The organism is Streptomyces sp. NPDC059957, from assembly GCF_042730015.1.
Taxonomy (GTDB): Bacteria; Actinomycetota; Actinomycetes; order Streptomycetales; family Streptomycetaceae; genus Streptomyces.
Window position 1 is genome coordinate 55,805 of sequence record NZ_JBHWMB010000018.1, and the last position, 44,280, is coordinate 100,084.

The following is a 44,280-nucleotide window of genomic DNA, read 5'->3' on the forward strand; positions in this document are numbered from 1 at the left end:
CGCCTCCATGATCGTCCGGCTGAACAGGAGGTTCTCCTCCGTCGTGCGGGACCGGTCCTCCAGTCGTACGTGCTCCTGCGGCACGCCCTCGGCGATCAGCCAGTCGGCCATCGCGCGCGCCTCCGCGAGGCTCTCGTCCGTCCCCTTGCCGCCCGAGGTCAGCAGCAGCGGCACCCGTCCGCCCCGGGCGATCTGCGCGTCGTGGATCTCCCGGCCCTTGCGCAGCCGCGAGGCCAGCAGTGGCGGGACCCGGTCGCCGCCGATCAGGCCGGAGCCGAGCATCACCACGTAATCGACGTCCCCGCGCACCTTGATCCGGCCGTAGAGGTAGGCGTAGGCGAGGAAGCAGAGGAAGAGGAAGGAGACGTAGCCGGCGAGGAAGACCACGCCCCCCGTCACCGCGTCCCACATCTGGGAGCGCCGGGTGCCCGCGGTCAGGACGAACGCGATCAGGGCGAAGATCCCCACCCCCGCCGTGAAGGCGAGCAGGTTGGCCGGGCGGCGGCCCTCCTTGCGGATCATCGTCAGCCCGTTGCCGATCAGGAAGAACCCGAGCGCGACCGTGCCGAGCGCGGGTACCAGGAAGACCAGCGCGACGATGATCCCGGCGAGGCCGTGGGGCAGGTCCGGGACCAGGGTGAGCAGGCCGACCGAGGTGAATATGAAGGTGAGGCCCAGGTAGACCGCGTTGCGGAATCGGCGGCGGTCGGCCCGGACGCTCACGCCGAAGAGGGCGAGGAAGAGAGCGGCAGGGACAAATGCGAACATGCCGATCATCGTAGGTGGGAAGTATGAATATCTAGAGACTCCGTGCGGAGTGCGGAGTGCGGCGGACCGCCCGCCCGGCGAGTACGTCCGTCCTGCGCCCGTCCCGCATGACGAAACGCCCGTCGATCAGGACGTGCGGGATCCCGGTCGGCAGCGCGCGCGGCCGCTCGTACGTCGAGCCCGCCGCGACCGTCAGCGGATCGAAGAGGACGAGGTCCGCCCGGTGCCCGACGCGCACCAGCCCCCGGTCCGCCAGCCGCAGCCGCGCGGCCGGCCGGCCCGAGAGGTGGGCGACGCACTCCTCCAGGGAGAGGACGCCCAGCTCGCGCACGTAGTGCCCGAGGTAGTGCGGGAAGGTGCCGTAGGCCCGCGGATGCGGTTTCGCGCCCTGCAGGATGCCGTCCGAGCCGCCCGTGTGCACCGGGTGGCGCATGATCGCCCGTACGTTCTCCTCGTGCCCGACGTGCTGCAGGATGCTCGGGCCGAGCCGGTCGCCCAGCAGGAGCGCCCGGGCCGTCTTCCAGTCGGGGACCCGCGTACCGACGTACGCCCCGTAGGCCGGATCCGTGGTTCCGGCGATCTCGATCGTCGACCAGTCGACCGGGACCCCGTGGCAGCCGTCGGCGCCCTCCACCTCCAGCGCGTACCGGATCCGCTCGGCCTCGGCGTCGTCGGCGAGGCGCGCCAGGACCGCCTCGGGGCCGCCCTCGTTCGCCCAACTGGGCAGCAGGGCCACCAGGGTGGTGCAGCCGGGGGTGTACGGATAGCTGTCGAGGGTGATGTCGGCGCCTTCGGCCAGCGCCCCGTCGAGCAGGGCGAGCAGCTCGTCCGCCCGGCCCTGGTTCTCGCCGAAGTTCATCGTGGCGTGCGCCAGGTGCAGGGCGCAGCCGGCCTCGCGGGTCAGCTCGACCATCTCGGCGTAGGCGGCCAGGGCGCCGCGGCCGTACGAGCGGTGGTGCGGGCAGTAGTAGCCGCCGTACCGGGCCACCACCCGGCACAGCTCGGTCAGTTCGGCGCCGGACGCGTACATGCCCGGGGTGTAGGTGAGCCCGGAGGACATGCCGACGGCGCCCTGCGCGAGCCCCTCGGCGACCATCGTCCGCATCCGGTCGAGTTCGGCGGGGGTGGCGGGGCGGTCGTCCCAGCCGACGACGTGCGCGCGGACGGTGCCCTGGGGGACGAGGTAGGCGGCGTTGACGGCGATGCCCTGCGCGCCGTGGGCCCGGTCCAGCCGGTCCAGGTACCCGCCGACCGAGCGCCAGTCGAAGTCGATGTCCTCGCCCGTGCCGTTCCAGCCGGCGATCGCGGTCCGCACCTCGGCCAGCGTGCGGTCGTCGACGGGGGCGTAGGACAGGCCGTCCTGGCCGAGGACTTCGAGGGTCACGCCCTGGGCGGCCTTCGCGACGTGGTCCGGATCGCGCAGCAGGGCGAGGTCGCTGTGGGCGTGCATGTCGATGAAACCGGGGGCCAGGGCGAGACCGCGGGCGTCGAGCGTGCGGCGCCCGCCGCCCGCGATCCGGCCGCCCACTTCGGCGATGCGGCCCTCGTGGATCCCGACGTCGGCGGTGCAGGAGGGCCCGCCCGTGCCGTCGACGACGCGGGCCCCGCGGATGACCAGGTCCATGGTGGTGGGAACGCTCCTCGGGAGCTTAGAAGAAGGTCCGGACGTACTCGGTGACCGTGCCGTCGGCCTCCACCACCGGGATCAGCGGCCACTTCTCGAAGATCGTGCACGGGTGGGACATCCCCAGCGCCACCCAGTCGCCGACCTGCACGTCCTCGGCAGAGTCCGTCTCCAGCCAGGCGTGCTGGTCGGAGAGCTTGAGGACGCGGATCCCGGTGGCCGGGCGCTCGGCGCCGGTGAGGGGGTCGCGGACCAGCTCCGCCTCGGGCAGCCCCAGGTCGTAGGCGATGTCCCGCTTGCCGGCGTTGACGAACGCCTGGGTGGGGGAGGGCCGGGAGACCACCTGCGCCCAGAGCCGGAAGGCGGGGCGCAGACCGCCTTCCTCGGGGACCCGGTTGAAGGGGGTGAGGCGGGTGTACCAGCCGTGGTCGTGGGAGACGTACGCACCCGAGCGCAGCAGCTTCAGGACCGGGCGCGAGAGCTCCGGCAGCTCGGCGAACACGTCGGCGACGGCGTCGAACCAGGCGGAGCCGCCCGCGCTGACGACGATCTCGTCGACCCCCTCGAACCGCCCCGCCTTGTCGAACTCGGCCGCCAGGCCGGTGAGTCGGCGGAGGTAGGCGTGCACGGAGTCCGGGTCGGCGCCGGGCACCTCCGCCTCGTACCCGGCGATGCCGACCAGGCGCAGCGTGTCCGTGCCCGCCACCGCGTCGGCGACGGCCCGGCAGTCCTCGTCCGTACGGGCCCCCGTGCGGGCGCCTTCCCCGGCGCCGAGTTCGACGACCACGTCGACCTGCTGCGGCTGCCCCGCCAGGGCCCGGTCCATGAGCTGGACCCCGCGCACGGAATCCACGTAGCAGACGAAGCGGAAGGAGGGGTCCGCGGCGAGCTCGGCGGCCACCCAGCGCAGGGCCGCGGCGTCGACCAGCTCGTTGGCGAGGAAGATCCGCTGGATCCCGAACGCCCGGTAGACGCGCGCCTGGTGGGGGACGGCGGCGGTGATGCCCCAGGCGCCGTGCTCGAGCTGACGCCGGAACAGCTGCGGGGCCATACAGGTCTTGCCGTGCGGGGCGAAGGCCAGGCCGTGGCGCTCGGCGTAGCCGCCGAGGGCGGCCAGGTTGTGGCTCAGCGCCTCCGCGTCGAGGGTGAGCACGGGGGTGGTGAACCCGCCGGTGTGCAGGTTCCGCCGCTCGGCGGTCAGCTCGCCGACGGTGAGGCCCGCCTGCCCGGCGTCCGGGGGGAGTCCCTTGAACCGGTGGTCCACCGGCTCCTGGTCGAGGGCCTGGACGGGGTCGCTGGGCATGGTGTGTGCCTCCCGGGCGGTTGCGGTGGTTGCGTGCACTGCAACGATCGTTGCGCGTGCCGCTGCATGCTGTCTAACATTCCGGGTGACGGCGGGTCAACGGGCCCACATTCCGGCCTCGTCGGCGTTCGAGGCGCGGGGTCTGGGGGATGGGCGAACGGCGGGTAGGGGACAAGGCCCCGCGCAGCAGGTCACGGACCGCACGGAGGGACACGGCGTGAGCCAGTCGGTGGAGCGGGCGCTCCGGATCCTGCCTGCCCTGGCCAAGGGTCCGGCCGGGCTCGGCGAGGTCGCCGAGGTGCTCGACGTGCACAAGAGCACCGCCCTGCGGCTGCTGCGGACCCTCCAGGAACACGGCTTCGCGTACCGGCAGGCCGACGGGCGCTACCGGCTCGGCGCCTCCCTCTTCGCGCTGGCCGCCGAGTCCATCGAGAACCTCGACGTGCGCGAGATCGCGCACCCGCACCTGCTCGAACTGAACCGGACCACCGGCCACACCGTGCACCTCGCCCTCCACCAGGACGACGAGGTCGTCTACATCGACAAGGTCGACAGCCGCTACGCGGTGCGGATGTACTCGCGCATCGGCCGGCCCGTCCCCCTCACCGTCGCCGCCGTGGCCAAACTGCTGATCGCCGACCTGCCGGAGGCGGAGCGCCGCGCCCTGGCCGCGCGCATCGAGTACCCGGCCTACACCTCCCGCTCCACCCCCGACGCCGCCGCGTACCTGCGCGAGCTGGACCTCGTACGCGCCCAGGGGTGGGCCACCGACATCGGCGGCCACGAGGAGTCCCTGAACTGCCTCGCCGCCCCCGTCCGCGGACCCGACGGCCGCGTGGTCGCCGCGATGTCCGTCTCCGCCCCCGGCGTGGTCCTCTCCGCCGCGGGGCTGCTCGAACTCCTCCCGCTCGTACGGCAGACCGCCGACGCCATCGGCCGCGAGTACTCAGGCTCCGGCCCCGTACAGGAAGACAGGCAGCCATGACCGACAAGATCGCGATCACCCCCGCCACCCACACCGACCCGCCCGCGAAGTTCTCGCACGGCGTCCGCAAGGGCAACATCCTCCAGGTCGCCGGCCAGGTCGGCTTCCTCCCGCACGTGGACGGGCAGGAGCCCACGCCGGCCGGCCCGACCCTGCGCGAGCAGACCCTCCAGACGCTGGAGAACGTCCGCTCCGTCCTGGAGGCGGGCGGTGCCTCCTGGGACGACGTGATGATGCTGCGCGTCTACCTCACCGACACCACGCACTTCGAAGAGATGAACGAGATCTACAACGCCTACTTCGAGGAGCAGAACCTGAAGGCGGCCCCCTCCGCCCGCACCACCGTGTACGTGGGCCTCCCCGGCGACCTGCTGATCGAGATCGACGCCCTCGCGGTGCTGGACGCCTGAGTCCGGACCGGTCCGGGCCCTGCGTGACCCGGGAGTTGGCGGCCCGGGCGGGCGTCTCACGTTCTGTACATAACGGCGAGAACCTTCCACATTCTGTGTATCTTGAGCGCGCTTTATACACACAATGTGGGGGGAACTCTCTTGCGCAAGCTCTCTGTCATAGCCGCGGCCGTCGCCACGGGCGCCCTGGCCGTCCTCGCCGCCTCCCCGGCCCAGGCCGTCGAGACCGGCTACTCGCTGAAGATCCGCGGCGTCCAGTACGACGCCCCCGGCGCGGACTCCAACAGCTGCTCCACGGGCAACACCGCCGCGGAGTACGTGACGATCAAGAACTACTCCACCACGTCGACGGTCAACCTCAAGGGCTACGTCGTCAAGGACGCCACCGGCAACAGCTACACCTTCACCGCGAACCACTACCTCCAGCCCGGTGACTTCGTGAAGCTCCGCGGCGGCAAGGGCACCGAGTCCGACGCGTCCAACGTGGCCTACCGCAACAACTGCAACTTCATCTGGAACAACGACCGCGACACGGTCTACCTGAACACCCCGTCCGGCAAGACCGCGGACTCCCACGCCTACACCAAGAGCGGATCCGACTCCGACGGCAACGGGTACATCACCTTCCACGGCTGACGGGCACGGGCCGGCGGCGGGCCAACTCCCGCCGCCGGCCGTGCGGTCCGGGGCGGGGGCGGCCCGATCGCGCATTGGGTACCCTCACGGGTGACTTCGGGGCGCCGGCGGGGGCCGGGGAACGCCGCCAGCAGGGATGGGTCCTCATGAGCAGCGCACCTTCGCCAGGCATCTTCCAACCGCTCAAGGCGGACGACCCGGAGGTCGTGGGCGGCTACCGGCTCGCGGCGGTGCTCGGCGCCGGCGGCATGGGCAAGGTGTACCTCTCGTACACGCCGGGCGGCCGGCCCATCGCCATCAAGGTGATCCGGTCCGAGTTCAGCGAGGACCCCGAGTTCCGGCGGCGCTTCCAGCAGGAGGTGCGGTCCGCGGAGCGGGTCCAGGGGCTCTACACCGCTCCGGTCATCGACTCGGACACCGAGGGCTCCGAGCCCTGGCTGGCCACGGCCTACGTGCCCGGCCCCTCCCTCGCGCACGCGGTGGCCCACCACGGCGCACTGCCGCCGCGCAGCGTGCTGCTGCTGGCCGTCGGGGTGGCCGAGGCCCTGACCGTCATCCACGGCGCGGGCATCGTCCACCGCGACCTGAAGCCCGCCAACGTGCTCCTCGCCTCCGACGGCCCGCGCGTCATCGACTTCGGCATCGCCCGCGCGGCCGACTCCACCGCCCTGACCAGCACGGGCGTCAGCATCGGCACCCCGGCCTTCATGGCGCCCGAACAGGCGTCGACGGGCACGATCACCCCGGCCACCGACGTCTTCGCCCTCGGCCAGATCGCGGCCTTCGCGGCGATCGGGTCCTCCGTCTACGGTGACGGGCCCTCGCACGCGGTGCTCTACCGGATCGTGCACGAGGACCCCGACCTCAGCGGGCTCCCCGAGGAACTGCGGCCCCTGGTGACCCGTTGCCTCAGCCGCGACCCGGCCGACCGCCCCGCGCTGGGCGAGGTCATCGCGCTGTGCAACGAAGCCGCGGGCGCCGAGCCGCTGCGTCAGGGCGAGGACTGGCTGCCGCGCGCGGTCGCCGGTTCCATCACCGAGCGGGTACACCTGCTGCCCGCCCCGGCTCCGACCCCGCCGCCGAAGCCGGCCGCTGCGGTTCCGACACCGACGGAACTCTCCCCGCAGCCGCCGGCCCCGAGCACGCCTCCGGCACCCGCCGCCGCGCCGACGCACGCAGCTCCGACGCACGCCGCGCCGACGCAGCAGGGCCCGGCGCGGCCCGGACAGGCGACGGTGCCGACCGGCTACGGGACACCGCAGCCGTACGCGCAGCCTCCGCAGCAGCAGCCCGCGTACGCGTACCCCCAGCCCCAGTCCCAGCCTCCGCGCCCGCAGCCCACGTACGCGCAGCCTTCGTACCAGCAGCCCACGTACGCGCAGCCCGGATGGGGACAGCCCGGATACCCGCCCGCGCCGACCCGCCGCAAGCGGACCGGGCTGATCGTCACCCTGTCCGTCGTGGGCGCCGTCATCGGGCTCGCCGTCCTCGGGTCCCTGCTCCCGGACGACTCCAAGAAGAACGGCGCGGCCGGGTCGCCCGGAGGCGGCGGCAGCACGGCGGGCGCCAGCGCCTCCCCGGGCAAGGGCCAGAAGCCCGTCGACCCGAAGCCGGTCGAGTACAAGGGCATCGACGTGCCCGCGAACCACCAGCTCATGCTCGCCGACAACCCGCCGCGCCCGGCCGAGGAGCCGACCGGCGCGGGCGTGTCGTACGGAGACGGAGACCTCTACTACTACCGCGACTCCCTGTTCGGCGAGGAGAGGTTCGGTACCGCGAACGGGAAGCTGGTCCTGCTGAACAACGCGGAGAAGGGCTCTCTGGAGACCTGCCGCAGTGTGACCCGCTTCACCGAGAAGATGGGCCTCGACCAGCTCACGGACGGATCGCAGGTCTGCGTCCTGAGCAACGCGGGGCACATCGCGGTGGCGACCTTCCGCGGCAAGTCGGGCGCGAAGGAGTCGAGCCAGTACATCACCCTCGACCTCACGATCTGGCGCAACGCGGAGCAGGCGAAGAAGGACTAGCGGGCCCGGGTCTCAGGAGCGGCGGGGTGGCAGGAGGAGACTCACTGCCACACCCGCGACGACCCAGGTCAGCAGCCCGCCGAGCAGCACCACGACGATCGCGAGGTCCGTACGGGCAAACAGCAGCGAGGCCGTCGTCAACCCGGCGGCCAGGCCCGATGTGTTGGCCACGAACACGGCTTCCTCCGCCCGTGTCACCGCCTCGAACAACCGCGTCAGGCCAGTGGATGTGAAGAAGACCACCGGTCCCATCACCCAGAGGGCCAGGACCCCCACCCACCACGGGATCCCCGGAGCCCACAGCAGCAGGATCGCCACCGCCATGGCCGCGAGCATGGCGAGCCAGAAGCCCGCCAGCGACAGGCCGTCCAGGTCGCCCTCATTCGCGAGCGACTGGTCGATCCAGAGGACGATGCCGACCACGACGCCCACGACGACCGACCACGTCCCGGACAGGGCCTGGAACGCGAACAACTGGCCCCCGACCGCCACCGCGGGCGCCAGGAAGGAGATCCAGGCGGCGCCCGTCGACAGCAGGACGGGCCGGGGCTTCACGGGATCCTGTGCGGCGGCGGACGTCTCTCGGAGTTCGCCCGACGGCACCCATCCGGCGGGTGACGGCACGGGCGGCCGCACGGTGGGTGGCCGGACAGGGGCCGGTCGGACGGCGGGTGGCCGGACAGCGGCGGTCTCGGTCGGGCGTGCGGCGAGGTCCCGCGCCGCCGCGGGTGGTCCCGACGGCTCCCACAACTCGGTGTTCCGGTGGCCCTGTTGCCTTCCGGCCCGGCTCAGCAGTTCCCCGGTCGCGGTCGCGCTCTGCGGGCGGTCCGCCGGGTCCTTGCTCAGCAGCCGCAGGACCAGCCGGTCGAGCTCGCCCGTGACCTCGGGGCGGTGCGTCCGTACCGGTTCCGGCATCCTCGCCGCGTGCTGGGCGAGCATGTCCCATCCCGTTCCCGTGAACGGGGGTTCCCCGGTGAGCAGTTCGTACAGCACGCAGCCCAGCGCGTAGAGGTCGGTGCGCGCGTCGTGCTCTCCCCGTGCCTGTTCGGGAGCCATGTACGCGGGCGTCCCGATCACCGCTCCGGTCGTCGTCAGCCCGCGCATTCCGCTCTCCCGGGCGATCCCGAAGTCGCAGATCTTGATGCGGCCCTTCGCGGTCAGCAGGATGTTGGCCGGTTTGATGTCCCGGTGGACGATCCCCGCCGCGTGCGCCGCCTGGAGTCCCTCACAGATCTGTACGCCCCACCGCACCACGTCCTCGACGGCCGCCGGACCGCGCTCCGCGTCCAGGGGGAGCCCGTCGACGAGCTCCATCACGAGGAAGACGACGGTCCGTCCGTCGACGTCACCCTCCCCGACGTCGTGCACGGCCACGACGTGCGGGTCGGACAGCCTGGCGGCCGCCCGTGCCTCCGACCGTAACCGCAGGGCGAGTTTGTCGTCCCCCGGCCGGGCGATGACCTTGACGGCGACGTCCCGTTCCAGCGAGAGGTCCCGGCCGCGCCACACCTCGCCCATGCCGCCCGCGCCTATCAGCTCGGCCAGCTCGTACCGGCCCGCCAACACCATGCCCTCCATCGGCACCCCCTTGGGGGCACTGTAGCCAGGCCGGGGATGCGGCAGGCAGGCGCGGGAAGGCCGGGCGCGGGGAAGGCCGGGCGCCCCCCTGGCGGTGGGGCGCCCGGCCGCTCGGGTCACGGAGTCACAGGGTCACGTGCAGTACTGCGCCTGCTTGCCGATCGACCGGTACATGCAGTCCGCGTTCTCCAGGAGCTGCAGCACCGCTTCCTTGTTGCGCGCCGTCTCGCGGGCGATGACCTCGTCCGGCGGGTAGAAGCCGCCGCCGCCCGAGCCGGCCGGGTACATCTCGAAGGTGTAGCCGAAGATCTTCTGGTCGCCCCACAGCCAGTCGTCGATCGTCCCGTCGGTGATGTACAGGTCGCTCGACTGCTCCGGCGTGTAGCCGTTGCTGGCCGCCATGCTGGTGCCGATCTTCTTGAACACGGCCAGGTCGTCGGCGGTCAGACCGGGCGCCGTGTCGTTGTACGTCCATCCGAACGGCCACAGCACGAGCTCGCTGTACGTGTGGAAGTCGATGGCGGCCGTGATCTGCTGCTTGCCGCCGATCACGCGGCTGCGCACGAAGTCGGAGACCGCCTTCACCTCGGGCGTCGACTCGGCGGCCGGGCCCCGGTAGGTCTCGGAGCTCTTGCTGCTGCTGGAGCCGCCGCAGCAGCCGAACTTGTAGTTCCAGTTGCGGTTCTCGTCCGTGCCGACGTAGGAGGAGCCGGCGTTGGGCTGCCGGTTCTTGCGCCAGGAGCGGTACGAGCCGGTGGCGATGTCGTACTCGCCGCCGTCCGGGTTCAGGTCCGGGATGATCCAGATCTCGCGGTTGTTGACCATGTTGGTCACGCGCGAGTCCGTCCCGTACTTGGAACCGAACTCGTTGAGCAGGTAGAGGGCCATCTCCACGGTCAGGTGCTCGCGGGCGTGCTGGTGCGCGGTGAAGAGCACCTCGGGCTCGGCCTCGTCGGTCGCGACGTTGTCGCTGATCTTGATCGCGACGAGGTCCCGGCCCTGGTAGGACTTCCCGATGACCCGCTTGCTGATGATCGAGGGGTACTGGGCGACGCGCTGGTCGATCTCCGCGCTCGCCTCGGCGTAGTTGTGGTAGAGCGCGTCCTTCGACGGGAAGTCGTTGATCCCGGCGGCGATGTCGCGCCCGTCGGAGCGGTCCGGCGGTCCGGGCAGCGCGGTCAGCTCGTAGCCGAGTGCGCGCAGCTTCTTGGCCTGCATCGGGTCGGCGCTGACGACGACCGATCGGGCGTCCACCTCGTCGATGGAGACGCCGGTACGGAGCAGGGCGGTGCGTTCCGTCGCCGTGGACGGGCCCTGGATCTCGTACTGGACGATCGACTCGTCCTGGGTGGCGGTGGACGGGGTGGGCGGCGGGGCGGCCGTCGCACTCATGCCGTAGGCGGGTGCGCCGAGCGCGAGCGCGAGAAGGGCCGCCGTGATGGCGGCCCTTCGGCGGTGGTGGAGCCGCATGCGTTCTCCTGGGTGGGAGTGTGGGGGTAGCCGTGCGGACGCGCACAGCGTGCTCTCGTGGCATGTCCGGGTCAAGAACCCCAAATCAGCCATCCCCACACACCTACCGGCTACGGCAGCCCGTGGACCTTCGGACCCACCGCGTTGGACCAAGCGCTACCCGCTTTGGCGTCCCAGTTGGTCGACCAGGTCATCGCGCCGCGCAGCCCCGGGTAGGTCTTCGACGGCTTGAAGTTCCCGCAGCTCGTGCCGCGGGTCAGGCAGTCCAGCGCGTTGTTCACGATGGTCGGCGAGACGTAGCCGCTGCCCGCGCCGCTGGGGGAGGCCGGGACCCCGATGCCCACCTGCGAGGGGTCGAGCCCGCCCTCCAGCTGGATGCAGGCCAGCGCGGTGAGGAAGTCCACCGAGCCCTGGTGGTACACGTTGCCGTCGCAGCCGTTCATCGAGCCGCTGTTGTAGTACTGCATGTTCACGACGGTCAGGATGTCCTTCACCGCGAGAGCCGTCTTGAAGTAGCCGCCCTGCGTCGACTGCATGTCGATGGTCTGCGGGGCCATGGTCAGGACGAGCGAGGGCCCGGCCTTCGCCGACAGCGCGCGCAGCGCCTGCGTCATGTAGGTCGGGTTCAGGCCGTTCTCCAGGTCGATGTCGATCCCGGTGAAGCCGTACTCCTGCATCAGCGCGTAGGCGGAGTTCGCGAGGTTGGTCGCGGACGCCGAGTCGTTGACCGAGATGGTGCCCTTCTCGCCGCCGATGGAGAGGATGACGGACTTGCCGGCCGCCTTCTTCGCGGCGATGTCCGCCTTGAACTGGGGGACCGTGTAGCCGCCGAGGCCGGCCGAGTCGAGGTTGAAGGTGATGCCGCCCGGCGTGGCCGTGGCGTCGGCGAAGGAGACGGCGATGATGTCGTACTGCGCCGAGACGTCGGAGATCTTCTGGACGGTCGCGCCGTTGTTGAAGTTCTGCCAGTAGCCCGTCAGGGCGTGCTTGGGCACCGCCGGGTTCGGGTTGCCGCCCCCGCCGCTGGTGGTGGTGCCGGTGACCGCCGCGCCCTTCGTGCCCTCGCCGGCCGCGTTGTACGCGCTCACCTGGAAGGAGTACGAGGTCGACGCGGCGAGCCCGGTGATCTGTGCGGAGGTGCCCGAGGTCACGGTCTGGACGCGGACGCCGTCCTGATACACGTAATACCCGGTGGCTCCGGTGACGGTGTTCCACGAAAGGGTGAGCCCGCCGGCGCTCTGGCCGGAAACGGCGCTGCCGGCCGGGGCGCCGGGGATGGTCGGCGAGGGGTCGGTGCCGCCTCCGCCGTCGGGGCCGAAGACGCTGAACTCGTCGACGACGAAGCCCGGCTGGCCGTACCAGCCGTGGGTGTAGACGGTGACCTGGGTGGTGCTCGGGCCGGTGGTGAAGGTGGTGGACAGCTTCTGGAAGCCGCCGCCGGTGCCGGGGGTCCAGGTGGAGACGTCCTGGGTGCCGGTCCCGGTCGCGCCGAGGTACACGTACGAGCCGTTGACCTGCTGGCTCAGCGTGTACGTCGAGCTCGGCTTGACGGTGACGACCTGGCTGCACCGGGCGTTGTCCTGGCCCGCCGGGGTGGCCTTGAGGGCGCCGGCCCCCGCGAAGACGGGGGAGGACACGACGGCGCCGCTGCCGGAGGTGCACGTCCAGTTGGCGAGGCCGGACTCGAAGCCGCCGTTGCGGACCACGTTGACGTCGGCGGCCTGGGCGGTGCCGGTGGCCAGGGCGGTGAGCCCGGCGGCGGCGAGGGTCACGGCGAGCGGGATGGCGAGGGAGCGTATGCGGTTCACGTGGGCTCCGTGGGGGGAGTGGGGAGGTGAGGACGCGTCATAGGCATGTCTGGGGCATGTCCGGGGCAAGTGGGGTGCCCCGAGGCCAAGTTGGTCTAGTCCAATGTCCATGTCAAGAGTGTTTGCAATATGGCTTGAACTGATCGACCGGGCCGTCATCTTCCGATCCTTGTTGTCCGGATTTTCCCGTCCTCCGTGACACGTGCCGGTGGCACGGGAATTCGCAAGGCCCTGCCCTGTCAGGAAGGACGTGGATATGGTGCTGGGGCAAGGGGGAAGGGTGTTGATCGTTTGCGGTCGCGCAGCATGCGCGCAGGCACGACGGTCAGGGGAACGCCCGTGGATGACGGGGTGAACGGGGGGATGCGCATGCCGATCGCCATTGCTGTCACCAGCGCCGATCTGGTGCTGCCGGCCCCGGACCGGCACACCCCGGCCGCCGCCGTGCTGCCGCCGCCCGAAGAGCTCGACCTGGAGGGCGCGCTCGCCCAGACGGCCGGCCTGCTGGAGCGCCACGGCCACCTGGTGGTCCTCGTACCGTCCTGGCTGCGCGCCTCCGCCGTCCGCCGCCTGCACACCGTCCGGGCCATCCTGGAGACCGACCGGATCGCCCTCGTCGACGTCGACCTCCCGCCGCTGGGCACCGCCCTGCTGGTACGTCAGCTGCGCCAGCTCAGCATCAGCGACTTCAGCCCCGGAGTCCTCGCCTCCGCCGCCCGGCTCCTCGCGCACTACATCTACGCGGGCGCCCTGCTCGGCTCGGTCGCCAAGCTGGACCGGGTGCCGGTCGGGCTCAAGGCGCACGCGAAGTCCTGGTCCCCGAACGCCCAGTTCGTCGTACTGGCCCACCCGACCCCGCACCTGGTCAAACTCGGCTCGGGCTCCGGCGGCACCCACGGCGGCGGCGCCACGCTCCCCCCGGGCCCCGAGTTCGCCACCCACCTCACCTTCGCCCGCGGCCAGCTCACCACCGACTGGGTGGCCTCCGACCTGGCCCCCGCCTGGCGGGTCCAGGGCGTCATGGAGGGCCAGCTGCCCGCCGACTCGCCCGCCTGGTGGGCCACGCCGAAGCTGGTGGAGTTCGCGGCCGCCATCCCGGACCCCTCGGTGCTCTACCAGCTCGTCGCCTCGGTCCGCCGCGAGGAGTGCCGCTGGTGCGGCTTCGAGCTCATCGGCGACCGCTGCGGCTTCTGCGCCGCCCCGCTCCTCGCACCGCAGCCGCCCCCGCCGACGGCGGCCGGATCCACAGCAGCACCGGCCTCCGCCGCCCAGCTCCGCCCCAGATCCAGATCCAGACACTGACCGGCCCGAACGAAATGAAGAACGGCGAGGTAAGACGGCCATGAACTCACGCCAGCGCCGCGGCGTCATCCTGCTGATCCTGTCGGTCCTGTGCGCCCTCGCCGCCTTCGGCGGAGTCCTCGTGGTGATGGGCGACGTCAACTCCAAGGTCGGCAACGAGGTCGCCGCCTACCGGGTGAAGGGCGACATAGCCCCGTACACCCCCCTGACGGCCGGCCAGTTCGAGCAGGTCACGGTCCCGAAGCGGTGGCTGTCCGAGACCGCCGTCACCGACCTGGGCGCACTCAGGGACAAACTGGCGCTCACCGGCCTGAAGAAGGGCTCGCTCCTCCAGAGCGACATGTTCGTCGACAAGCCGAAGCTCCAGGCCGGGGAGCAGGAGATGGCCATCATGATCGATGCCTCGACGGGTGTGGCGGGCAAGATCACCCCCGGTGCCAAGGTCAACATCATCGGCACCTTCAAGAGCAAGAAGGCCGACGGCCCCGACCAGTCGGTGGTCATGGTGGCCAACGCCCGTGTCATCAACGTCGGGAAGCTCACCCCCCTCGACCCCAAGGACAGCGAGCGCAAGGGCGCCGCCGAGGCGGTCCCGATCACCTTCGCCCTGTCCGCCAAGGACAGCCAGCGCGTCGCCTACGCCGAGTCCTTCGCCGTGCACGTACGCCTGGCCCTGGTGGCCCCCGGCACCGACTCGGCGCCCAACCCGGGCGACCGCTTCTACACCCTCGAAGGGGACAAGTGAGGCGCCGATGACCACTCGCATCCTCCCCGCGGTCGGCGACCCGGAGTCCGCCCGCATCATCGCCACCCTGCTCAGCCAGCTCCCGGGCGCCGAGCCGGCCGCCCCCGTCCCCGACTCCACCTTCCTGCTCGACATGCTCGCCCGGCTGGCGGGCGAGTCCATCGACGAGCTGCCCGAGGTGGTCCTCGTACACGAGCGGATCGGTCCGCTCCCCGCCCTGGACCTCATCCGCGAAGTGGCCCTGCGCTTCCCGGCCGTGGGCGTCGTCCTGCTCACCTCCGACGCGAGCCCCGCGCTCTTCTCCGCCGCCATGGACTCCGGCGCCCGCGGCCTGATCGGCCTGCCCCTGGCCTACGAGGAGCTCGCGGCCCGCGTCCAGGCCGCCGCCCAGTGGTCCGTGGGCGTACGCCGCCACCTGGGCCGCGGCCCGGACCTCCCCAGCGGCCCGGGCGGCAAGGTCGTCACGGTCACCGGGGCCAAGGGCGGGGTCGGCGCCACCTTCACGGCCGTGCAGTTCGCGCTCGCCGCGGTGGCGGCCGGCCGGCGTACGGCCCTGGTCGACCTGGACCTCCAGGCCGGCGACGTCGGCTCGTACCTCGACGTGCAGTTCCGCCGCTCCATCGCCGACCTCGCCGGCATCCAGGACATCTCCCCGCGCGTCCTGTCGGACGCCGTCTACGACGACCGCACCGGCCTCGCACTGCTCCTGGCCCCGGCCGACGGCGAACGGGGCGAGGAGGTCGACGACCGCGCCGCCCGGCACGTGATCGCCGCCCTGCGCGCCCGCTACGAACTGGTGGTCATCGACTGCGGCACCCAGGTGACCGGCGCCAACGCGGCGGCGGTGGAGCTGGCGGACGTGGCCGTCCTGGTCACCACCCCCGACGTGATCGCCGTGCGGGCCGCCAAGCGGATGGTCCGGATGTGGGAACGGCTCCAGGTCAGGAAGGCGGAGGAGACGACCATGGTGGTCAACCGCTGGTCCAAGCAGACCGAGATCCAGCCCGCCCTGATAGAGAAGATCACCAAGACCCGGGCGGTACGCACCCCCGTGCCGGCCGCCTTCAAGGAACTCCAGGCCGTCGTCGACGCGGGCCGCGTCCAGGACCTCGACAACCGCTCGACGGTCAAACAGGCCCTGTGGGCGGTGGCGGGGGAGCTCGGTCTGCTGGCCGCCCCCGACGCGGAGCCCGCCGCTGTCCCGGAGCAGCCGGGCGCGGCCCTGGCCGTACGGGGCTCCGGCCCGGTGGCCCGCCTGCGCGGCGGCGACCGGGGCGCCCTCGGACCGTGGCTGCGGCGCGGGCGGGAGGGCTGAGGGGTGTCCGGGCGGAGACGGGACAGGGTGCGCGGCCAGATACGCGGCCGCGGGGATCAAGGGCAGGTGGCGATCGAGTTCGTCGGCATGCTCCCGTTCATCCTGCTCGTGGTGGTGGCGGTGTGGCAGTGCGTGCTCATCGGGTACGCGTACTCCCTGGTGGGCAACGCCGCGGACGAGGCCGCGCGAGCGGGGGCGGTGCACGGTGACGGGGCGTGTGAGGCGGCCGGGCGGGAGCACATCTCCGACGGGTGGGAGGACGTCAGGGTGCTCTGCTCGCCGTCGGGGAACCTCTACAAGGCCGAGGTCTCGATGAACCTCCGCGTCCTGTTCCGGGGCTTCGACATCGGCCACCGCATCACCGGCAACGGCGGCTCCCTGCACGAGAAGGAGGAGGACTGAGATGAACCGGATCCGCACGACGCGCGCCGGTGATCGCGACCGGGGTCAAGTCGCCCTGGAATACATCGGGTTCCTTCCCTTCTTGCTCCTGGTCGGGCTCGGCGGCATCCAGCTCGGCTGGACCGCGTACGTGACGCAGCAGGCGGAGACGGCCGCCCGTACGGCGGCACGCGTGGAGGCGCGCTACCCGGGTGAGGGGGTGGCGGCGGGCCGGGAGGCGATCAGGCCGAGCCTCGCGGCGGGAGCGATCATCCCTCCTCCGGAAGTCAATGACGACTCGATCACGGTGACGGTGACGCTCACGATCAACTCGATCGTGCCCGGGATCGACTCCCGCCGAGTCACCCGGACCGCCGTCATGCCCAACGACGACCCGAGGTGACCGCGCCATGAGCCTGCGTTCCAGGGTGAACACCCCCGACGACCGCCACAACCCGCGCGAGGACGGCCGCCTGGTCTCCTCGTACCGCGCGAAGCTCCTGGAGGAGATCGACCTCGCCGAGATGTCCGCGCTCGCGCCGGCAGAGCGCCGCGCGCGCCTGGAGCGCGTACTCGGCCACATCATCAGCCGCGAGGGACCGGTCCTCTCCACCGCCGAGCGCGCCCAGCTCATCCGCCGCGTCGTGGACGAGGCCCTCGGCCTCGGCGTGCTCGAACCGCTCCTCGAAGACCCGACCATCTCCGAGATCATGGTCAACGGCCCCGACCAGATCTTCGTGGAGCGCGCGGGCCGCGTGGTGCAGCTCCCGCTCCGTTTCGCCTCGCACGAGCAGCTGATGCAGACCATCGAGCGCATCGTCTCCACGGTCAACCGCCGCGTGGACGAGGCGAACCCGATGGTCGACGCCCGCCTCCCCAGCGGCGAGCGCGTCAACGTGATCATCCCGCCGCTCTCCCTGACCGGCGCCACCCTCACGATCCGCCGCTTCCCCCGGGCCTTCACCCTGCACGAGATGATCGGCGTCGGCTCCCTCGACGAGCAGATGGTCCTCCTGCTGTCGGGGCTGGTCGCGGCCAAGCTGAACGTGATCGTCTCGGGCGCCACCGGCACCGGCAAGACCACCCTCCTCAACGCCCTCTCCGGCCTGATCCCGGAGGGCGAGCGCATCATCACCATCGAGGACTCCGCCGAGCTCCAGCTCCAGCAGGCGCACGTCATCCGCCTCGAGTCCCGCCCGGCCAACGTGGAGGGCAAGGGCGAGATCACCATCCGCGACCTCGTCCGCAACTCCCTGCGCATGCGCCCCGACCGCATCATCGTCGGCGAGGTCCGCGGCGGCGAGACGCTCGACATGCTCCAGGCGATGTCCACCGGCCACGACGGTTCGCTGGCCACCGTGCACGCGAACAGTTCCATCGACGCCCTGATGCGCCTGCAGACCCTCGCCTCGATGTCCGAGGTGGAGATCCCCTTCGAGGCCCTCCAGGACCAGATCAACAGCGCCGTCCACGTCATCGTCCAGCTCACCCGCTTCGGCGACGGCACGCGCCGCATCACCGAGATCTCCCTCCTCGACTCGCACGGCCGCGAGCCCTTCCGCATCACGACGGTCTGCCGCTTCGCGGCGATGCCCATGGGCCCGGACGGCCGCGTCCACGGCCGCTTCGAGTACTACCCGCTGCCCCGCTGGCTCGCGGACCGCCTCTACATGAACAACCAGCCGATCCCGCAGGCCTTCGGGGTCGAGCCGGTGGGCGCCGACCCGCTCACGGACCCGCTCACCGGCCCCCTGCCCGCCCGCATCACCCGGAACGCCCTGTGAACCCACTGATCCTCCTCACCCTCGGCGCCACGCTGTTGGCCTGCGTCCTGGTGGTCGTCGGCCTCCACGCCTACGCCGCCGGCCGCGCCCAGCGCGCCGCGCTCATCGAGCGCCTCTCGGCGACCGGCGTCCCCGCGCCCCTCGGCCGTACGCGCCGCTTCCAGGGCGTGGACCGGCGTCTGCGCAAGACCCAGCTGGGGCGCGGCATCGAGCGCAAGCTCGCGGTGACCGGACTGGACCTCACCGTCGGCGAGTACTTCGTCTACATGCTGGCCACCGTCATCGGGATCTGGCTGGTCTCGGCCTCCTTCCTGGCCCCGTTCTTCGGTCCGGTGGCCGGCCTGATCGCCCTGTGGGGGGCCAACGCCTTCCTCAACTGGCAGCGGTCGCGCCGCACCGAGCGGTTCATCAACCAGCTCCCCGACCTGGCCCGCATCCTCGCCAACGCCACCCAGGCCGGCCTGGCCCTGCGTACGGCCATCGGCATGGCGGCCGAGGAGCTGGAGGCACCGGCCGGCGAGGAACTGGCCCGGGTCGCCGACCGGCTCGCGGTGGGCCACTCCATCGAGGAGGCCCTGGGCGAGATCGAAGAACGCCTGCCCTCCCGCGAGTTGGTCGTCCTGGTCTCCACGCTCGTCCTGTCCGCCCGCGCGGGTGGCGCCATCGTGGGCAGCCTGCGCAACCTCACAGTGACCCTGGAGCAGCGCAAGGAGACCCGTAGAGAGGTCCGTACCCAGCTGTCCCAGGTCACGGCCACGGCGTACCTGGTGCCGGTGATGGGCGTCGGCTCGCTGCTCCTCGTGGACGCGATGATGCCGGGCGCGCTGGACCGGATGACCGGAGCGGGCATCGGCCAGGTCCTCGTGCTGGTCGCCCTCGGCCTCTTCGCGCTCGGCTTCCTCGCCATCCGCCGCCTGTCCAAGATCGACGTATGACGTATGAGGAGGTCCGCATGATCGCGCTGCTCCTGGCCCTGGCCGTGGGCCTGTCGGTCTTCGGCGTGTTCCACGGCGTCCGGCTCTACCGCGCCGACACCAAGCTCCCGTCCGACCTGATGCTGGCCCTGGAGGTCGGCGCCACCCGCACGACGGCCGTCGGCTCCCTCATCGACCGCATCGGCATCCGCTACGCGCCGCTGATACTGCGCCTGATGGGCCCCGACCGGGTGGCGCGCAAACGCCGCCAGATCGACACGGCGGGCAACCCGTCCGGCCTGACCATCGACCGCTACGCCGCGCGACGTGCCGTCTACGCCTTCCTCGGCGGCGTCGGGGCCTTCGCCATGCTGATCAACGGTCAGCTGATCCTGGCCCTCCTCATGGTGGCTTTCGGCCTGTTCTGGATCGAGGCCGGCCTCTGGTCGGCGATCCGGATCCGCCGCGACCACATCGACCGGACCCTGCCGGACTTCCTCGACGTCCTCGCGGTGGTCGTCAGCGCCGGGCTCGGCTTCCGGCCCGCGCTGGAGCGGGTCGCGGACAAGTACGAGGGCCCGTGGTCCGACGAGATCCGGATCACGCTGCAACAGATGACCATGGGCGTCAGCCGTCGCCAGGCCTTCGACGAGCTGCGCCGGCGGAACGACTCCGAGCAGGTGGCGCAGTTCGTCACCGCCCTCCAGCAGGGCGAGGAGCTCGGCTCCCCGATCGTCGACACCCTGATTGCCATCGCCGAGGACATGCGGCGCACGGACGCTCAGAACGCCCGCCGCCGGGCCGCCAAGGCCGTCCCGAAGGCCACCTTCGTCGTCACGATGTTCATGCTCCCCGGGACCATGCTCCTCCTCATCGGCGGGTTCGTGTACGGAGCCGACGTCGACTTCGGCGCCATGTTCGGGGGCGGCTGAGCCATGACCGCCTCGCTGGACGACGTCATGGCGTCCGCCGCCGCCGCACGTGACCGTCCCTCCGCCCGCCCAGCGGTGAAGCTGCCGATCGCGCTCCAGGCCAACGCCCTGCAGGCGTTGTGCCGCCAGGTCTTCGCCTTCCGCCTCGTGATGATCGCCCTCGGGACGCCGGTGGTGCTGAGCCGCACGGCGCCCGGCACGCCGACGCACCTGGCGGGCGGAGCGGTCCTGCTCACCTTCCTCCTCTCCTACGTCCTGCTCCGCGACTGGGAGCGCTTCGGGCCGCTGCTCCTGCGCCACCGCTGGCCGCTGGCGGTCGACTGGGCGCTCTTCGGCGGACTCCTGTTCCTGACGGCCACCCCCGGCTCCCCGCTCCTCCTCGCCTCGGTGTGCACGCCGCTGCTGGCCGGGATCGTCTACGGTCGCCCCGGCGCGGCGGTCTACGCGGTGGTCCAGGCGGCCGTGGTGGCGGTGGTCGCCGAGGCCCTGACACTGGCGGTGCTCTGCGTCCTGGCGGGTGCGGCGGGCGCGTCCCTGCGCAGCCTGCTCCTCCGCTTCGGGACGGCCGGCCAGGCCATGCTGGAGACCCGCGCCCGCCAGGCGGTGGCGGAGGCGGTACAGGCCGAACGGGACCACTTGTCGCGCGAGTTGCACGACTCCGTCGCGAAGACCCTGCACGGCCTGGCCCTGGCCGCCGACTCCCTGACCCGTACGACCGACCCGGCGACCCTCCGCCGCCAGGCCGCCCTGGTCTCCGGAGCGGCCCGCCGCGCGGTCGCGGAGTCCCGGGACGTACTGGCCGACCTGCGGCGGGAGTTGGACGAGCCGGGAGTCTCCCTGGCATCGGAACTCCGGGCCCGGATAGACCCCGGAGCGGCCGAGCTGCGCGTGACCGGCACCCTCCCGGTGGTGCCCGCCCCGGTGGCCCGACACCTGCTGGCGGTGGCGGGGGAGGCCCTGGAGAACGCCCGGCGGCACTCGGGGGCCGCACGGATCACGGTCGAGGCGGCCGTCGCCGCGTCTGATCTGTTGCTGGTGATCGAGGACGACGGCCGGGGCCTCCCGGATGGCGTCGACCTCGCGGCTTTGAACGGCGCGGGCCGCTTCGGCCTGCTGGGCATGGCAGAACGCGCGGCCGCGATCGGCGCCCGCCTCCACATCGGAGCCCGCCCGGGTGGGCAGCCGGGGACACAGGTCCGCCTGGCCCTTCCACTGTCGGCCCTCGCTGCGGGGAGTGGTGCGTGATGGCTCCGCTGCGCGTGCTCATCGCCGACGACAACCCGGTCGTACGGGCCGGCCTGGCGGCCCTCCTGGGTACTGCCGAGGGCGTCGAAGTGGCGGCCGAGGCGGCGGACGGCCGCGAGGCGCTCCACCTGACCCGGCTCCACACCCCGGACGTCATCCTGCTGGACGTCCGGATGCCGGGCGTGGACGGCATCTCGGCGCTGCCCCACCTCGTGCAGCTCGCACCGGTGCTGATGCTGACGTATAGCCAGGAGTCGGAGATTGTCCGGGAGACGCTGCTGCTGGGCGCGGGCGGCTACTTGGTGCACGGCGAATTCACGCCGGACCACCTCGTGGCAGCCGTCCGCGACGTCCGCGCGGGGCGGGCGCATTTCAGCCCGACGGCGGCGAGCGCGGTGCTCGCGGAACTCCGGACCTCTTCGCATCCGCAACGAACTGTGGGACAGTCTTCGGAGCGGCTTCCCAACCATGCTGTGTTCGGGCTGAGTTCACGTGAGGAGGAGGTCATGGGTCTCATCGCTTCCGGCATGAGTAACCAGCAGATCGCAGCCAGTTGCTTTATCAGCGAGAAGACGGTCAAGAACCACATCAACCGGATCTTCGCGAAGCTCCAGACCGCCACGCGCAGCGAGGCGATAGCCCGTTGGCTGGGAACCGCCCGTCCGGGGGTGGCTGGCCATGGGTAGACGGAGTGCGCAGTGGGTCCGTAATTGGGTCCCGGGACCCTTTGCAACTGCTGGTGCGTCGACGTACCGTCCGCGAACCGATATCGGCGCCGGCTCTGGAGAGGACTCCCATGTTGCACCTCAAGCTGCTCAAGGCGATCGTCGTTGGGAAGAACCGCATGCGGCGGGGTGGGGACGAGGGGCAGACGGTCTTCGAGTATCTCGGGATCATCGTGATCATCTCGCTGATCATCGCGGCGATCATCGCGTCCGGTCTCGCCGGCAACATTTCGGGTGCCATTACAGCGGTCTTGAAGAAGATCACGGGCTAGGTACCGGAGTGGGGGTGCGTGACCGGGGGCAGGTTCTCCCCTTCTACGCCGCGATGATGGCCTGCCTACTCTTCGCCGCCTTGGCCTTCGTCGTCGTCGGGATGGCGGGGGCCACGCGCAGCGATGCGCAGGGTGCCGCCGACGCGGCGGCTCTCGCGGCTGCCCAGGAGACCCGGGACAACCTGCTCGTGGGCATGGACCTCCTCACGCTCACACCCGCCGACTGGGAGGACATCCTTGACGGTGATCGGCTCGACCCGAATGGGGCTTGCGCGAAGGCGCACGATTTTGCCACCTCCAACGGTGCCACTGCGGAATGCAGCGCTGGGGTATTGAGGTTCACCGTGGACACGGAGACTGGCAAGTCGATCGGGGACACGGTCATCCCCGGGACTGAGGACATGAAGGGCCATGCCTCAGCGACTGCCGTGATCGAGCCTAGGTGCTTCCTGAAGCCGGGGTCGCCCCCCACCGCGACACCGTCGCCCAGCGCGACACCCGGTCCGGTTGTCATCGATTGCAGGGGCACTGGCGCGGTCAAGGTGAATCCTTCAACACCAGGCTCATTGACCAAGCTGGCGAGGCAGCTCTTCAATGTGCGACTGATCAACTGACAACGACACGAAGGACAAGGAAGCGGAGCACATGGGCATTCGGCAGAAGGTGAAGGTCCGCGGGGGAGCGGCCGTTGCGGTTGCGGCGGTCTTGGCCCTCGCGTTGGCCGGGTGCGGCGGAGATAGCGGCAAGGCGAAGGAGCCAACGAAGTCCGAGGCCCCCCAGAGCCAGGGCAGTACTAGTCCTCAGCAGCCCGCGCCCACCGCGAGTAAGGGCTCGGGGCCTCTCGAAGTAATCGCTACCGCGCAAGGACCTTCCGGCATCACGCTGGAGGTCAATTCGGCAGTACGCAACCAGGACGGGTACGTCACCGTCAGTGGGCAGATCAAGAACGCAGGCTCCGCGATCTTCTCTAACCTCGGACCCTTGCGCGGCGAAGAGAAGACCGCCAGCCACGGGTCGGTTGCCGGCGCAACTTTGGTCGATGTTGTGGGCAAAAAGCGCTACCTCGTGCTGCGTGACACAGAGGGACGGTGTGCATGCACTACCGGTCTCCAGATCATCGAGGGTGGGGGAAGCGTCCCCTTCTTCGCGCAGTTCCCCGCACCACCGGCCACCACCACCGAGGTCGTGTTTGGTCTGCCGACCTTTGCCGCGGCCACCATCAAAATCTCCGGGTGACCCCATGACCAAACGCCATCGCATTACAGCTGCCACAGCCGTCGCCGGCCTCGTCATCGCCGGGGCCCATTTCGTCGGCGCGACCAGTGCCTACGCGGACGACGTCACGCCGTCTGTGCCCCCGGGTACGGAACCTTCGGCCTCTGCGCCCCCGCCCATCAGGCCCGACTCTCCTGGGCTGAAGCTCCCCCAGGGTGGCATCCTCGCACCCTCCAAGGTGCTGGACATGGTGGAGGTCGTCGAAGACATCGGCGGCGAGGAACGGCGCGAGGAGACGAACCAGACCGTCATGATGGCGCTGCAGTCCGAGGTGATGTTCCCCGAGGACAGCGCCGTCTTCAACGCTCAGGCCGCCGCCCGTATCCAGGCCATCGCGCAGGAGATCAACTCCCAGAAGGCCACCACCGTCCGGGTCTTCGGCTTCACCGACGACCAGGGCAGCTACGAGCACGGCAAGGAACTCTCCAAGAAGCGCGCCGACGCGGTCCAGGCCGAGCTGGCGAAGACGGTGACCAACCCCGGCGTGACCTTCGACGTGCGCGGTTACAGCGAGGACTACCCGATCGCCGACAACAGCACCGAGGAAGGCCGCAAGAAGAACCGCCGCGTGGAGATCACCTTCCCGCGCAGCGTCAAGTAGAGCCGAACCGTTCCGCCCCCGCTTCGGCGGGGGCGGAGTCAGTTCGCCAGCAGGTGGTCCGCCTTGCCGGCCTTGATGTCCCGGATCAGCTGTTGCAGGGCCTCGCGGGTGTCCGTGAGGTAGGTGTCCTCCTGGCCGGAGAGGGCTATGTAGCTGTTGCCGTCCCCGTCCACCCCGATCCGGTAGCAAGCGCTTGCCTCAGCGCAGTAGGGGTCTTCCCAGGTGATGTCGGTCATCGTTCCCCTCAGAGTTGGCGCGCCAGATCGTGGATGAAGTCACGGGACTCGTCGGGTGCAAGGCTGAGCCGTTCCGTCCAGTCCAGTTGGGCGCGGTACTTCGACAGTTGGACCTCGGTGTACAGAAAATCGGGCCCGTGCGTGTTGTCGCTCTGCACGGTGTCGAGCTGCGGAACCGGTCCCTCAAGATAGTTGACCGTCTGGCCGGCACCGGGGAACCCTCCGGCCTCGAACGGGAGGACGCGGACGACGACGTTGTCCCGCTCGGAGATCCGGAGTAGGTGCTCCAGCTGAGCCCGCGCGACTTGGCGACCGCCGAACTGCATCCGCAACGCCGCTTCGTGCAGAACGGCGACGTACTCGGGTGCTGAGTCGCCTTCCAGTACCTGCTGTCGTTCCAGCCTATGCGCCAGCCGGAGCGCGACCTCTGGTTCTGGGAGGGCCGGTACCGCGAACCGGAAGATGGCGAGTGCGTGATCACTGGTTTGCAGGAGCCCCGGGATGTGTACCGAATGCGCGCTCCGGATCCGGCTCGCATGCGATTCCAGCTCCGCGATGTCGAGAATCGCCGACGACAGCTTGCCTCGGTAGCGCTCCCACCAACCTCGCTTCTGGGTCTGAGCCATGGCTACGAGCGCGTCGATGTAGCGCTCGTCGGCACAGTCGCAGTGGCAGGCCAGCGACCGGAGACGCTCCTCACTGATGGTGCGGATTCCCTGCTCGATGGCGGAGATCTTGGAGCGGTCGATACCGAGGAGTCCTGCGGCGGACTCGGCGGAAACGTCTGCTGCCAGCCTCAACCTGCGTAGCTCGGCACCCAGTCGCTTCTGTCGTTCGGTCGGCGAGGTCCTTGGGGGCATGGCTGCAGTCTGCCGTGCCGAGGGCCCGTGGATCCACAGTGGGCAAACTTCCGCACTCAGGTGGCGAATTGACCACTCGTTTCGCTACCTTGGGTAGTGCGCCGCTCACGCAAGGGAGTTGGAAGTGCATCGCCGCGGCATGCCTAGGCCTCGGCTTCGGCGACGAGCCACTGCCCCCACCAAACGCGAGAGCAACCACCGCTCACGACAGGGAGTCCGTCATGCTCAGCCCCTTCATGCAGGCCCGCCCCGGTTGCTTCGATGCTTGCCCGCCGAGCGATGAGCCGCCGTCCCCCGACGGGCTGTCGTGCAGCCTGACCGTGCCCGGGGAGCCGTACAGCGCCCAGATCGCGCGCAGCACCGTACGGTCCGTCCTGCACGCCCACCACCTCGACCGGGTCGTGCCCGCCGCCGTGCAGGTGGTCGGGGAACTCATTGCCGCAGCCTGGTACTTGGACCCCGGCCGGAGCCTGTACCTCGCCCTCCGCCACCGCGAGGGGGCCTTGCGGCTCACCGTCTACGACGGGCACGCGGCCCACTCCCACCCCCGCCTCGCCGCCCACTGCGAGGCCCGCCGACGGGCCGCCCTGCGGGTCATGGCCGCCGTCGTGCGGGACTGCGGCGGGGCATGGGGCTTCGGGGAGTCCAGGGAGCCCGGCGGCGGGACGCGGACCTGGGCGAGTCTGCCGGTGGCGGGGGCGGCTGGGTATCTCGCCCCCTGACCGTGGTGGCCCGCCTCAACAGGCCTGAGGGGTGCTCGTGTTACGAGATCCGGCTCAGGGCGAGGTGAGTAGACGTACTCATGTGGCCGGCGAACCGGTCTCTGCATGATGCGTGCATGCGATCAATCACCCTTCCGAAGTCCCTGCTGCTGACCGTTCTCGGCTGCGTCGTGTTGTCCGGCTGTGGCACCCGGAACGCCACCACCGATCAGGCCCTCGCGGGCAGCGGCGTCTCGGTGGCAGTCGCGCAGGAAAATCCGTACGGCGATCCGGAGATGCGGTTCCTCGAGGTGATGGCCCGTGACCTGCCGAGCTGCGGTCAGCACGTTGCGGAGGACAAGGGCGCGCTCCCCGCGGACCTGGACTTCGAGGGAGTCCCGCCCGAGCCCTCGGAGCTGCCGGGTTGGGAGGGCGATAGGGAGCCGAGGTACGGGCCGGGCGAGACTCCGCCGGGGGTTCCGGACGCCGACGGAAACACACCGGTCCCCCTGCCGGATGATGTCCCGCCGCCGCCGGAGCCGTCCCCCGGCTCCTTCCGGCCCGACCCGGAAGACGAGGTGCCTCTGAATGCTGCGGAGGAGTGCGTCGGCGACAAGCAGGTACAGCGGATCAGCGAGGCGTTCAAGAACACGAAGACGGCCGACTATCAGGCGATGCACAAGAAGCTGACGGACCTCGACTACCCGGCGACCCGCATGCAGCGGATGCCGGACCACGCGGGCGCGCCCCGGGTAAGGATCGACTTGCGCGTGATGGGAGGCCGGTTGGCCTTGGAGGTCACGGGCACCAGCAGCGGGGTGACCGCCGAAGCGTTCGGGGCTCATGAGGGGGAGGAGGTGGACGTCACCGAGGTGAAGCGGAAGCCGAAGCCGAAGCAGGACGCGCCCACCGGGTCAGCTGGCGCGACGGAGGGAAACCCGTAGGCGCTTCTGCTCGTCACGGGTGAGGAAGAGACCACCGCCGCCCACGTCGGTGACGAACGGGATCTCGACATCCCGGCCCACCTCATCCGCCTCGCCGGAGGAGGTGAGGTCTACCTGGGCGCCGGCCGGTTCGGTGTCCGTGCTCACGTCTCCGTCGACCATCCCGTAGGCCGTCCCGTCGTCGCGGATCGAGCTCAGGTCGATCGTCTTGCGGTCTCCGTCGCCCGCCAGACAGATCCCCTGCTTCCGCTCCAGGTCGAAGGCGACGGGGCCGGCCGCGAGGTAGCGGCCCGAGGGAGAGGCGACGGTCGAGTGGTCGGGGGTCTCGTTGAGGAAGTCGACGCTCTCGCTGGTCGCGCACTCCATGAGGGCCAGGACCGCGCCGGTCCGGGCGTCGTGCACCGACCACGTGGTGGGGCGGCTCGACCCGCTGTCCCACGAGGCGAGGACACGGCCGGCCGCCACCCCGTAGGCCCTTCCGGTCCGCTTGCTGAGGTTGCCGCTCTCCGGCGGCACCCCGTCGGGGCGGAGCGAGTCGCTGAACCAGCGCCCCGGCACGCCGAAGCCGTTCCAGCCGTCCATGGTGACCAGGGGGCCGTCGGCTGTTACCGCCATCACCCGGCTGCCGGAGCAGCCGGGGGTCTGGACGCACTCGGGCAGCAGCTTGTCCGGTTCCTCGTAAGGGGTGACCAACCCGGTGTTCACGTCCACGGCGACCGCCGAGCGCGGATACCGACCGTGGTCCCCGTACGCGACGAGCAGCCGCCCGCCGTCCGCGCCGACCCGGATCTCGTTCGGGTCCGCCGACACCGGTACGTCCACCTCCCGCAGGGGCTTGACGCCCGATCCCGAGGCGTCGGCGGGGAACACGGCCAGCCGCACCACCTCCGTGCCCTCGTGGAGTTCGCCCTTGCCGCTCACCCCGTGGGCGTACGCGATGACGTAGCCGCGACCGTCCAGCTCGACACCCGCCACGCCGGGGATCTCCTCGTCGACTTCGGTACCGTCGATGCGCGCCGGGGTCTTCCACGGGGCGGAACCCCAGCCGGCCTTCCCGCTGCCGGCGGCCTTGGTCTGCACGGTGTACCCGTCTGGGGTCGCGTACATCATCGCGACCACCTCGGTGCGGGGTACGACGGTGACCGGCGGGGTGCCCACGGATTCGGGCACCCACGGGAGGATCTCGTCCCAGCCCAGGGACCCGTCGTACTGCCCGGGCACAGCCAGCTCGGCCGGAAGCTCGGCCGGCACCCGGGCCGTGTCAGGCCGGCCGACGGCGCCGTTCTTGCCCGTGCCGTCCCCGGCGTCCGCGCCACTGCAACCGGCCGCCAAGGTGACCGCCAGTACGGCGCCTGTCATTGCTTTCGCCGCACGCATGTTCCCCGCCCCGCCGTTGTTGATCAACGGGGGCGAGGGTAACAGCGGCCCCGGGGCGGAAGGTACGTTCCGGGCATCGGGCCCACAAGGGTGCCGTCCGTGCCGGAGGGCGGCGCTCGGGGGGTCAGGCGGGGAGCGTTCCGGAGGTGGCGTTGATGGCCAGGATCCCGCTCGCGTTGGTGACGTAGACCAGGCCGTTGGCGACGAGCGGGGTGTACTCGGGGGAGTCGCCCACCTCGGCGTTGGGTCGGGCGGTCCACTTCTGCCAGCCGGATTCCGCATCGATGGCGTAGACGTCTCCGAACCGTTCGTACAGGTCGGTGACGTAGACCCGGCCGTCCACCACGGTCGGTTTCGAGGGGGTGAAGGGGCCGTTGATGTCGAAGGTCCACTTCGTGGTGCCCGTCTTCGGGTCCAGCGCGTGGAGGGCGTTGTCGCCGCCGCCGACGTAGAGCGTGCCCGAGGCGACGACCGGGGGTGAAGGCCGGCACCGGGAGTCGGCGCCCGCCTCGCGCTTGAGGGACACGGACCACTTCTTGGTACCGGTGGCGGCGTCCACGGCGTAGAGGCTGTCGTCGTTGCCGGTGGCGAAGACGAGGCCGTCGGCCACCGCGGGGGTCGTGTAGAACTTGGCTCCCCCGCGGAACGCCCACTTTCTGCTGCCGGTCACCGCGTCCAGGGCGTACAGGCCCGGCTCCGAGCCGTTGACGCCGAGGTAGACCATCCCGTCGGCCACGGTCGGGGGGCACCAGACCTCGTCTCCCGTCGCGAGGCTCCAGGTCTTGAGGCCGGTGACCGTGTGGACGCAGTAGACGTTCCCGTCCTTGCTGCCGAAGTAGACCCTGTCGTTGGCGACGGCGGGCCTGCCGGGGATGTAGTCCCCGGCGGCGAACACCCACCTCTCGCTGCCGCTCCGCGCGTGGAGTTTCCCTTTGGAGTCGGCGAAGAACAGCATGCCGGCCGCCGCCGTGAGCTCGCCCACCTCGTCCGTGAGGGTGACCTGCGCCTGTTCGGCCCCGGTGAGCGCGTCCAGACCGTAGATCGTGTGGCCGTCGGTGAAGCGGACCGTGCCGGCCGCCAGGACGGGGGACGAGGGGATGACGGTATGCGCCTCGAAGCGCCAGCCGCGCGGCCCGGAACCCGTCTGCCCGGGGGAGGGGGCGCCGGCGTCGGTGTTGTTTCCGTCGGAGGGCGTCTTGGGGTTGTCGTCCCCGTCGAGGAGTACGGCCGTCGTGCCGGTCGCGGCCGCCACGGCCGCACCGAGACCCAGCCACACCATGCGTCGGCGGGAGAGGGGTTGGGGCTTCCTGTCCTCCTCGGTCTTCTCCGTGAGGGTGGCGGACGGCTGCGGGAGCCCGGGCGGCGTCGCCGCCGTCTGGGTCGCCAGGCTGTGGAGGGGGTCGGGTGCGGGTCCGAACCCGGCGGGGGGCTTCGCCGGCAGGGCGGGCAGGTCGTGCACGCCGAGGGCGGCCGGGGCGGCCCGGGTGGCCGGGGGAGCCGTGGCTCGGGGCGCCGCCGCGGCCAGGGCGCGTAGGGCGTCGTGGACCTCGGTGGCGGAGGCCGGGCGGTCCTCGGGGGCCTTCGCCAGGAGGCGCAGCACCAGGGCGTCGAGGGCGGCCGGGACGTCCGGTCGGAGGCTGCCGGGCGGGACGGGCGTCTTGTTGAGGTGCGCGGTCATCATCGCGACCGGCCCGGTGGCGGCGAACGGCGTGCTGCCGGTGAGGAGTTCGTGCAGCAGGCAGCCGAAGGCGTACAGGTCCGAGCGGGCGTCCCCGCTCTGCTCGTCGAAGCGCTCGGGGGCCATGTAGGCGAGCGTGCCCATGACCTTGCTGGACTTGTCGCCGGCCGCCATGTAGCGGGCGATCCCGAAGTCCAGGATCTTGATCTCGCCGCCGGTGGTGAGCATCAGGTTGGCGGGCTTGAGATCCCGGTGCACGATGCCGGCGGTGTGCGCGGCGGCCAGCGCGGCCGCGCCCTGGGCGGCCCACCCGACCGCGACCGGCACCGGGGGAGGACCGTCCTGGCGCAGCACCGCCGCCAGGTCCCGGCCCTCGATGTACTCCATGACGAGGAACAGCGTCCCGTCGGCCGGGTCCTGACCCATGTCGTGGACGGTGACGACGCCGCGGTGGTTGAGACCGCCCGCGGTACGCGCCTCCCGGAAGAACAACTCCGCGCCGCCGGGGCCGCCTTGGTCGTGGGGCAGCAGCTTCACCGCGACGTGCCGGCCGATCACCCGGTCCCGGCCCGCCCAGACCTCGCCCATGCCGCCCCGGCCCACGAACGCCGCCAGCTCGTACCGGCCCGCAAGAACGCGCACAGCCACTCTCCCCCGTCCCCTTGGGACACACCGCCCCACCCGGCGAACGTGCCCCATTGAACCCCAGAACCGCAGTGGAGTCAGGGAAGGGGGCCGACCTGCCCGCCACACCGGAGCCCCTCCGTGCAGGGCGTCCTGACAGGCCCGCCACGGCAGGTGGTGCGCTTGATCCCACACCCTGCCAGACGCACCCGCGAGGGACGGGCGCCGCCGGGAATCTCCCCGACCGACGGCGTCAGCCCCGCCGGCAGGCGGCGTTCAGGCGGGCCGCCTGGCGGGTCAGGTGGTCGCGTTCCGCGAGGTTGGGGGCCCGGTGGGCCGCCTCGGCGTAGAGGCGGGCCGCCGTGGCCGGGTCGCCGTCGCGTTCGTGGAGGTACGCGGCGACCGCGGTGTGGCGGGGGAGCGTGGCGTCCAGTTCCGCGAGTGCCGCCAGGCCCGCGCGCGGGCCGTCGGCCTCGCCGACCGCCACCGCACGGTTGAGGCGGGCGATCGGGCTGCCGGTCAGGCGCACCAGCTCGTCGTACCACTCCACGATCTGCACCCAGTCGGTCTCCTCGGTGCTCTGCGCGTCGGCGTGGAGGGCGGCGATGGCGGCCTGCGCCTGGAACTCGCCCAGCCGGTCGCGGGCGAGGGCGGGATGCAGGATGCCGATGCCCTCGGCGATCAGCTGGGTGTCCCAGCGGCCGCGGTTCTGCTCGGCGAGCGGGACCAGGCTGCCGTCGGGGGTGGTGCGCGTGGCCCGCCGGGCATGGTGGATCAGCATCAGGGCGAGGAGACCCGACACCTCGGGGTGGTCGATCGAGGCCGCCAGGCGGCGGGTGAGGCGGATGGCCTCGGCGGCGAGGTCCACGTCGCCGGAGTAGCCCTCGTTGAAGACCAGGTAGAGGACGCGCAGGACGGTGCCGACGTCCCCGGGGCTGTCGAAGCGGACCTCGGAGACCGTCCGCTTGGCGCGGCTGATGCGCTGCGCCATGGTCGCCTCGGGGACGAGGTAGGCCGCGGCGATCTGCCGTGTGGTCAGTCCGCCGACCGCGCGCAGGGTGAGCGCGACGGCGGAGGAGGGGGTGAGGGAGGGGTGGGCGCACAGGAAGTACAGCTGGAGCGTGTCGTCCACCGCGGGCGCGGGGCCGGGCGCCGGCTCCACCTCCACCCGGTCCTCGCGACGGCGGCGGGCGGTGTCCGCCCGCGTCGCGTCGAGGAACCGGCGCCAGGCGACAGTGACCAGCCAGGCCTTCGGATCCCGGGGAGGGTCCTCGGGCCAGACCCGGACCGCTTCGAGCAGGGCCTCCTGTACGGCGTCCTCGGCCGCCGCGAAATCTGCTCCGCGGCGGACGAGGATTCCGAGGACCTGCGGGGTGAGGCTGCGGAGCAGGGCCTCGTCCACGTCAGTGGCACTCGGGGACGGTCGGCGGCGCCGCCAGGAACGGGCGCAGCTCCAGCCATTCGTGGATCGGCTTGCCGCCCGCACCGGGGGCCGCCGACAGCTCCCCGGCGAGCTCGACCGCGCGCTCGTAGCTGTCCACGTCGATCACCATCCAGCCGGCGATCAGGTCCTTCGTCTCGGCGAAGGGGCCGTCGGTGACCGGCGGGCGGCCCTCGCCGTCGTAGCGGACCCAGGTCCCCTCGGGGGCGAGCGCCTGACCGTCGACGAACTCGCCGGTGCCCTCCAGCCGGTCCGCGAAGTCGCGCATGTACTGGATGTGGGCCGTGATCTCCTCCGGCGTCCACTCGCTCATGGGGACGTCGTTGGCGGCAGCCGGGGCGCCGCGGTAGTGCTTCAGAAGCAGGTACTTGGCCATGGTGGTCTCCTCGGTGCTGTGCGGCCCATTCTGGCCGCGTTCACTGAGGAGACGGAGCAGGGCACGGGTTCTCGACATCGCCGGCGGAATTCCTTTCCGCGGGATCCCGGACCGGGCGGACGGGCCGCCCGGTCCGGGGTGTGGATGCGGCCTTCCGGCTCGGGGCCGGCTCAGAGGCCGTGCACGCGGGCGAAGAGCCGGCCGTAGTCGTAGCCGTGCCACTTGTTGTTCCCGTAGTCCTTCCAGCGGTCCTTCTTGTGGTCCTTTCCATGGCTGTCGCCGTAGCCGTACCAGTAGGTGTGGCAGTGCCACCCGCCCCAGCTGTGATGGCGGCCGTGATGGTTCCAATGGCAGTAGCGGATGCGGTAGCCGTCCCGGTCGCGATCGCCCTGAACGCCGCGGCCGGATGCCGTCACCGCGACGGTGGTGGTGTCGGCCCGTGGCGCCGCCGCCGGAGTCGCGGCGAAGGCGCTGGAGGGCAGCAGCGTGCCTGCTGCGACGAGGGCGGCCGAAGCCGTGAGAACGGCGATCCGGCGCGCGCGGGGTATGTGGGGTCTGTGGGGTCTGTGGGGTTCCCGGGTCATGGCGGTCATGAGAATTCACCTCCGGCGAGCAGACAGGGACAGGGACGTGGACGGGGACGGGGACGTGGACAAACGCTGATGCTGCGGGGGTCACCTGCTCTACGTGATCCCCCTCCTCACTTAAGCCCGGGCCGGCGCACGGCGTCATGCCCCTGATGTTCGGGACTTGACAGGCCGACCGGGCATGGCCTGCGCCTTGTCCCGCCAGCGGACGAAGAGGCTCTCCGCGTCGCCGCTGTACGACCACGGGATCCGCGTGGCCCGGTTGTCCAGCAGGGCGAAGACGGCCGGCGCCTGCGCCTCCATGCCCGCGTGGACCAGGCCGTGGGCCAGGTAGTTCAGGTCGGCGACGTCCTGGGCGTACGACACCGTGCGGTGGGCGATCCAGTTGTCGAGCGCGTTGCGCAGGTCCCAGCGCGCCCGGTCCCCGCTCCAGTGGTAGGCCAGGCCGATGGCCGTGCGCCCCTCCGCCTCCGTCTGGTGCCGGTACTGCTCCGCCCGCGCCACCTGCGGCAGCACCGCGAGCGGTGAACCGGGCGGGGCGTAGACGGCCACGTCCCAGGCGAAGTTGTTGGCCTCGCCGTTCGATCCGTGCCAGCGCGGGGAGAGGTAGCGCAGCGCCTGGTGGTGGGCTTCCCGGTGGTAGGGGTCGCGGGCGCGCAGCTCCTTCCACCAGTGGCCCATGTTCGGGTCACCCCGGTCGTACAGTCTGGCGAGCGTCACGAGGGAGACGTACGGGTACGGGTCCGCGGGGGCCTGATCCGCCGCCCGCAGACACAGACCGGCCACCTGGTCCAGGCTGTCGTGCCCGGGCATCGTCCCGCTGCGCGCCGCGGCGAACGTCCGCATCACCTCGGTCTCCGCACGCAGTACGGCCGCGTTCGGATCGGTGGGGTCGGCGGCGTACCAGACGTCCACGGTGCGCCGGCTCGCCGCGGCGTCCGCGAGCAGGCGGATGCGGTGCGCGCGCCGGTCCCAGTCGCCCGGGGGATGCTCGGCCAGGAGGTCGCGGGCCCCTTCCCAGCGGCCCATCACCATGTCCTGACGGCACTGTTCCAGGCGTCGGTCGCCGAACGCCAGGTCGTAGAGCGGTGCTCCGGAACGGCGGCGGCGCGGCCAGGGTGCCATGGACACTCCTCGGATCGGTGGGGGGTGGACGACGCCGGCTCCGGTGCGGGCACGGGGGGTCGGCGTCCTTCGTGCCGTCAGAAGCCGGTTCGTCAGAAGTCGGTGAGTACGTCGTCCCGCCGTTCGGCCGCCGCGAGGCCGGGCCCGCTGCCCGGCCCGGAGCCCTGTTCCTCGTAGAAGACGTCCTGTTCGGGATCCAGCGGCCTGGGCCTGAAGTACGAGACCCCCCGCAGCCGGGAGAGGGTCATCGGGATCAAGCCCAGCGCGAGCGCCCCGAGGCCGATGGCGAGGGCGCTGCCGGTCAGTTCCGGAACCGACATGGCGAAGATCCAGATCATGAACAGGGCTCCGCCGAGCGGCCACAGCCCGACGAGGAGGAAGGTGCCCACGGACCTGAACAGCACCTTGCGGTAGGCGACCACGGCCGCCAGGCCGGCGAGGGCGTAGTAGAAGGCGATGTGCAGGCCGATGCCGCTGACGGCGTCCCGGACGAACTGCGTGCCGGAGCCGGCCGTGGCGGAGACGGCCACGAGGAGGAGGGCCACGGCCGCCACGGTGGCCGTGGCCACGGAGGGCGTCTGCCAGTCGCGGTGGATGCGCCCGAACGCGGCGGGCACGGTGCGGTCGCGGCCCATGGCGAAGAGCGTGCGGGTCGCCTGGAGGAGGCTCGTCTCCAGGGTGGCGATCATGGACAGCACGACGGCGAGGACGAGCAGCCGGCCGCCCCAGCCCGGCCAGACGGCGTCGCCGAGCACGGAGAGGAAGCCGTCGGGGTTGCCGCGTACCGCGTCCGCCCCGATGAGGATGTTGGTGGCGATGGTGAAGACGACGAAGATCGCGAAGGACAGCGCGACTCCGATCAGGCCGCCGAGGCCGAAGGAGCGGCGACTGGTGCGGGTCTCCTCGTTGAGATTGCTGGAGACGTCCCAGCCCCAGTAGCTGACTCCTGCGATCAGCGCGCCGGCGACGAAGCTGTGCGACGCGTCGAAGTGGCCGAAGCCGAACCAGGAGAGCGAGAAGTCCGCCGCGTTCCCGTCCTTGACCAGGGCGGCGACGGCGAAGGCCAGGAGCAGCACGAGCTGGAGGCCGGTGAGGATGCGGCGGGTGTACGGGCTGATCCGGGCGCCCTGCGCCACCACGCCCGCCATGAGCAGGAACCAGCCCGCGCCGACGGCCGTGGCCAGGCCGGTGTTCGCGGCCAGGTCCGGGCTGATGAGGGCGAGGGTGGCGCTGCCGGCCGGGAGGGTGGCCGAAACGAGGAAGGCCGTCGCGGCGACGACCAGGGCCCAGCCGCTGAGGAAGCCGAGGAAGGGGTGCAGCGAGCGCGCCACCCAGGCGTAGCTCGCCCCGGCGTTGACGTCGAGGCGGCCCAGATGACGGAAGGCCAGCGCGATGCCGATCATCGGTATCGCGCAGTACAGGAGCACGGCGGGGCTCGCGACCCCGACGGTGGCGATGAGCGCCGGGATCGTCGCGGCGACGGTGTACGCCGGCCCGCAGCCCGCGACCGCCATGACGATGGAGTCGAACGTCCCCAGGGTGGCTCGCAGGCCGCCCCCGTCGCTGCCGGCCCTTTTGCTCACCACTGGTTGCGCCCTTCTGAGCCCTGTACAAGGGCTAGATCTTGCCCGCGGGGTCGGCGGGGGCACAAGGGCTACTCTTCGGTTTCTTTGGTTCAACTGCCTGTTGAAGGCTGGGATTCGCACTGAGGGTGGATGACGGCTGCGGATTTCGTTGTCCGCGCGGGCGTCATGCACACAGGGCGTCATGCCCGCAGGGCGTCATGCACGCAGGGCGGAAACGCCTTCGGTGCGCACCGGGGCTCGGGGGCCTCGATGCGCACCGAAGAGTGGGTGGGGCTGGGTCAGCAGGTGGGGATGCGGTTCAGGTTCGCGGCGTAGCGGGCGGAGATCCAGCCGCGGCCGTCGGCGAGCTTGTACCAGATGGCGTTGCCGTCGACCGAGGTGCCGTTGGTCTTGCACTGCACCTGGACCTCGGCGCCGTGCTTGATCACGCCGGTCTTCCCGTAGCGGGTGCCGGGGCCGGTGCGGACGTGCAGCTTGTCGCTGACGATGCGGGCCGTCGGCTTGCCGGGCTTGTCGCCCTTGCCGCCATGGTCCTTGCCGCCGTTGTCCTTGCCTCCGTGGTCCTTACCGCCGTGGTCCTTGCCGCACTTGCAGTCGCCGGGCTTGCCCTTGTCGCCCTTCGGACCCTGCGGACCCCTCGGACCCTGGTCTCCCTTGGGTCCGCCCGGTCCGCGGTTGCCCTTCTCGCCCTGCTTGCCCTTCTCGCCCTTCGGTCCGCCGGGGCCGCGGTCGCCCTTCGGGCCCTGGTCGCCCTTCGGTCCGCCCGGTCCGCGCGAGCCCGTCGGTCCGGCCGGGCCGGTGTTGCCGCGGTCGCCCTTGTCACCCTTGTCACCCTTCGGGCCCTGGTCGCCCTTGGGTCCGCCGGCCGGGCCGGTGTCGCCCTTGGGGCCCTGGGGTCCGCCCGGTCCGGGCACGCCCGCGGGCCCCGTCGGGCCCTCGTTGCCGTTGTCGCCCTTCGGTCCGGCCGGGCCGGTGTCACCCTTCGGGCCGCCCGCCGGACCCGTGTCGCCCCTCGGCCCGGGTGCCCCGGTGTCGCCCTTCGGGCCCTGGGGGCCTCCGGCCGGTCCCTGGTCGCCCTTCGGGCCCGCGGGGCCGGTGTCGCCCTTCGGACCCTGCGGCCCCTTGTGGCCCTGCGGGCCCTTCTTCCCCTGGTCGCCCTTCTCGCCGCGGTCGCCGCGGTCCCCGCGCTCGCCCTTCTCGCCCCGCTCGCCCTGGTCACCCTTGTCGCCCTTGGGTCCGGGGCGGCCCGGCTTGCCGTGGTGACCGGGCTTGCCGTCGTGGCCCGGCTTCCCGTCGTGCCCGTCCTGCCCGTCGTCGCCCTTGGGCCCCGTCACCGGGGTGGACACCGCGTACAGGCCGGGGGAGCCGGTCCCGGCCGCCCACTCGCCGCCGTCGAGCGTCGTGCCCTCGGGGGCGTCCGCGTCCACCCGTACGAGTACGCCCAGCCGGGTGCCGCTCTCCGCCGGGAAGGCGAAGCCCGCACGGGTCCCGGCGTCACAGGTCAGCTGGCGGGCGTTGCCGGACAGGGTGCAGGGCGCGCCCGAGCGGTCGCCGTTCCAGTAGAAGCGGGCCTCGGGGAAGGTCGTCCGCTCCGGTGCGGTGATCCGGAAGCTGCTGCTGAGCGCCGGATCGCCGCCGGTCTCCGCCACGATCACCACGCGGCCGGTCTTGCCGGCGGCGATCGAGGGGACGTACGGCTGGGAGAACCGGATGTGCGGCGAGCCGGCGGCGAAAGCCGGCACGGCCGGCAGCAGGCAGGTCGCGGTGACGGCCGCGACGACCAGGGCGGCCGACGTGCAGCGGGAAGCAGACAAGGGTGTTTCCTCCGCGAGGAAAGGCGACGGAACCGGAGGGCGACCGCCGAATGCGGTCTTCCGGTGGACAAAGGTCCCAGCACCAGTTAAAAGCTGACAATGCGACCCGGTTGTGTACGACGCGTAACCGATCACTCGGCAGCCGCGTGAATCCCCCGTCCGCCCGGATCAGGAGGGTGGGCGGTTACGCTCCGCAACCCCCTCCCCAGCCCTCGGAGTTATGCTGGCAGGAACCGTTGGGAGGCAGTGTGACCGAGCGCAAACCGCCTGGTGTCAGCTTCGAATCCTTCGTGGACCGCCAGATCAGACAGGCCGAGGCGAGCGGCGAGATCGAGAATCTGCCGGGCTTCGGAAAGCCGCTGGCCTCGCTCGACGCCCCGTACGACGAGCTGTGGTGGATCAAGGGCAAACTGCACCGCGAGGGCTTCGCGGTCCTCCCGCCGGCGCTCGCGCTCCGCAAGGAGGCGGAAGACGCCCGCGAGGCGATCAAGGCCGCCCGCACCGAACGCCAGGTCCGCGACCTCCTCACGGAGATCAACGACAAGATCCGTACGGCCCTGCGCAGGCCCCCGCCCGGCCCTCCGCTGAACCTCAGGGAATTCGACGTCGAAGCCGAACTCACCCGGTGGCGGGAGTCCGGGGAAGCCCGCTGAAGGCCGTCCCGCAACGGTTGGTGTCAGGGGTCGACGGAAGCGGGTAACGTCTTTGTCATGTTCTTCCAGAGGCCGATTTACGAGTGAGCGCGTGATGGGCCCCGGCTGACGTCCTTCGACGAGACGCCGCCGAACGTTCCCCACCGACGCATCCGTAGATCACTCCGTACTCATGACCGGGAGAACCCGTGACCGTCAGCAAGAACATCAACAACCCCGTGGGCCAGGGCGGCGGCCAGCGCAAGCGGCAGTCCCGCGCCGAACGGGCGAACAACGGCCCGCACCGCAACCTCGACCGCCAGGGTGCCGCCGACCAGAAGGCGGAGCTGCTGCGCAAGATGCGTGAGAAGGCGGTCGCGGCCGAGGCCGCCGACGAGACGGCCGACGCCCCCGCGCAGAGCTGACGCACCACCGCCCCAGGGCGACCCGTACGAAGCAGGGCCCGGACCGCACCACGCGTTCCGGGCCCTGCTGCCGTATCCGGCAGCCAGGAATCCCGCCAGGGGCCGGAGGGAACCACTCCAGGGGTGGGGGCATCTGGTGAAGCATGGGTGAATTGATCTTCGGTCTGTTCTTCATGGCCGGCTGGGCCGCGGCCCTCGCCCGGCTCGGGTACGCCGCCCTGGTGCTGTGGCGGAGCCGGGGGGAGCAGTGGGTCCGGGGTCAAGGGCAACCGTTCGCCCGGCTGCTGCTCCCGGCCCCCGCGTACCTCCGCTTCGACAGGACGCTCGCCGTGGCGGTCCTTCTGGCCGACCTCTGGCTGGTGTCGGCGGTCGTCGTGTCCGGCTCGGAAGGCGTCTTCACCGAGGAGTGGCTGGGGTATCCCGGCATGATGGATCCCGCTGGGCAGGGCTACCAGGCAGGGGCGGTGGATCTGCTGCGTACGGCGGCGCTGTGGAGCGCCTCCGCCGCGATCCTCGGGCGCTGCTGGACCACGGCGGCCGTCCAGCTGTCCGTCCTGCCGTTGTCGGCGCTCTGGATCGCCTCGTTCGACACCTACTACAACTGACCCCGCAGGCAGCCGGGATGCGTCGCCAGTGCTGTGACCGAGGCGCTAGCGGTCGTCCTGCGGGTGCGGCCCTGTCGCGTACGGGTTCGGCTCGTCGTCCGCGAGCACGCCTACGAAGGGTTCACCCTCCCCCGCGAAGGTGTACGCGCCGCCTTCGATCCGCTCGACGAGTCCGCGGGTCCATTCCGCGCCGCTGTCGGCCGAGTGCACCCACAGGTTCATGATTTCGCCGATGTGGCCGAGCTGTTCGGGCCCCTCCTCCGGCGTGTAGTACTCGGTGACGGTGGACCGCCACTGCTCGAGCCCCGCGATCCGCTGCTTGAGGAGGGCGACGGCCTCGCTGCGGGGCAGGTCGACGATGAAGCCGAGGCCGGCCGAGACGACGTCGGACTTCTGCTCGTGCGAGCTCAGGGCCTCGCGCAGCAGAGTGAGGTACTCCTCGGTTCCCTTGTCGGTGATCTCGTACTCGACGCGGGGCGGGCCGCCGACGGCGCTCGGCGCGACCTCGTGCGCGATGAGGAGTCCTTGCTTCGCCATCTGCTTGAGCGCGTGGTAGATCGAGCCCGGCTTGGCGTTGGACCACTCGTGGGCGCCCCAGAACTCCAGGTCGTTGCGTACCTGGTAACCGTGCGCCCGTCCGTGCTGGCGGACCGCGCCGAGGACCAGCAGCCGGATCGCTGACATGCGCTTCTCCCTCTTGGGCAATTTTGACTAGACTATCTCTATTCAAGTTTGACTAGCCGCCCACCCTTGCCGGCTTCACTCTCTAATCAAGTTTGACTAACTGGCGCGGGTGGCCTACCTTGCACTCTCTCGTCAAGTTTGATTACTGAGTGAAGGAGGGTGCTTTGTCTGACCACGATCTGTCGATCGTCGTCGAAGGTCTGCGGAAGAAGTACGGGGACAAGCAGGCCCTCGACGGCCTCGATCTCACGGTCCGAGCCGGGACGGTCCAGGGGATTCTCGGCCCGAACGGCGCCGGCAAGACCACGGCCGTACGCATCATGTCCACGCTGCTGCGCCCCGAGGAGGGGCGCGTCGAGGTGGCGGGCATCGACGTGAGGACCCGGCCCGACGAGGTGCGCTCGCGGATCGGGCTGCTCGGCCAGCACGCTGCTGTCGACGAGGAGCTCAGCGGCCGCCAGAACCTGGAGATGTTCGGCCGCCTTTACCATCTCGGCTCCCGTCGTGCGGGCGCCCGGGCTGATGAGCTCCTGGACCGGTTCGGGCTCGCGGACACCGGCAAGAAGGCGGTCAAGCAGTACAGCGGCGGCATGCGGCGGCGGCTCGACCTCGCGGCCTCCCTCATCCTGCAGCCCGAAGTGCTCTTCCTGGACGAGCCCACGACCGGGCTCGACCCCCGCGGCCGCACGGAGGTGTGGAGTGCGGTGCGTTCCCTGGTCGGCGGCGGCGCGACCGTCCTGCTGACCACTCAGTACCTGGAGGAGGCCGACCAGCTGGCCGACAAGATCGCGGTGATCAACCACGGGAAGGTCATCGCCGAGGGCACGGCCGACGAGCTGAAGACCAAGACGGGCGGTGACCGCATCGACGTGGTCCTGCACGACGCGGCCCAACTGGCCCGCGCCGCCTCGCTCCTGCCCGGTGAAGTGGCGGTGGACGAGGACCGGCGGATGGTCAGCGCATCGGTCACCGACCGCATGGCGGCCCTGACCGAGACCGTACGGGCGCTGGAGGCGGCGGGCATCGAGGCGGAGGACATCGCCGTACGCCGGCCGACGCTCGACGAGGTCTTCATGCACCTGACGAGGGAGGAGTCCGTATGAGTGCGACGCACGGTGTGAGCACGAAGCACGGCACGGGTTCGAAGCTGGGCTGGGCGGCCGCCGACTCCTGGACGATGACCCGGCGCGAGCTGGCCCACTGGGCGCGACAGCCCGTGCAGGTGGTCGTCGGGCTGGTCTTCCCGGTGATGATGCTGCTGATGTTCAGCTACCTGATCGGCGGCGGACGGGGCGTCGAGGGCGACTTCACGGCCTACCTGGTCCCCGGCATGCTCACCATGACCATGGCCTTCGGCCTGGAAGGCACGATGCTCTCGGTCACCCAGGACCTCGGCAAGGGGGTCATCGACCGGTTCCGCTCGATGCCGATGAACTCCGGCGCGGTCCTGGTCGGCCGGAGCGTCGCCGACATGCTGCAGTCGGTGGTCGGCCTGGCCGTGATGATCGCGGTCGGATATGCGATCGGCTGGCGCTGGCACGAGGGTCCCGCCTCCTTCCTGGGTGCCGTGGGGCTGCTGTTGCTGCTGCGGTTCGCGATGCTGTGGATCGGCATCCACCTGGCGATGGTCGCGGGCAAGCCGGAGTTGGTTCAGGCCGTGCAGATCCTCGTCTGGCCGGTCAGCTTCCTTTCCAACGTCATCGCCTCGCCCGAGTCGATGCCGTCCTGGCTGGGCACGATCGTGGAGTGGAACCCGATGTCCGCGACGGCCACCGCGGTACGCGGCCTGTTCGGCAACCCGGGCGCGGCCGGCGACTCCTGGGCCGCGACCCACGCGGAACTCCTCGCGGTGGCCTGGCCGGTAGCCCTGATCGCGGTGTTCTTCCCGCTCGCCGTGAAGCGCTTCCGGGACCTGAGCCGCTGACGAATCCGTCCCGGCCTCCGGTCCGGTTCGCCGGACCGGAGGCCGGGCGACCGGGCCGCAAGAGACGGGAGCGGCAGAGCTCGGAGGGCGGGTCGCTCTGCTCGCTCGGTTCCGAGCTGGTGCCAGGAAGGAGGCGGCGCTGTACGAGGGGCGGGCTATGCCTGCCCGTGGGCCTGCGTGATCAGGTCCGTCGCGACCTCCAGGGCGGCCTGGCGGGTCTCCTCCGGGTTCCCCTCCACGTGCTGGAGGAACATCATTCCCGCGTGCAGGGTGAACAGGGCGCTCACGCACCGCACCTGGTCGGTCAGCGGGGCGTCCTCCTGGCCGGTCCGGAGCAGGTCCACCAAGGCGAAGAGGCGCTTCTTCACCGTCTCGCCGATGCTCAGCTCCCGCAGCGAAGCCTGGTTCTCCTGCATGAAGCGGTACAGGGAGGCGCCGCCCGCCATCGCCTCGCTGTAGCGGCGCAGGACCTCCCGCTTCATCTCCAGCGTGCGCGGCTGCTCCTCCGCCCACTGGATCAGCTCGTCGATCGGCCGGGTCAGGTCGTCGAACAGGCTGATGATGATGTCTTCCTTGGTCTTGAAGTGGTAGTACAGCGCCGCCTTCGTGACCCCCAGCCGCTCCGCGATCTCCCGGAGCGAGGTCTTCTCGTACCCCTGCTCGGCGAAGAGTTCCAGTGCGACGTCCTGGATGCGCTGCCGCGTGTCGCCGCGGCGCTGCTGCGGACTGCTGCTGGACATGACTCTCCCCTGACTTACTTACTTGACGCCCGGCTAGTTACGGGTCTACCTTCCCCATTGTAGTGAACTAGCCGGTCGGCAAGTAAGTCCCAGGGCCGGTGCATATGCGCCAGGGGAGTGGAACATGGTGGAAATCAAGAAGAACGCGGGCGCCTCGGAGGAGGTGAAGCCGCGCAGCGTGCGGGTCGTCCTGATGGCCCTCATGATCGCGATGCTGCTGGCCATGCTGGACAACATGATCATCGGCACGGCCATGCCCACGATCGTCGGCGAGCTCGGCGGCCTGGAGCACCTCTCCTGGGTCGTCACCGCCTACACGCTGGCCACCGCCGCCTCCACTCCCATCTGGGGCAAGATCGGCGACATGTACGGGCGGAAGGGCTCCTTCCTCACCTCGATCGTCATCTTCCTGATCGGCTCCGCGCTCAGCGGCATGGCCCAGGACATGGGCCAGCTCATCGGCTTCCGCGCGATCCAGGGCCTCGGCGCCGGCGGTCTGATGGTCGGCGTCATGGCGATCATCGGCGACCTGATCCCGCCCCGCGAGCGCGGCAAGTACCAGGGCATGATGGCCGGCGTGATGGCCCTCGCCATGATCGGCGGACCGCTGGTCGGCGGCACCATCACCGACCACATGGGCTGGCGCTGGTCCTTCTACATCAACCTCCCGCTCGGCGCCGTGGCCCTGGCCATGGTCACCGCGGTGCTCCACCTCCCGAAGAAGACCCACGGGGAACGCCCGAAGATCGACTACCTCGGCGCGGCGCTGCTCACCATCGGCATCACCTCCACGGTCCTCGTCACCACCTGGGGCGGCACCGAGTACGCGTGGGGCTCCACCGAGATCATCGGCCTGATCGTCGTCGGTGTCCTGTCCATCGCGGGCTTCCTCTACGCCGAGACCAAGGCCGCCGACCCGGTCATGCCGCTGCACATCTTCCGCAGCCGCAACTTCACCCTCATGTCCGTGATCGGCTTCCTGGTCGGCTTCGCGATGTTCGGCGGCGTGCTCTACCTGCCGCTCTTCCAGCAGTCGGTCCAGGGCGCCTCGGCCACCAACTCCGGCCTGCTGCTCCTGCCGATGCTGCTCTCGATGATGCTCGTCTCGCTGGTCGCGGGCCGGATCACCACCAACAGCGGCAAGTACAAGATCTTCCCGATCATCGGCGGCGGGCTCATGGTCGTCGGGCTCTTCCTGCTCGCCACCATGGACACCGGGACGACCCGCCTGATGTCCGGTGTGTACATGGCCGTGCTCGGCGCGGGCCTCGGCTTCCTGATGCAGATCACGATGCTGGTCGCCCAGAACAGCGTCGAGATGAAGGACATGGGCGTCGCGTCCTCCTCGGCGACCCTGTTCCGCACGCTCGGCGGCTCCTTCGGCGTGGCGCTGATGGGCTCGCTGTTCACCAGCCAGGTCACCAGCACGATGACCGACCGGCTCGGTCCCGAGGCGGCGACCGCGGCGGGCTCCGCGCAGTTGGACGCGGCGAGTCTGGCGAAGCTGCCGGAGGTCGTGCGGGAGGCCTACCAGCACGCGGTGGCCGCCGGCACGCACTCGGCGTTCCTGCTGGGTGCGGGGATCGCGGTACTCGGCTTCGCGGCCGCCTGGTTCGTCAAGGAGGTCCCGCTGCGGGGCGGTGGGCCGGCGGGGGCGGCCGGTGGTGGCTCGGGCAAGTCCGAGGTGGCGCCGGAGGCGGTTGTCGTGCACTGAGTTGCTCGCGCGTGGGTGTGGGGTGGGGAAAGGGCGAGGGGGGGGCAGGGGGCCCCTGGGAGGGGGCACACCGTCACCCAAACCCAAACACGACACCTAGGCAAAAA

General features: G+C 71.0%; 44 protein-coding genes (1 of these 44 running past the window's edge). 26 read left to right on the top strand and 18 right to left on the bottom strand.

Annotated features, from left to right (window positions below):
- The 3 genes in view from ACFWBW_RS14655 to ACFWBW_RS14665 are tightly spaced (at most 31 nt apart) and all read right to left on the bottom strand, a layout consistent with a single transcriptional unit that may run on beyond the window.
- Window positions 1-768 carry the 5' portion of a YdcF family protein gene (locus ACFWBW_RS14655; protein ID WP_385372134.1) on the bottom strand. The gene continues 243 nt to the left of window position 1, outside the view, so only the first 768 of its 1,011 coding nucleotides appear in the window; the start codon lies at window positions 766-768; the stop codon falls past the left edge of the window.
- Window positions 769-799: 31 nt separating this feature from the next.
- On the bottom strand, window positions 800-2,392 hold the full coding sequence (locus tag ACFWBW_RS14660) for an amidohydrolase family protein (protein ID WP_385372137.1): 1,593 nt from the start codon (window positions 2,390-2,392) through the stop codon (window positions 800-802).
- Window positions 2,393-2,417: 25 nt separating this feature from the next.
- The gene (locus tag ACFWBW_RS14665; protein WP_385372140.1) at window positions 2,418-3,695 is read right to left on the bottom strand and encodes an amino acid deaminase; all 1,278 of its coding nucleotides are present in this window, start codon (window positions 3,693-3,695) and stop codon (window positions 2,418-2,420) included.
- 217 nt (window positions 3,696-3,912) lie between these two features.
- Between ACFWBW_RS14665 and ACFWBW_RS14670 the strand changes: the two genes are divergently transcribed.
- From ACFWBW_RS14670 to ACFWBW_RS14685, 4 genes are all read left to right on the top strand, one after another.
- Complete coding sequence (locus tag ACFWBW_RS14670) at window positions 3,913-4,680, top strand: IclR family transcriptional regulator (RefSeq protein WP_385372143.1); 768 nt, start codon at window positions 3,913-3,915, stop codon at window positions 4,678-4,680.
- Window positions 4,677-5,090, top strand: a complete 414-nt coding sequence (locus ACFWBW_RS14675; RefSeq protein WP_385372146.1) for a RidA family protein — start codon at window positions 4,677-4,679, stop codon at window positions 5,088-5,090. The genes ACFWBW_RS14670 and ACFWBW_RS14675 overlap by 4 nt, the downstream gene beginning before the upstream one ends.
- A 141-nt stretch (window positions 5,091-5,231) precedes the next feature.
- Window positions 5,232-5,726 (top strand): lamin tail domain-containing protein, encoded by a 495-nt coding sequence (locus tag ACFWBW_RS14680; RefSeq protein WP_385372149.1) that lies wholly within the window; start codon window positions 5,232-5,234, stop codon window positions 5,724-5,726.
- 146 nt (window positions 5,727-5,872) lie between these two features.
- Window positions 5,873-7,753 carry a serine/threonine-protein kinase gene (locus tag ACFWBW_RS14685; protein ID WP_385372152.1) on the top strand — a complete coding sequence of 627 codons (1,881 nt, stop codon included), beginning with the start codon at window positions 5,873-5,875 and terminating at the stop codon, window positions 7,751-7,753.
- Window positions 7,754-7,765: 12 nt separating this feature from the next.
- On the opposite strand, the gene ACFWBW_RS14690 is transcribed toward ACFWBW_RS14685, so the two are convergent.
- The 3 genes from ACFWBW_RS14690 to ACFWBW_RS14700 form a co-directional block, all read right to left on the bottom strand.
- Complete coding sequence (locus tag ACFWBW_RS14690; protein WP_385372155.1) at window positions 7,766-9,331, bottom strand: serine/threonine-protein kinase; 1,566 nt, start codon at window positions 9,329-9,331, stop codon at window positions 7,766-7,768.
- A 132-nt stretch (window positions 9,332-9,463) separates the two neighbouring features.
- A complete protein-coding gene (locus ACFWBW_RS14695; RefSeq protein WP_385372158.1) occupies window positions 9,464-10,801 on the bottom strand; it encodes a M14 family metallopeptidase in 1,338 nt (445 codons plus the stop codon).
- A 110-nt stretch (window positions 10,802-10,911) separates the two neighbouring features.
- On the bottom strand, window positions 10,912-12,609 hold the full coding sequence (locus ACFWBW_RS14700; protein WP_385372161.1) for a chitinase: 1,698 nt from the start codon (window positions 12,607-12,609) through the stop codon (window positions 10,912-10,914).
- A gap of 369 nt (window positions 12,610-12,978) precedes the next feature.
- Here ACFWBW_RS14700 and ACFWBW_RS14705 point away from each other — a divergent pair, with 369 nt between their 5' ends.
- From ACFWBW_RS14705 to ACFWBW_RS14770, 14 genes are all read left to right on the top strand, one after another.
- Window positions 12,979-13,911 carry a hypothetical protein gene (locus ACFWBW_RS14705; protein ID WP_385372164.1) on the top strand — a complete coding sequence of 311 codons (933 nt, stop codon included), beginning with the start codon at window positions 12,979-12,981 and terminating at the stop codon, window positions 13,909-13,911.
- 40 nt (window positions 13,912-13,951) lie between these two features.
- A complete protein-coding gene (cpaB, locus tag ACFWBW_RS14710) occupies window positions 13,952-14,656 on the top strand; it encodes a Flp pilus assembly protein CpaB (protein ID WP_385372166.1) in 705 nt (234 codons plus the stop codon).
- Window positions 14,657-14,663: 7 nt separating this feature from the next.
- On the top strand, window positions 14,664-15,971 hold the full coding sequence (locus tag ACFWBW_RS14715; protein ID WP_385372169.1) for a CpaE family protein: 1,308 nt from the start codon (window positions 14,664-14,666) through the stop codon (window positions 15,969-15,971).
- A gap of 66 nt (window positions 15,972-16,037) precedes the next feature.
- Window positions 16,038-16,373 carry a TadE/TadG family type IV pilus assembly protein gene (locus tag ACFWBW_RS14720; protein WP_385372173.1) on the top strand — a complete coding sequence of 112 codons (336 nt, stop codon included), beginning with the start codon at window positions 16,038-16,040 and terminating at the stop codon, window positions 16,371-16,373.
- 1 nt (window position 16,374) lies between these two features.
- Window positions 16,375-16,755, top strand: coding sequence for a TadE/TadG family type IV pilus assembly protein (locus tag ACFWBW_RS14725; protein ID WP_385372176.1), 381 nt, complete (start codon window positions 16,375-16,377; stop codon window positions 16,753-16,755).
- Window positions 16,756-16,762: 7 nt separating this feature from the next.
- Window positions 16,763-18,136 carry a CpaF family protein gene (locus tag ACFWBW_RS14730; protein WP_385372179.1) on the top strand — a complete coding sequence of 458 codons (1,374 nt, stop codon included), beginning with the start codon at window positions 16,763-16,765 and terminating at the stop codon, window positions 18,134-18,136.
- The gene (locus tag ACFWBW_RS14735) at window positions 18,133-19,071 is read left to right on the top strand and encodes a type II secretion system F family protein (protein WP_385372182.1); all 939 of its coding nucleotides are present in this window, start codon (window positions 18,133-18,135) and stop codon (window positions 19,069-19,071) included. Before ACFWBW_RS14730 ends, ACFWBW_RS14735 begins: the two co-directional genes overlap by 4 nt.
- A gap of 20 nt (window positions 19,072-19,091) precedes the next feature.
- On the top strand, window positions 19,092-19,982 hold the full coding sequence (locus ACFWBW_RS14740; protein ID WP_385372323.1) for a DUF5936 domain-containing protein: 891 nt from the start codon (window positions 19,092-19,094) through the stop codon (window positions 19,980-19,982).
- A 3-nt stretch (window positions 19,983-19,985) separates the two neighbouring features.
- Complete coding sequence (locus ACFWBW_RS14745; protein WP_385372185.1) at window positions 19,986-21,227, top strand: sensor histidine kinase; 1,242 nt, start codon at window positions 19,986-19,988, stop codon at window positions 21,225-21,227.
- Entirely contained in the window at window positions 21,227-21,913 is a 687-nt protein-coding gene (locus tag ACFWBW_RS14750; RefSeq protein WP_385372326.1) for a response regulator, read from the top strand. Before ACFWBW_RS14745 ends, ACFWBW_RS14750 begins: the two co-directional genes overlap by 1 nt.
- A gap of 110 nt (window positions 21,914-22,023) precedes the next feature.
- Window positions 22,024-22,224 carry a hypothetical protein gene (locus tag ACFWBW_RS14755; protein ID WP_385372188.1) on the top strand — a complete coding sequence of 67 codons (201 nt, stop codon included), beginning with the start codon at window positions 22,024-22,026 and terminating at the stop codon, window positions 22,222-22,224.
- A 14-nt stretch (window positions 22,225-22,238) separates the two neighbouring features.
- A complete protein-coding gene (locus ACFWBW_RS14760; protein WP_385372191.1) occupies window positions 22,239-22,838 on the top strand; it encodes a pilus assembly protein TadG-related protein in 600 nt (199 codons plus the stop codon).
- Window positions 22,839-22,869: 31 nt separating this feature from the next.
- Window positions 22,870-23,460, top strand: coding sequence for a hypothetical protein (locus ACFWBW_RS14765; RefSeq protein WP_385372194.1), 591 nt, complete (start codon window positions 22,870-22,872; stop codon window positions 23,458-23,460).
- 4 nt (window positions 23,461-23,464) lie between these two features.
- Complete coding sequence (locus tag ACFWBW_RS14770; protein ID WP_385372197.1) at window positions 23,465-24,100, top strand: OmpA family protein; 636 nt, start codon at window positions 23,465-23,467, stop codon at window positions 24,098-24,100.
- Window positions 24,101-24,138: 38 nt separating this feature from the next.
- Here ACFWBW_RS14770 and ACFWBW_RS14775 read toward each other — a convergent pair whose 3' ends face one another.
- Both ACFWBW_RS14775 and ACFWBW_RS14780 read right to left on the bottom strand, forming a co-directional pair.
- Window positions 24,139-24,336, bottom strand: a complete 198-nt coding sequence (locus ACFWBW_RS14775) for a hypothetical protein (RefSeq protein ID WP_385372200.1) — start codon at window positions 24,334-24,336, stop codon at window positions 24,139-24,141.
- 8 nt (window positions 24,337-24,344) lie between these two features.
- A complete protein-coding gene (locus ACFWBW_RS14780; protein WP_385372203.1) occupies window positions 24,345-25,196 on the bottom strand; it encodes a helix-turn-helix domain-containing protein in 852 nt (283 codons plus the stop codon).
- A 221-nt stretch (window positions 25,197-25,417) separates the two neighbouring features.
- Here ACFWBW_RS14780 and ACFWBW_RS14785 point away from each other — a divergent pair, with 221 nt between their 5' ends.
- Entirely contained in the window at window positions 25,418-25,918 is a 501-nt protein-coding gene (locus ACFWBW_RS14785) for an ATP-binding protein (RefSeq protein ID WP_385372206.1), read from the top strand.
- Window positions 25,919-25,998: 80 nt separating this feature from the next.
- A complete protein-coding gene (locus tag ACFWBW_RS14790) occupies window positions 25,999-26,841 on the top strand; it encodes a hypothetical protein (protein WP_385372209.1) in 843 nt (280 codons plus the stop codon).
- Here the strand turns inward: ACFWBW_RS14790 and ACFWBW_RS14795 are convergent.
- The 8 genes from ACFWBW_RS14795 to ACFWBW_RS14830 form a co-directional block, all read right to left on the bottom strand.
- Window positions 26,812-28,245, bottom strand: a complete 1,434-nt coding sequence (locus tag ACFWBW_RS14795; RefSeq protein ID WP_385372212.1) for a hypothetical protein — start codon at window positions 28,243-28,245, stop codon at window positions 26,812-26,814. The genes ACFWBW_RS14790 and ACFWBW_RS14795 overlap by 30 nt on opposite strands.
- 97 nt (window positions 28,246-28,342) lie before the next feature.
- The gene (locus ACFWBW_RS14800) at window positions 28,343-30,538 is read right to left on the bottom strand and encodes a PQQ-binding-like beta-propeller repeat protein (RefSeq protein WP_385372215.1); all 2,196 of its coding nucleotides are present in this window, start codon (window positions 30,536-30,538) and stop codon (window positions 28,343-28,345) included.
- Between the two features lie 235 nt (window positions 30,539-30,773).
- A complete protein-coding gene (locus ACFWBW_RS14805) occupies window positions 30,774-31,922 on the bottom strand; it encodes an RNA polymerase sigma factor (protein ID WP_385372218.1) in 1,149 nt (382 codons plus the stop codon).
- Between the two features lies 1 nt (window position 31,923).
- Window positions 31,924-32,337 (bottom strand): YciI family protein, encoded by a 414-nt coding sequence (locus tag ACFWBW_RS14810; RefSeq protein ID WP_385372329.1) that lies wholly within the window; start codon window positions 32,335-32,337, stop codon window positions 31,924-31,926.
- A 170-nt stretch (window positions 32,338-32,507) separates the two neighbouring features.
- On the bottom strand, window positions 32,508-32,930 hold the full coding sequence (locus ACFWBW_RS14815) for a hypothetical protein (RefSeq protein ID WP_385372221.1): 423 nt from the start codon (window positions 32,928-32,930) through the stop codon (window positions 32,508-32,510).
- 135 nt (window positions 32,931-33,065) lie between these two features.
- Window positions 33,066-34,049, bottom strand: coding sequence for a hypothetical protein (locus ACFWBW_RS14820; protein ID WP_385372224.1), 984 nt, complete (start codon window positions 34,047-34,049; stop codon window positions 33,066-33,068).
- Between the two features lie 92 nt (window positions 34,050-34,141).
- Entirely contained in the window at window positions 34,142-35,563 is a 1,422-nt protein-coding gene (locus tag ACFWBW_RS14825; protein ID WP_385372332.1) for an APC family permease, read from the bottom strand.
- 350 nt (window positions 35,564-35,913) lie between these two features.
- Window positions 35,914-37,449 carry an SH3 domain-containing protein gene (locus tag ACFWBW_RS14830; protein WP_385372227.1) on the bottom strand — a complete coding sequence of 512 codons (1,536 nt, stop codon included), beginning with the start codon at window positions 37,447-37,449 and terminating at the stop codon, window positions 35,914-35,916.
- Window positions 37,450-37,697: 248 nt separating this feature from the next.
- Here ACFWBW_RS14830 and ACFWBW_RS14835 point away from each other — a divergent pair, with 248 nt between their 5' ends.
- The 3 genes from ACFWBW_RS14835 to ACFWBW_RS14845 all read left to right on the top strand — a co-directional run bounded on the left by ACFWBW_RS14835 (window position 37,698) and on the right by ACFWBW_RS14845 (window position 39,111).
- A complete protein-coding gene (locus ACFWBW_RS14835; protein ID WP_385372230.1) occupies window positions 37,698-38,102 on the top strand; it encodes a DUF1992 domain-containing protein in 405 nt (134 codons plus the stop codon).
- Window positions 38,103-38,290: 188 nt separating this feature from the next.
- Window positions 38,291-38,506, top strand: a complete 216-nt coding sequence (locus tag ACFWBW_RS14840) for a DUF6243 family protein (RefSeq protein WP_385372233.1) — start codon at window positions 38,291-38,293, stop codon at window positions 38,504-38,506.
- Window positions 38,507-38,649: 143 nt separating this feature from the next.
- Entirely contained in the window at window positions 38,650-39,111 is a 462-nt protein-coding gene (locus ACFWBW_RS14845; RefSeq protein WP_385372236.1) for a hypothetical protein, read from the top strand.
- Window positions 39,112-39,156: 45 nt separating this feature from the next.
- On the opposite strand, the gene ACFWBW_RS14850 is transcribed toward ACFWBW_RS14845, so the two are convergent.
- Entirely contained in the window at window positions 39,157-39,795 is a 639-nt protein-coding gene (locus ACFWBW_RS14850) for a PadR family transcriptional regulator (protein WP_385372239.1), read from the bottom strand.
- Between the two features lie 164 nt (window positions 39,796-39,959).
- On the opposite strand from ACFWBW_RS14850, the gene ACFWBW_RS14855 reads away from it, so the two are divergent.
- Entirely contained in the window at window positions 39,960-40,898 is a 939-nt protein-coding gene (locus ACFWBW_RS14855) for an ATP-binding cassette domain-containing protein (RefSeq protein ID WP_385372242.1), read from the top strand.
- Window positions 40,895-41,719 carry an ABC transporter permease gene (locus tag ACFWBW_RS14860; RefSeq protein WP_385372245.1) on the top strand — a complete coding sequence of 275 codons (825 nt, stop codon included), beginning with the start codon at window positions 40,895-40,897 and terminating at the stop codon, window positions 41,717-41,719. The genes ACFWBW_RS14855 and ACFWBW_RS14860 overlap by 4 nt, the downstream gene beginning before the upstream one ends.
- Before the next feature lie 155 nt (window positions 41,720-41,874).
- On the opposite strand, the gene ACFWBW_RS14865 is transcribed toward ACFWBW_RS14860, so the two are convergent.
- Entirely contained in the window at window positions 41,875-42,459 is a 585-nt protein-coding gene (locus ACFWBW_RS14865) for a TetR/AcrR family transcriptional regulator (RefSeq protein ID WP_385372249.1), read from the bottom strand.
- Between the two features lie 124 nt (window positions 42,460-42,583).
- Between ACFWBW_RS14865 and ACFWBW_RS14870 the strand changes: the two genes are divergently transcribed.
- Window positions 42,584-44,173: an MDR family MFS transporter gene (locus ACFWBW_RS14870; RefSeq protein ID WP_385372251.1), complete on the top strand. Its 1,590-nt coding sequence runs from the start codon at window positions 42,584-42,586 to the stop codon at window positions 44,171-44,173.
- The last annotated feature ends 107 nt before the right edge of the window (window positions 44,174-44,280 follow it).

Coding starts and splice junctions, on each gene's coding strand:
- ACFWBW_RS14660 (WP_385372137.1), bottom strand. CDS start 2,392: ATGGACCTGGTCATCCGCGGGGCCCGCGTCGTCGACGGCACGGGCGGG.
- ACFWBW_RS14665 (WP_385372140.1), bottom strand. CDS start 3,695: ATGCCCAGCGACCCCGTCCAGGCCCTCGACCAGGAGCCGGTGGACCAC.
- ACFWBW_RS14675 (WP_385372146.1), top strand. CDS start 4,677: ATGACCGACAAGATCGCGATCACCCCCGCCACCCACACCGACCCGCCC.
- ACFWBW_RS14685 (WP_385372152.1), top strand. CDS start 5,873: ATGAGCAGCGCACCTTCGCCAGGCATCTTCCAACCGCTCAAGGCGGAC.
- ACFWBW_RS14690 (WP_385372155.1), bottom strand. CDS start 9,331: ATGGAGGGCATGGTGTTGGCGGGCCGGTACGAGCTGGCCGAGCTGATA.
- ACFWBW_RS14695 (WP_385372158.1), bottom strand. CDS start 10,801: ATGCGGCTCCACCACCGCCGAAGGGCCGCCATCACGGCGGCCCTTCTC.
- ACFWBW_RS14705 (WP_385372164.1), top strand. CDS start 12,979: ATGCCGATCGCCATTGCTGTCACCAGCGCCGATCTGGTGCTGCCGGCC.
- cpaB (WP_385372166.1), top strand. CDS start 13,952: ATGAACTCACGCCAGCGCCGCGGCGTCATCCTGCTGATCCTGTCGGTC.
- ACFWBW_RS14715 (WP_385372169.1), top strand. CDS start 14,664: ATGACCACTCGCATCCTCCCCGCGGTCGGCGACCCGGAGTCCGCCCGC.
- ACFWBW_RS14725 (WP_385372176.1), top strand. CDS start 16,375: ATGAACCGGATCCGCACGACGCGCGCCGGTGATCGCGACCGGGGTCAA.
- ACFWBW_RS14730 (WP_385372179.1), top strand. CDS start 16,763: ATGAGCCTGCGTTCCAGGGTGAACACCCCCGACGACCGCCACAACCCG.
- ACFWBW_RS14745 (WP_385372185.1), top strand. CDS start 19,986: ATGACCGCCTCGCTGGACGACGTCATGGCGTCCGCCGCCGCCGCACGT.
- ACFWBW_RS14750 (WP_385372326.1), top strand. CDS start 21,227: ATGGCTCCGCTGCGCGTGCTCATCGCCGACGACAACCCGGTCGTACGG.
- ACFWBW_RS14755 (WP_385372188.1), top strand. CDS start 22,024: ATGTTGCACCTCAAGCTGCTCAAGGCGATCGTCGTTGGGAAGAACCGC.
- ACFWBW_RS14765 (WP_385372194.1), top strand. CDS start 22,870: ATGGGCATTCGGCAGAAGGTGAAGGTCCGCGGGGGAGCGGCCGTTGCG.
- ACFWBW_RS14770 (WP_385372197.1), top strand. CDS start 23,465: ATGACCAAACGCCATCGCATTACAGCTGCCACAGCCGTCGCCGGCCTC.
- ACFWBW_RS14775 (WP_385372200.1), bottom strand. CDS start 24,336: ATGACCGACATCACCTGGGAAGACCCCTACTGCGCTGAGGCAAGCGCT.
- ACFWBW_RS14780 (WP_385372203.1), bottom strand. CDS start 25,196: ATGCCCCCAAGGACCTCGCCGACCGAACGACAGAAGCGACTGGGTGCC.
- ACFWBW_RS14785 (WP_385372206.1), top strand. CDS start 25,418: ATGCTCAGCCCCTTCATGCAGGCCCGCCCCGGTTGCTTCGATGCTTGC.
- ACFWBW_RS14790 (WP_385372209.1), top strand. CDS start 25,999: ATGTGGCCGGCGAACCGGTCTCTGCATGATGCGTGCATGCGATCAATC.
- ACFWBW_RS14810 (WP_385372329.1), bottom strand. CDS start 32,337: ATGGCCAAGTACCTGCTTCTGAAGCACTACCGCGGCGCCCCGGCTGCC.
- ACFWBW_RS14815 (WP_385372221.1), bottom strand. CDS start 32,930: ATGACCGCCATGACCCGGGAACCCCACAGACCCCACAGACCCCACATA.
- ACFWBW_RS14820 (WP_385372224.1), bottom strand. CDS start 34,049: ATGGCACCCTGGCCGCGCCGCCGCCGTTCCGGAGCACCGCTCTACGAC.
- ACFWBW_RS14825 (WP_385372332.1), bottom strand. CDS start 35,563: ATGGCGGTCGCGGGCTGCGGGCCGGCGTACACCGTCGCCGCGACGATC.
- ACFWBW_RS14845 (WP_385372236.1), top strand. CDS start 38,650: ATGGGTGAATTGATCTTCGGTCTGTTCTTCATGGCCGGCTGGGCCGCG.
- ACFWBW_RS14850 (WP_385372239.1), bottom strand. CDS start 39,795: ATGTCAGCGATCCGGCTGCTGGTCCTCGGCGCGGTCCGCCAGCACGGA.
- ACFWBW_RS14860 (WP_385372245.1), top strand. CDS start 40,895: ATGAGTGCGACGCACGGTGTGAGCACGAAGCACGGCACGGGTTCGAAG.
- ACFWBW_RS14865 (WP_385372249.1), bottom strand. CDS start 42,459: ATGTCCAGCAGCAGTCCGCAGCAGCGCCGCGGCGACACGCGGCAGCGC.
- ACFWBW_RS14870 (WP_385372251.1), top strand. CDS start 42,584: ATGGTGGAAATCAAGAAGAACGCGGGCGCCTCGGAGGAGGTGAAGCCG.